The 57,671-nt window shown below is 72.5% G+C and carries 45 protein-coding genes and 2 pseudogenes (1 of these 47 running past the window's edge); 26 read left to right on the plus strand and 21 right to left on the minus strand.

Features of this window, described 5'->3' with window-relative positions; all coding sequences use genetic code 11:
• Positions 1 to 143: 143 nt before the first annotated feature.
• Positions 144 to 2,018 carry an AAA family ATPase gene (locus ACIBAF_RS40610; RefSeq protein WP_399470302.1) on the minus strand — a complete coding sequence of 625 codons (1,875 nt, stop codon included), beginning with the start codon at positions 2,016 to 2,018 and terminating at the stop codon, positions 144 to 146.
• 439 nt (positions 2,019 to 2,457) lie between these two features.
• The gene (locus tag ACIBAF_RS40615) at positions 2,458 to 3,108 is read right to left on the minus strand and encodes a uridine kinase (RefSeq protein ID WP_399470305.1); all 651 of its coding nucleotides are present in this window, start codon (positions 3,106 to 3,108) and stop codon (positions 2,458 to 2,460) included.
• Positions 3,109 to 3,273: 165 nt separating this feature from the next.
• Between ACIBAF_RS40615 and ACIBAF_RS40620 the strand changes: the two genes are divergently transcribed.
• The 6 genes from ACIBAF_RS40620 (at position 3,274) to ACIBAF_RS40645 (ending at position 9,535) form a co-directional block, all read left to right on the plus strand.
• Complete coding sequence (locus ACIBAF_RS40620) at positions 3,274 to 4,653, plus strand: peptidase C39 family protein (protein WP_399470307.1); 1,380 nt, start codon at positions 3,274 to 3,276, stop codon at positions 4,651 to 4,653.
• A 92-nt stretch (positions 4,654 to 4,745) separates the two neighbouring features.
• Positions 4,746 to 4,886, plus strand: a complete 141-nt coding sequence (locus ACIBAF_RS40625; RefSeq protein ID WP_399470309.1) for an SCO1431 family membrane protein — start codon at positions 4,746 to 4,748, stop codon at positions 4,884 to 4,886.
• A 74-nt stretch (positions 4,887 to 4,960) separates the two neighbouring features.
• Positions 4,961 to 5,620, plus strand: a complete 660-nt coding sequence (locus ACIBAF_RS40630; RefSeq protein WP_399470311.1) for a TetR/AcrR family transcriptional regulator — start codon at positions 4,961 to 4,963, stop codon at positions 5,618 to 5,620.
• 106 nt (positions 5,621 to 5,726) lie between these two features.
• Entirely contained in the window at positions 5,727 to 6,899 is a 1,173-nt protein-coding gene (locus ACIBAF_RS40635) for an acyl-CoA dehydrogenase family protein (RefSeq protein WP_399470313.1), read from the plus strand.
• A 384-nt stretch (positions 6,900 to 7,283) separates the two neighbouring features.
• Complete coding sequence (locus ACIBAF_RS40640) at positions 7,284 to 8,399, plus strand: hypothetical protein (RefSeq protein WP_399470315.1); 1,116 nt, start codon at positions 7,284 to 7,286, stop codon at positions 8,397 to 8,399.
• A 32-nt stretch (positions 8,400 to 8,431) separates the two neighbouring features.
• Positions 8,432 to 9,535 (plus strand): phosphotransferase family protein, encoded by a 1,104-nt coding sequence (locus ACIBAF_RS40645; RefSeq protein WP_399470317.1) that lies wholly within the window; start codon positions 8,432 to 8,434, stop codon positions 9,533 to 9,535.
• Between the two features lie 28 nt (positions 9,536 to 9,563).
• Here the strand turns inward: ACIBAF_RS40645 and ACIBAF_RS40650 are convergent, their stop codons facing one another.
• Positions 9,564 to 10,028: a hypothetical protein gene (locus ACIBAF_RS40650; RefSeq protein ID WP_399470318.1), complete on the minus strand. Its 465-nt coding sequence runs from the start codon at positions 10,026 to 10,028 to the stop codon at positions 9,564 to 9,566.
• Between the two features lie 230 nt (positions 10,029 to 10,258).
• Here ACIBAF_RS40650 and ACIBAF_RS40655 point away from each other — a divergent pair, with 230 nt between their 5' ends.
• The 4 genes and pseudogenes from ACIBAF_RS40655 to fxsA all read left to right on the plus strand — a co-directional run bounded on the left by ACIBAF_RS40655 (position 10,259) and on the right by fxsA (position 14,809).
• Entirely contained in the window at positions 10,259 to 10,699 is a 441-nt protein-coding gene (locus tag ACIBAF_RS40655) for an Lrp/AsnC family transcriptional regulator (RefSeq protein WP_189936412.1), read from the plus strand.
• Positions 10,700 to 10,747: 48 nt separating this feature from the next.
• On the plus strand, positions 10,748 to 12,349 hold the full coding sequence (locus ACIBAF_RS40660) for an amidohydrolase (RefSeq protein WP_399470320.1): 1,602 nt from the start codon (positions 10,748 to 10,750) through the stop codon (positions 12,347 to 12,349).
• Positions 12,350 to 12,915: 566 nt separating this feature from the next.
• Positions 12,916 to 13,696 (plus strand): annotated as a pseudogene (locus tag ACIBAF_RS40665) (polyprenol monophosphomannose synthase); the annotation flags it as partial.
• A 573-nt stretch (positions 13,697 to 14,269) separates the two neighbouring features.
• Positions 14,270 to 14,809, plus strand: a complete 540-nt coding sequence (gene fxsA / locus ACIBAF_RS40670; protein ID WP_399470322.1) for an FxsA family membrane protein — start codon at positions 14,270 to 14,272, stop codon at positions 14,807 to 14,809.
• 140 nt (positions 14,810 to 14,949) lie between these two features.
• Here the strand turns inward: fxsA and ACIBAF_RS40675 are convergent, their stop codons facing one another.
• The 4 genes from ACIBAF_RS40675 to ACIBAF_RS40690 form a co-directional block, all read right to left on the minus strand.
• Positions 14,950 to 15,324 (minus strand): RNA polymerase-binding protein RbpA, encoded by a 375-nt coding sequence (locus ACIBAF_RS40675; RefSeq protein WP_020128921.1) that lies wholly within the window; start codon positions 15,322 to 15,324, stop codon positions 14,950 to 14,952.
• 278 nt (positions 15,325 to 15,602) lie between these two features.
• On the minus strand, positions 15,603 to 16,952 hold the full coding sequence (locus ACIBAF_RS40680) for an MFS transporter (protein WP_399470324.1): 1,350 nt from the start codon (positions 16,950 to 16,952) through the stop codon (positions 15,603 to 15,605).
• A gap of 53 nt (positions 16,953 to 17,005) precedes the next feature.
• Complete coding sequence (locus ACIBAF_RS40685; RefSeq protein WP_399470326.1) at positions 17,006 to 17,773, minus strand: glycerophosphodiester phosphodiesterase; 768 nt, start codon at positions 17,771 to 17,773, stop codon at positions 17,006 to 17,008.
• The gene (locus tag ACIBAF_RS40690) at positions 17,770 to 18,423 is read right to left on the minus strand and encodes a YitT family protein (RefSeq protein WP_399470328.1); all 654 of its coding nucleotides are present in this window, start codon (positions 18,421 to 18,423) and stop codon (positions 17,770 to 17,772) included. The genes ACIBAF_RS40685 and ACIBAF_RS40690 overlap by 4 nt, the downstream gene beginning before the upstream one ends.
• 99 nt (positions 18,424 to 18,522) lie before the next feature.
• On the opposite strand from ACIBAF_RS40690, the gene ACIBAF_RS40695 reads away from it, so the two are divergent.
• Positions 18,523 to 20,022: a PLP-dependent aminotransferase family protein gene (locus tag ACIBAF_RS40695; RefSeq protein WP_399470330.1), complete on the plus strand. Its 1,500-nt coding sequence runs from the start codon at positions 18,523 to 18,525 to the stop codon at positions 20,020 to 20,022.
• A 610-nt stretch (positions 20,023 to 20,632) separates the two neighbouring features.
• On the opposite strand, the gene ACIBAF_RS40700 is transcribed toward ACIBAF_RS40695, so the two are convergent.
• Both ACIBAF_RS40700 and ACIBAF_RS40705 read right to left on the minus strand, forming a co-directional pair.
• The gene (locus tag ACIBAF_RS40700) at positions 20,633 to 22,195 is read right to left on the minus strand and encodes a hypothetical protein (protein WP_399470332.1); all 1,563 of its coding nucleotides are present in this window, start codon (positions 22,193 to 22,195) and stop codon (positions 20,633 to 20,635) included.
• Positions 22,196 to 22,235: 40 nt separating this feature from the next.
• A complete protein-coding gene (locus tag ACIBAF_RS40705; RefSeq protein ID WP_327313745.1) occupies positions 22,236 to 22,430 on the minus strand; it encodes a hypothetical protein in 195 nt (64 codons plus the stop codon).
• A 263-nt stretch (positions 22,431 to 22,693) separates the two neighbouring features.
• Between ACIBAF_RS40705 and ACIBAF_RS40710 the strand changes: the two genes are divergently transcribed.
• The 5 genes from ACIBAF_RS40710 to ACIBAF_RS40730 all read left to right on the plus strand — a co-directional run bounded on the left by ACIBAF_RS40710 (position 22,694) and on the right by ACIBAF_RS40730 (position 28,363).
• Positions 22,694 to 23,086, plus strand: a complete 393-nt coding sequence (locus ACIBAF_RS40710; protein ID WP_399470334.1) for an ankyrin repeat domain-containing protein — start codon at positions 22,694 to 22,696, stop codon at positions 23,084 to 23,086.
• Between the two features lie 324 nt (positions 23,087 to 23,410).
• Positions 23,411 to 24,832, plus strand: a complete 1,422-nt coding sequence (locus ACIBAF_RS40715; protein ID WP_399470336.1) for a HEAT repeat domain-containing protein — start codon at positions 23,411 to 23,413, stop codon at positions 24,830 to 24,832.
• Between the two features lie 218 nt (positions 24,833 to 25,050).
• The gene (locus tag ACIBAF_RS40720) at positions 25,051 to 26,178 is read left to right on the plus strand and encodes a glycosyltransferase family 4 protein (RefSeq protein WP_399470338.1); all 1,128 of its coding nucleotides are present in this window, start codon (positions 25,051 to 25,053) and stop codon (positions 26,176 to 26,178) included.
• Positions 26,175 to 27,446 carry a glycosyltransferase gene (locus ACIBAF_RS40725; protein WP_399470340.1) on the plus strand — a complete coding sequence of 424 codons (1,272 nt, stop codon included), beginning with the start codon at positions 26,175 to 26,177 and terminating at the stop codon, positions 27,444 to 27,446. Before ACIBAF_RS40720 ends, ACIBAF_RS40725 begins: the two co-directional genes overlap by 4 nt.
• Positions 27,443 to 28,363 (plus strand): SGNH/GDSL hydrolase family protein, encoded by a 921-nt coding sequence (locus ACIBAF_RS40730; protein WP_399470342.1) that lies wholly within the window; start codon positions 27,443 to 27,445, stop codon positions 28,361 to 28,363. Before ACIBAF_RS40725 ends, ACIBAF_RS40730 begins: the two co-directional genes overlap by 4 nt.
• A 30-nt stretch (positions 28,364 to 28,393) precedes the next feature.
• Here ACIBAF_RS40730 and ACIBAF_RS40735 read toward each other — a convergent pair whose 3' ends face one another.
• Genes ACIBAF_RS40735 through ACIBAF_RS40755 form a run of 5 tightly spaced genes read right to left on the minus strand, consistent with a single transcriptional unit; the run spans position 28,394 to position 32,900 of the window.
• The gene (locus ACIBAF_RS40735; RefSeq protein ID WP_399470344.1) at positions 28,394 to 29,263 is read right to left on the minus strand and encodes a biotin-dependent carboxyltransferase family protein; all 870 of its coding nucleotides are present in this window, start codon (positions 29,261 to 29,263) and stop codon (positions 28,394 to 28,396) included.
• The gene (locus tag ACIBAF_RS40740) at positions 29,260 to 29,958 is read right to left on the minus strand and encodes an allophanate hydrolase subunit 1 (protein ID WP_399470399.1); all 699 of its coding nucleotides are present in this window, start codon (positions 29,956 to 29,958) and stop codon (positions 29,260 to 29,262) included. Before ACIBAF_RS40740 ends, ACIBAF_RS40735 begins: the two co-directional genes overlap by 4 nt.
• A gap of 2 nt (positions 29,959 to 29,960) precedes the next feature.
• The gene (locus ACIBAF_RS40745) at positions 29,961 to 30,728 is read right to left on the minus strand and encodes a LamB/YcsF family protein (protein WP_399470346.1); all 768 of its coding nucleotides are present in this window, start codon (positions 30,726 to 30,728) and stop codon (positions 29,961 to 29,963) included.
• Positions 30,729 to 30,747: 19 nt separating this feature from the next.
• Complete coding sequence (locus tag ACIBAF_RS40750; protein ID WP_399470401.1) at positions 30,748 to 31,584, minus strand: putative hydro-lyase; 837 nt, start codon at positions 31,582 to 31,584, stop codon at positions 30,748 to 30,750.
• A gap of 14 nt (positions 31,585 to 31,598) precedes the next feature.
• Complete coding sequence (locus ACIBAF_RS40755; RefSeq protein WP_399470348.1) at positions 31,599 to 32,900, minus strand: MFS transporter; 1,302 nt, start codon at positions 32,898 to 32,900, stop codon at positions 31,599 to 31,601.
• 134 nt (positions 32,901 to 33,034) lie between these two features.
• On the opposite strand from ACIBAF_RS40755, the gene ACIBAF_RS40760 reads away from it, so the two are divergent.
• The 4 genes from ACIBAF_RS40760 (at position 33,035) to ACIBAF_RS40775 (ending at position 41,076) form a co-directional block, all read left to right on the plus strand.
• Positions 33,035 to 33,736 carry a GntR family transcriptional regulator gene (locus tag ACIBAF_RS40760; protein ID WP_399470350.1) on the plus strand — a complete coding sequence of 234 codons (702 nt, stop codon included), beginning with the start codon at positions 33,035 to 33,037 and terminating at the stop codon, positions 33,734 to 33,736.
• Positions 33,737 to 33,865: 129 nt separating this feature from the next.
• Positions 33,866 to 35,395 carry a hypothetical protein gene (locus ACIBAF_RS40765; protein ID WP_399470352.1) on the plus strand — a complete coding sequence of 510 codons (1,530 nt, stop codon included), beginning with the start codon at positions 33,866 to 33,868 and terminating at the stop codon, positions 35,393 to 35,395.
• Positions 35,396 to 35,495: 100 nt separating this feature from the next.
• Positions 35,496 to 36,374 (plus strand): hypothetical protein, encoded by an 879-nt coding sequence (locus ACIBAF_RS40770; protein WP_399470354.1) that lies wholly within the window; start codon positions 35,496 to 35,498, stop codon positions 36,372 to 36,374.
• 79 nt (positions 36,375 to 36,453) lie between these two features.
• Positions 36,454 to 41,076: a hypothetical protein gene (locus ACIBAF_RS40775; protein WP_399470356.1), complete on the plus strand. Its 4,623-nt coding sequence runs from the start codon at positions 36,454 to 36,456 to the stop codon at positions 41,074 to 41,076.
• 43 nt (positions 41,077 to 41,119) lie between these two features.
• Here the strand turns inward: ACIBAF_RS40775 and ACIBAF_RS40780 are convergent, their stop codons facing one another.
• Positions 41,120 to 41,296: a hypothetical protein gene (locus ACIBAF_RS40780; protein ID WP_399470358.1), complete on the minus strand. Its 177-nt coding sequence runs from the start codon at positions 41,294 to 41,296 to the stop codon at positions 41,120 to 41,122.
• 360 nt (positions 41,297 to 41,656) lie between these two features.
• Positions 41,657 to 42,316, minus strand: coding sequence for a hypothetical protein (locus ACIBAF_RS40785; protein WP_399470360.1), 660 nt, complete (start codon positions 42,314 to 42,316; stop codon positions 41,657 to 41,659).
• A gap of 419 nt (positions 42,317 to 42,735) precedes the next feature.
• On the opposite strand from ACIBAF_RS40785, the gene ACIBAF_RS40790 reads away from it, so the two are divergent.
• The 5 genes and pseudogenes from ACIBAF_RS40790 to ACIBAF_RS40810 all read left to right on the plus strand — a co-directional run bounded on the left by ACIBAF_RS40790 (position 42,736) and on the right by ACIBAF_RS40810 (position 50,756).
• Positions 42,736 to 45,657, plus strand: a complete 2,922-nt coding sequence (locus ACIBAF_RS40790) for a nitrate- and nitrite sensing domain-containing protein (protein ID WP_399470362.1) — start codon at positions 42,736 to 42,738, stop codon at positions 45,655 to 45,657.
• Entirely contained in the window at positions 45,654 to 46,085 is a 432-nt protein-coding gene (locus ACIBAF_RS40795; RefSeq protein ID WP_399470364.1) for a roadblock/LC7 domain-containing protein, read from the plus strand. Before ACIBAF_RS40790 ends, ACIBAF_RS40795 begins: the two co-directional genes overlap by 4 nt.
• A 9-nt stretch (positions 46,086 to 46,094) precedes the next feature.
• On the plus strand, positions 46,095 to 46,490 hold the full coding sequence (locus tag ACIBAF_RS40800) for a DUF742 domain-containing protein (protein WP_399470366.1): 396 nt from the start codon (positions 46,095 to 46,097) through the stop codon (positions 46,488 to 46,490).
• A gap of 24 nt (positions 46,491 to 46,514) precedes the next feature.
• Positions 46,515 to 50,170: pseudogene (locus tag ACIBAF_RS40805) on the plus strand (hydantoinase B/oxoprolinase family protein).
• A complete protein-coding gene (locus ACIBAF_RS40810; RefSeq protein ID WP_399470368.1) occupies positions 50,151 to 50,756 on the plus strand; it encodes a GTP-binding protein in 606 nt (201 codons plus the stop codon). The pseudogene ACIBAF_RS40805 and the gene ACIBAF_RS40810 overlap by 20 nt, the downstream one beginning before the upstream one ends.
• Positions 50,757 to 50,912: 156 nt before the next feature.
• Here the strand turns inward: ACIBAF_RS40810 and glpK are convergent, their stop codons facing one another.
• From glpK to ACIBAF_RS40835, 5 genes are all read right to left on the minus strand, one after another.
• Positions 50,913 to 52,433 (minus strand): glycerol kinase GlpK, encoded by a 1,521-nt coding sequence (gene glpK / locus ACIBAF_RS40815; RefSeq protein WP_399470370.1) that lies wholly within the window; start codon positions 52,431 to 52,433, stop codon positions 50,913 to 50,915.
• 44 nt (positions 52,434 to 52,477) lie between these two features.
• Entirely contained in the window at positions 52,478 to 53,227 is a 750-nt protein-coding gene (locus ACIBAF_RS40820; protein WP_399470372.1) for an MIP/aquaporin family protein, read from the minus strand.
• A 401-nt stretch (positions 53,228 to 53,628) separates the two neighbouring features.
• A complete protein-coding gene (locus ACIBAF_RS40825) occupies positions 53,629 to 55,302 on the minus strand; it encodes an EAL domain-containing protein (protein WP_399470374.1) in 1,674 nt (557 codons plus the stop codon).
• A gap of 134 nt (positions 55,303 to 55,436) precedes the next feature.
• The gene (locus ACIBAF_RS40830) at positions 55,437 to 56,627 is read right to left on the minus strand and encodes a lipid-transfer protein (protein WP_399470376.1); all 1,191 of its coding nucleotides are present in this window, start codon (positions 56,625 to 56,627) and stop codon (positions 55,437 to 55,439) included.
• Positions 56,624 to 57,049, minus strand: a complete 426-nt coding sequence (locus ACIBAF_RS40835) for a Zn-ribbon domain-containing OB-fold protein (RefSeq protein ID WP_399470403.1) — start codon at positions 57,047 to 57,049, stop codon at positions 56,624 to 56,626. The genes ACIBAF_RS40830 and ACIBAF_RS40835 overlap by 4 nt, the downstream gene beginning before the upstream one ends.
• A gap of 97 nt (positions 57,050 to 57,146) precedes the next feature.
• On the opposite strand from ACIBAF_RS40835, the gene ACIBAF_RS40840 reads away from it, so the two are divergent.
• Positions 57,147 to 57,671, plus strand: partial view of a M15 family metallopeptidase gene (locus ACIBAF_RS40840; protein ID WP_399470378.1) — the 5' portion only. 303 nt of this gene lie beyond the right edge of the window; the window shows 525 of its 828 coding nt (coding positions 1–525); the start codon lies at positions 57,147 to 57,149; the stop codon falls past the right edge of the window.

A 57,671-nucleotide genomic window follows, 5' to 3' on the forward strand; every position in this document is an offset into this window, starting at 1 on the left:
ACGGAGGAACTCCCACTCCTGATCAGACAGTTCATGGCGACGTATCACACGACCATGATCCACTACTCAAGATCAATTGAAGACACGGCCTAGGCGCTTCGCTGGAAGGCCGGTGCGTTTTCGGCGGTGAGCCGCAGGGTCCGTCACATCGCTGACGGGTCCTGCGGCCCCCGACCCGACAGGACCTCGCCGTACGCCTGCATCAGGTCCGGCAGTCGCAGGGTCGACAGGTCGTCCCGGGTCAGCATGCCCGGGTAGGTCGACAGCCGCAGATCGCGGTACGCGCAGCTCTTCTCGTACAGGGTCCGCAGGAAGCGCCCGTTGCCCAGCTCGTCGATCCACCCCTGGTCGACGACGTGCCCGGCGATCGAGCGCAGCTCGTCCAGGGCCTCCTCGTCCCACACGTCACCGTTCTCCGCGGCCAGCACCTCGCCGATGGAGGTCAGTTCGAGGGGTCGGTAGGAGGGGAAGTCGACGCGGGTGGTGAAACGGGAGGACAGCCCGGGGTTCGCGGCGAGCAGACGGTCCATGCCCTCCGGGTAGCCGGCCAGGATCACCACCAGGTGGTCCCGGTTGTCCTCGGCCCGCTTCAGCAGCACCTGCAACGCCTCGTCGCCGTAGGCGTCGCCCTTGCCGTAGCCGGAGTTGGAGAGCGAGTACGCCTCGTCGACGAAGAGGACGCCGCCGAGGGCGGAGTCGATCAGCTCGTTGGCCTTCACGGCCGTCTGGCCGAGGTACTCGCCGACCAGGTCGGCGCGCTGGGCCTCCACGAGATGGTCGCCGCCCAGCAGCCCCAGGGCGTAGAAGACGCGGCCGAGGATGCGGGCCACCGTGGTCTTGCCGGTGCCGGAGGGCCCGGAGAAGACGAAGTGCCGCTTCGGCGGCTGGACCGGCAGGCCCTGCCCGGTCCGCAGCCGGGCCATGTTGAGCTGTGCGGACAGCGCTTTGACCTGGCGTTTCACCGGCTCCAGGCCCACCATGCGCTCCAGCTCGGCGAGTGCCTCCTCGAGTAACACGGGGTCCGTGGGCCCGGCCGGCAGCGGCGAGGGGCCGCTGTTCTTCTCTCGCACCGGGGGCTCGGCCACCGGCGGCAGCGGGACGACCGGCGGCAGGTCGGAGGGCTCGCCGAGCCTCAGGTCCCGGCCCTCCGCGCCGAACAACGGGTCGAAGCCGTCCGGGCCGTCCACCATGTCCTGGCCGACGCCGATGAGAGTGATCGCCGCGAGGTCGGCCGTGTCGTCGTATCCGTCGCCCTCGGCGATCGCGGCGAGCCGGGCCGAGGTGTCCATGAAGGCGGCGTCGACGCGGTGCACCGCCCGGTACAGGGGGAGGGCCGCCGCCGAGCGGCCGGTGCCCTCGTGGGCCCGGGCCAGCCAGTACCGCAGCTCCTTGCGCTGCGGCTGCTCGCTCCGGCAGCGCATCAGCGCCGCCGAGAGCAGCGGCTCGGCCTGTCCGTACATCTCCAGGCGCACCCGGGCCATCCCGCCGAACAGGCCGGCCTCGATGCCCAGCAGCGGATCGTCGAGCAGCGGGTCGGTGTGCCGGACCAACTGCTCCCAGTCCTTGACGAGGTAGGCGCGGCAGGCGTGCAGGAAGCGGACCTGGTGATCGGTGTCGACGGGCGGGAGTCCGGCGAGCGCCCGGTCCAGCTCGGGCACATGGCGGCCGTCCAGCCAGTGCGAGGCGTGCGCGAGGAGCAGATCGCGCGCACTCTCCAGCACGGGCTGTACCCACCAGCCCAGCCAGTACCAGGAGTTGAGCGTGCGGCGGTGCCGGGTGCGCTGCTCGCCGAAGCGCTCGCGGTGCCGGAACATCCGCAGGAGTGCGGTCGTCGTGTCGACGCGCAGCGCGTGCAGCCCGAGCCAGCCGTCGGCCATCCCGGGATCGATCCGCACCGCGGTGCGGAACTCCTCCTCCGCCTGCGGATAGGCGCCCATCGTGTAGGCGTCCACGCCTCGCAGCCAGGCGAGGTCGGCCGCGTCGGCCGGGGCCTCGGGGCCCTGCGTGCCGAAGTCCATCACGTCCCCCACAAACCGTGCCCCCGTCGGTGTGCCGCCGAGTTCTCGCCCGTCGGCTGCCTTGGTCGAACCGCTGTGCCGCGGACCGGAGTTGCAAGGTGCGCGCAGCAACTGTCCAGGTCGCACCGAGGGCATCGTACCTGCGTGAGCGTCGCCCGCCGTAGGGTGTCGTACCAGCCGCTCGGCGCGCTGGGAGCAGACGGGGCGCATCCCGCGCGGTGACCCTGGGTGAGCGATCCGTGTCGCGTCGCGTCCGGAAAAGGGACGGGGGACGGGCTGCGGACAGAACGAAGCCCCCGATCACGGGGGAACAACCGGGGGCTTCGCGTCTGAGGGCGGCTTCGAATGCCGCACATTGAGAACGTAAGTCCTGTACGGGCCGTCGGTCAAGCGGAGTTGAAGCGGTTGGCGAAGTTCGAACGTACGGCTCTTCACAGGTTCACCACATCGCGGGTGGTCCCTCACGGTGGGTGACATCCTGGTGCGGACCAAGCTCTCCCATCGGCCCCGGCAGCACCTCGTACCCCTGCTTCAACTGCCGCACCAGCAGATCGGCGTACGGTCGCGACGGATCCTCGGCGAAATGGCGGACTTCGGCCGGAACCCACCCGTCCCAGAACTCCCGCTGCTCCTCTCCGTCCCGCGAGCGGCCACGTGCCCATGCCTCCTCGGGCGGCACGTCCATCCACAGCAGGCACGCCAGAAACGGCCGCAGGGCGCGGCGGCCCGCGCCGACTCCCTCGACCAGGACGACGGGGGCGGCGGGCAGCGGGCGGGGCGGGCCGAAGCGGCGGGCACGCCAGTCGTAGGCGGCGTAGTGCGCGCTCTCGCCGCGGCCGAAGGGCTCGATCACCTGGGGCAGCAGCCGCCCGGTCCACGCGAAGAGCTCGTCGTGGCTGGCGATGTCGTCGAGACGGAGCACCGGCGCGCCCCCCAGCGCCTCGGCGAGCTGCCCGGCGAAGGTCGACTTTCCCGAACCGGCGTGCCCGTCGACGCCGATCAGACGGACCGGCCCGCAGGACGGGGGCAGACGGCGGAGCCGGGAGGCGAGCTGGCGGATGGCGGGTCCTGGGGTGCGGAGAAGGGGCATCGGTTCGGCGCGAAAGTCTACGGCCGGGGTGTCGCTCGCCGCGCCCAAGCCGGTGACACGACCCCCTCTTGGCGGGCGTGGCACGGCGGAGGTGCTGGAAGGCGTGCCCGCCCCCGTCCATAGTGGGCGCACAGCCGTGCCGACACCTCGGGGGTCATCTCGCCCATGAGCAGAGCCGAACAGCCGTCCCGCAGAACGGTCCTCGCCGCCGCGGTCGCCGCTGCTGTGGCGGGGGGCTCGGCCCCGGCCGCCATGGCCGCCGACCCGGCAGCCGCCGCCGCGGACACGGGGGACGCCGAATCGGCCCCCGCCCGATCCGTCGACTACCGCGCCTGGACCACGTACGCCGACTGGCGCACCGGCGCCGCCAAGGGCACCCGCGCGGTGGCGGGCGCCCGCCCCGGCGTCGCCATCGCGACCCCGCACGGCGCCGTCGACTACACCGACCCGCACACCAAGGCGACCGCGGCCTGGGAGTACGCGACCTGGACGTCCCCGCTCCACCGGCTCGCCGTCCCCTCGACCGAGGTGATCGCCTCCTGGAACGCGAGCACCCCGGCCGGGACCTGGCTCCAGATCGAGCTGAAAGGCGCCTACTCCGACGGCACGGACACCCCCTGGTATGTGATGGGCCGCTGGGCCTCCGGCGACCGGGACGTCAAACGGACCTCGGTCGACGGCCAGAAGGACGGCAGAAGCACCGTCTGGACCGACACCCTCGCGATCGACGACGCCTCGACGGGCCTGCGCCTCGCCTCCTACCGCCTCCGTCTCACCCTGTACCGCCGCCCCGGCGCCGACCTCACCCCGACGGTGTGGCGGCTGGGCGCGATGGGCTCCGCCGTCCCGGACCGTTTCACCGTCCCCGCCTCCGTGCCCGGCCTCGCGCACGAGCTGACCGTCCCGCGCTACTCGCAGGAGATCCACCGGGGCCAGTACCCCGAGTACGACAGCGGCGGCGAGGCCTGGTGCAGCCCCACCTCCTCGCAGATGATCATCGAGTACTGGGGCGGCCGGCTCACCCCGGAGCAACTGGCATGGGTCGACCGGTCCTACGCCGACCCGCAGGTGTGCCACGCGGCGAGACACACGTACGACCACCAGTACGCCGGCTGCGGCAACTGGCCGTTCAACGCCGCCTACGCGGCCACCTTCAAGGACCTCCAGGGCGTGGTCACCCGGCTCGGCTCCCTCACCGACCTGGAGACGCTCATCGCTGCCGGGATCCCGGCCATGACCTCCCAGTCCTTCCTCAAGGAGGAGCTCACGGGAGCCGGGTACGGCACCGCCGGGCACCTGATGACCGTGATCGGCTTCACGGCCGGGGGCGATGTGATCGCCAACGATCCGTTCTCGGCGGACGACGCGGCGGTGCGGCGCGTGTACCGGCGGCGGGAGTTCGAGAACATCTGGCTCAGGACCAAGCGGTACAACGCGAGCGGCAAGGTCGTCTCCGGCTCCGGGGGCGTCTGCTACCTCTACTTCCCGGCGCGTCCGACCGCGCGCCAGTGCGCGGCCCTCACGGCGGTGGGGGTGCCCGTGTGAGCAAGGTCTCGGCCGCAAAAGCCCCGACGGGTGGCAAGGTGGACGGATCGGTGGGGGGAGTCCACCCTGACGTCCGACCTCAGCGAGACACCATGACCGCACAGACAGCCACCGCCGCCCGCGCCCGCACCGGCGGCCCCGACACCGACGGCCCGAAGATCCTCGAGCACGTCATGGGCTGGGTCCTCGTCGCGGTCGTCGCGATGCTGGTCACCCAACTGGGGCTGCTCTGACGGGTGTGATCTGACGCACGGTTGACCTGACATACTGCGGATGTCCCGCCGACCGCCCGAGACCAGGGTCGAAATTGAATATCAGCGAACAGCGCGAAGTTGCCCGTCCCCGGGCACGCGGCACCGAGCGCTCACTGGCGCGCCGCGCCGAACTCATCTCCATCGGACGGAAGTTGTTCGCCGACACGTCCTACGACGCGCTGTCGATGGACGACATCGCCCGCCAGGCGCACGTCGCCAAGGGGCTGATCTACTACTACTTCCACTCCAAGCGCGGCTACTACCTGGCGATCATCCAGGACGCCGTCGCCGACCTGGTCACCTTCGCGGCGAGCGGCCTCGAACTGCCGCAGGTGGACCGGGTGCACCGCACCATCGACGGCTATCTGCGCTACGCGGAGCACAACCAGGCCGCCTACCGGACGATCGTCAGCGGTGGCGTCGGCTTCGACACCGAGGTGCACGCGATCCGGGACGGGGTGCGCGCGGCGATCGTGTCGACCATCGCCGAGGGCGCGTACGGCCGCAGCGACATCCCGCCGCTGCCCCGCATGGGCCTGCTCTCCTGGGTGTGCGGCGTCGAGGGAGCCACTCTTGAATGGATCGACCGCCCCGGACTCTCCCGCGAGGTCATGGGCGATCTGCTGGTGAAGACCCTGGGCGGCTCCCTGCGCGCCATCGAGGAACTCGACCCCTCCTTCCCGGCCCCGAAACCGGCCCGCCGCGAGGACTGACGCACGTCCGTGCGTCTCCTCCTTCCTTCTGCCCGTGCGGCGACGGCGTTCCGCGCGCATACTCACAGCGCGAAGCCGTCGGTCAGACAGCAAGGAGGAGGCCGCCATGCCCGACCGCGCGCCGCCCCCGGTGGACCGGCCGCTGCCCACGGCCGAGGCCCGGGACCTCATGGCCCTCGTCCGTGACATCGCCCGCCGCGAGGTCGCGCCGCCGGCCGCCGAGGAAGAGGAGGCCGGCCGCTTCCCGCGCGAGCTGTTCACCCTTCTGTCCGCATCGGGGCTGCTCGGTCTGCCGTACGAATCCGCGTACGGCGGCGGCGACCAGCCCTACGAGGTCTACCTCCAGGTCCTCGAAGAGCTCGCCGCGGCCCGCCTCACCGTCGGGCTCGGCGTCAGCGTGCACACCCTGGCCTGCTACGCCCTCGCCGCCCACGGCACGCACGAGCAGCGGGCCGCGTACCTGCCCGCCATGCTCGGCGGCGGGCTGCTCGGCGCCTACTGCCTGTCCGAGCCGTCCTCCGGCTCGGACGCGGCCTCGCTGCGGACCAGGGCCGTGCGGGAGGGCGACACCTGGGTGATCACCGGAACCAAGGCCTGGACCACGCACGGCGGGATCGCCGACTTCTACACCGTCATGGCCCGCACGGGCGGCGAGGGCGCCCGGGGGATCACCGCGTTCCTGGTGCCCGGCGCCGCCGCGGGCCTGAGCGCCGCGGCCCCCGAGCGGAAGATGGGACTCAAGGGCTCGCCCACTGCCCAGGTCCACTTCGACGGCGTACGGATCCCCGACGCGCGCCGCATCGGCGACGAGGGCCAGGGCTTCGCGATCGCCCTGGCCGCGCTGGACTCCGGGCGGCTCGGCATCGCCGCCTGCGCGATCGGCGTCGCCCAGGCGGCCCTCGACGAGGCCGTCGCCTACGCCAGGCAGCGGCGGCAGTTCGGGCGGCCGATCGCCGACTTCCAGGGGCTGCGCTTCCTGCTCGCCGACATGGCGACCCGGATCGAGGCGGGCCGGGCGCTCTGTCTCGCGGCCGCGCGACTGCGGGACGCCGGCCGGCCGTTCGCCCGGCAGGCCGCCATGGCCAAACTCCACTGCACCGACGCCGCCATGCAGGTCACCACGGACGCCGTCCAGGTCCTTGGCGGATACGGCTACACCGCGGACTTCCCGGTCGAGCGCTACCTGCGCGAAGCCAAGGTCCTGCAGATCGTCGAGGGCACGAACCAGATCCAGCGGATGGTCATCGCCCGTCACCTCCTGGGTCCGGAAACCCGCTGAACTGCCCCGGTCGCACCTGTGGAGCCGCCAGCCGCACCCACTCCGGGTCGTGGCGCCCCGGCAGCGTGCGGCCCCGGTCGGCCCAGATGTGCAGCAGCTCACGGTAGATGGGCGGGTCCTGCGGGGGCGGCGCAGCCGGCGGAACCGATTCTGCGCGGAGGGACCGGGGGCGCACGGGGACGAAGAGCTGGCGGTGACGCCCGGGCGCAGCCGAAGAGATGGGGGTCATACCGGGGCAACGCGGAGGTATGACGACAGGTCACCGAAAGATGCGATCGAGCGCCAGTTCGGGACGTGCCCCACGGTTCCGGGCCGATACGCATCTGTTCACCCAAGCGATGTCTGACGTACCGTCAAATCCCTTGCCCCCAGGGAGGTGTGCTCATGGGCGACGACCGCCCCGTGCCGCTCGACGAGTACCCCGTGCACCAGGCGCCCCTGTCGATGAAGCACGTCGCGACCGGCGACCGCAACGCCTACGACCGCTGCATCTTCCACGTCCTCGACCACCAGGGCCGCGCCCTGCTGATCGCCGGCCTCGGGGTCTACCCCAACCTCGGAGTGATCGACGCCTACGCCACCCTGCGCCTCGGAGATCGCCTGCACGCCGTCCGCGCCTCCGACGCCCTCGGCGAGGACCGTATGCGGCTGGAGGTCGGCCCCCTGCGCATCCGGGTCGAGCGCCCGCTGCGCGACTTCGTGCTGAGCTGCGCGGCGGACCCGGACGACCCCGACGGACTGTCGTACGAGATCCACTGGTCGGCGGACTTCCCGGCCCTGTGGGAGCCGCACCACCAGCAGCGGCGCGGCGGGCGGCTCACGCTGGAGGGGAAGCGGTTCGTGCAGGCGGGCCGGTGCGTGGGGTGGCTGCGCGCCGGCGGCGAGCTGACGCGGCTGACGGCCGGCGCGTGGACCGGCACCCGCGACCGCAGCTGGGGCGTGCGGCCCGTGCCCGGCGAGGAGGGCGGGCGGCTCGCCCAGGACCATCCGACCGAGGGCTTCCACTGGATCTGGTGCCCGGTCCGCTTCGACGACCGCTTCCTGATGGTCATCATGCAGGAGGACGCGGACGGATACCGCTCCCTGAACGACGCCACCCTCGTCCGCCCCGGCCGCCGCGACCGCCAACTCGGCTGGCCCCAGGCGGAGATCGCCTACCGGCCGGGCACCCGCCACCCGGAGCGCGCCCTCATCCACCTCGGGGACGTCCGCAAGCCGCTGGAGCTTCAGGCGGAGATCCTCACCTCCTCCCCGCTCGCGATCGGCGCCGGCTACCCGCCGGCCGACGACTGGCAGCACGGCGCCTGGCGCGGTCCCGGCTGGACCGACCGCCGCAGCTACGACCTGTCGAGCCCGCACCCCTTGGCCGGATACGGGGTGACCGACCACGCCGCCCGCTTCCGCCTCGACGGCCGGACCGGCCACGGGATCTTCGAACACGGTTCGTTCGGCAGACACGGCCCGAGCGGCTTCACCGGCTTCGACTCGGTCGCGCCGTAAGGCAGTTGCAGCTCGGCCCCCTTGGAGGTCACATGGCCACGGCACCCCGTCCCCGCACCAGCACCCGCGACCCCGAGGAGGTCGCCGGCCGGCTCACGGCCTGGCTCGCCACCCGCCTGCCCGGCGCCCGGGCCGCCGCCGTCGCCGCCCCCGCCTCCAACGGGATGTCCAGCGAGACCCTGCTCTTCGACATCGAGCACCCGAGGCGGCTTCAACCTCCCTTCCGGGCCTGCGCGTTGAGGCTCGCGGCCGACCCGTCTGCTTACCCGGTGTTCCCGGGGTACGACATGGTCCGCCAGTACCGCACGATGCGCCTGGTGGCCCAGCACACGGACGTGCCCGTGCCGCGCGTGCTCTGGTTGGAGGAGGACCCCGAGCCGCTCGGCGCGCCGTTCTTCGTCATGCAGCGCGTCGAGGGGCGGGTACCGCCCGACGTCATGCCGTACACCTACGAGGGCAACTGGCTGCACGCGGCGAGCGACGCCCAGCGCGAACACCTGGAGGCGGCGACGATCGGCCTGTTGGCCCGGCTGCACGATCAAGTGCCGCTGGAGAAAGCCGAGTTCCTCACCCTCCCCGGTGATGGTGACGCGCTCCACCGCCATGTCGCGGCCCAACGCGCCTACTACCACTGGGTCGTCGACGGCCTGCCCCGCTCACCGCTCATCGAGGACGCGTTCGCCAGGCTCGCCGAGCTCTGGCCGCGAGAGCCCGGCACACCGGTGCTCACCTGGGGCGACGCCCGCATCGGGAACGTGATCTACGACGGCTTCGAGCCCGCGGCCGTCCTCGACTGGGAGATGGCCGCCCTCGCCCCGCGCGAGGTGGACCTCGGCTGGACGCTCTACCTGCACCGCTTCTTCCACGACCTCACGGTCGCCTCCGGCGGGCGCGGACTGCCCGACTTCCTGCGCCGCGAACGCGTCGAGGAACGCTATGCACGACTGACCGGACACACCCCGCGCGACATGGAGTTCTACATCCTGTACGCCGCTCTGCGGCAGGCGATCGTGATGCTGCGCATCGCCCACCGGCAGGCGTACTTCGGCGAGGCCGTCGTCCCGGCCGATCCGGACAGCCTGATCCTGCACCACGGCAGCCTGCGGGCCATGGTGCAGGGCAGCTACTGGAGTTGAGCCGGTGAAGCGAGCGCGGAAACGGCGCTCAGGCGGCGGCGCGGCGCAACGTCGCCACGCGCATCGGGCGTGAGGCCGGGCCACCGACGTGCGAGAAGGGCTGCGTCCGCCAGTCCAGCCCCTGAGGGAGCGTCAGCAGAAGTGCGGTGTCCTGCTCCTGAGGCTCCACGGACTCGTCCGCGGGCCGGGCCTCGGAGGCCGCGCGCCCTGTTCCGGCGCAGACCGTGAGCCCGAACGGGTTCCACGGCGAGGCGCACAGCGCGTGCTCCGGCAGGCTCTCCTCGTCCGCCAGCAGCGCGATGGGCTGCGCGCAGTCCGGGCAGATCACCCGGTACATCTCGAAGGTGTCGTACGCGTCGAAGCCGTCGGCCTCGTCGGCGTCGAAGCTGTCGGAGTAGTCCAGGTCGGCGGGTTCGACGCCCTCCGGCTGGGGCTCGACGACCGACTGGAGCCGCTTGGGCGCGGTGCGACCAGGGCGCTTAAGACTCTGCATGGGATTCTCCCCCTCGGGCTGGGCCGTGAAGGCACTGCGGCCACGACCACAGCAAGCACTTCCCACCCCGTCTCGGCGGTAATCGCGAGGCCATCACGAAGCCTTGACGAGTGCTGTGGCATTCGTCACATGCCGCATGCAGGTGCCGGGCGCCGCTCTCCTGTAAACCGGGTATGACCTGGGGCGCATAGGTATACGCGGAGATCAGGCGCACTGTAAGTTCTTGCGTCATGGAGGAGCTGGACCGACAAATCGTGCAGTTGCTCGTCAAGGACGGGCGGATGAGTTACACCGATCTGGGCAAGGCCACGGGCCTGTCCACGTCGGCCGTGCACCAACGGGTGCGCCGGCTGGAACAGCGCGGCGTCATCCGTGGGTATGCGGCCGTCGTCGACCCCGAGGCCGTCGGGCTTCCCCTGACCGCCTTCATCTCGGTGAAACCCTTCGACCCCAGCGCCCCCGACGACATCGCGGACCGGCTGGCCGGCGTACCCGAGATCGAGGCCTGCCACAGCGTGGCCGGTGACGAGAACTACATCCTCAAGGTGCGCGTGGCCACCCCGCACGAGCTGGAGGAGCTGCTCGGGCGGCTCCGGGCGCTCGCGGGGGTGTCGACGCGGACGACGGTCGTCCTGTCCACCCCGTACGAGGCCCGGCCGCCGCGGATCTGAGGGGTCCCCCGTGCCGGGCGGCCGGGGAGAGGCGCGAGACTGTTGCTCATGAGTGAGCGCGCCCCCCAGTCGAAGACCGTCCTGCTCCGCCGAGGAGAGGTCCACAGCCCCGCCGACCCGTTCGCGACCGCGATGGTCGTCGAGCGCGGCCAGGTCGCCTGGGTCGGCTCCGAGGGCGCCGCCGACGCCTTCGCGGACGGCGTCGACGAGGTGGTCGACCTGGACGGCGCGCTCGTCACCCCGGCCTTCACCGACGCCCATGTGCACACCACCTCCACCGGCCTCGCGCTGACCGGCCTCGACCTGTCCCGCGCCCCCTCCCTGGAGGCCGCCCTCGTCCGCGTACGCGACTTCGCGGCGGCCCGACCGCAGGACAAGGTGCTGCTCGGGCACGGCTGGGACGCCTCCCGCTGGCCCGGCGGCCGCCCCCCGACGCGCGCCGAACTCGACACGGCCACCGGCGGCCGTCCCCTCTACCTGTCCCGCATCGACGTCCACTCGGCGGTCGTCACCACGGCCCTGCTCGACCTCACCCCCGGCCTCGGCGCACCCGACGGCCCACTCACCGCGGGCGACCACCACGCCGTCCGCGCCGCCGCGTTCGCAGCCGTGACGCCCGCACAGCGCACCGAGGCCCAGCGGGCCGCCCTCGCGCACGCCGCCTCCCTCGGCATCGGCTCCGTCCACGAGTGCGCCGGCCCCGAGATCTCCTCCGAGGACGACTTCACGGACCTGTTGCGGCTCGCCGCCGAGGAGAGCGGCCCGCGGGTCGTCGGCTACTGGGCCGAGCAGGATGTCGACAAGGCACGGCAGCTGGGCGCGCTCGGCGCCGCCGGCGACCTGTTCGTCGACGGGGCCCTCGGCTCGCACACCGCCTGTCTGCACACCGCTTACACCGACGCCGGCCACACCGGCACCGCCTACCTGGGCGCCCCCGAGGTCGCCGCGCATGTGACGGCCTGCACCGAGGCCGGCCTCCAGGCGGGCTTCCACGCCATCGGAGACGCCGCCGTGACCGCCGTCGTGGAGGGTGTGCGCGCCGCCGCGGAGAAGGTCGGCCTCGCCCGGATCCGCGCCGCCCGCCACCGCGTGGAGCACGCCGAGATGCTCACGCCCGAGACGATCGCCGCCTTCGCCGAGCTCGGTCTCACCGCCTCCGTCCAGCCCGCCTTCGACGCCCTGTGGGGCGGCGAGGAGGGCATGTACGCCCAGCGCCTCGGGGCCGAGCGGGCCCGCACCCTGAACCCCTTCGCGGCCCTCCTGCGCGCCGGCGTCCCGCTCGCCTTCGGCTCCGACAGCCCGGTCACCCCCCTCGACCCGTGGGGCACGGTCCGCGCCGCCGCCTTCCATCGCACCCCCGAACACCGGGTCTCCGTACGCGCCGCGTTCACGGCCCACACACGCGGCGGCTGGCGGGCGGTCGGCCGCGACGACGCGGGCGTCCTGGTCCCGGGCGCACCCGCCGACTACGCGGTCTGGCGTACGGAGGAACTGGTCGTCCAGGCCCCCGACGACCGGGTCGCCCGCTGGTCCACCGACCCCCGCTCCGGCACCCCCGGACTGCCCGATCTGACCCCCGGCGCCGACCTCCCGGTATGCCTGCGGACGGTGGTGGGCGGCCGGACCGTGTTCCTGCGGCCGAGCGAGTGATCTCCCGGGGTGGCGCGGGGCGGATCACCCGTCCGCCCGTCGTCGCGCGACCTGCGTCTCCTCCCCGCTGACCAGGGCATTGGCGAAATACGCGCAGGTCGAACGGCTGTTGACAGCCGACGGCGGGAGGCCGGTAGGTTCGGCGGAGTCCACCACCGGACGCCCCGCCGGCGAACGTCCGTGCACTCGCCGCGGCGCCGCTGGGTCAGGGGCGGAGTGCCGCACCGGCGCACCGCCACTGGCAGCCAGGCTCAGCGCCCGCGCCGCAGCGAGGGAATGTCGGCCGGTCGGGGAGGTGTGACCCGGGTGGGGCCCGGGCGCTCAGTAGACAACGGCATTCGGTCGACCCGCAGCCAGCGGGTCCCGGGCCGGCCCGAAGGGCGCCGGGCCCCCATCCGCAGCGGGCTTGCACGCACCCGTGCGGGGCAGGTGCGTACATACGAGCTCAAAAGCACGTACATACCCGGCTCTCGCCTGTTCGACACCAGGAGTCGGTCGTCCTGTCATGTCAGCGCAGGCGAGGGCCACTATGGTGGTCCCCTGCGTACGGACACGAAGGGGCAGCAGTGAACGACGGCGACGGGACCCTCGCGGCACAGGACCGAGGGAGGCAGTTCGGCCCGCTCGGCACCGCCTTGGTGATCATTCCGACCTACAACGAGGCGGAGAACATCAAGAGCATCGTCGGCCGGGTCCGCGAGGCTGTCCCCGAGGCCCACGTCCTCGTGGCCGACGACAACAGCCCCGACGGCACCGGCAAGCTCGCCGACGAACTGGCCGTCGGGGACGACCACGTGCAGGTGTTGCACCGCAAGGGCAAGGAAGGCCTCGGCGCCGCCTACCTCGCGGGCTTCCGCTGGGGCCTGGAGCACGGCTACGGCGTGCTGATCGAGATGGACGCCGACGGCTCGCACCAGCCGGAGGAGCTGCCTCGTCTGCTCACCGCGCTCAAGGGCGCCGACCTGGTCCTGGGCTCCCGCTGGGTGCCGGGCGGCCGGGTGGTGAACTGGCCCAAGTCCCGCGAGGTCATCTCCCGCGGCGGCAGCCTCTACTCCCGCCTCGCCCTCGACCTCCCCCTGCGCGACATCACCGGCGGCTACCGCGCCTTCCGCCGCGAGACCCTGGAGGGCCTCGGCCTCGACGAGGTCGCCTCCCAGGGCTACTGCTTCCAGGTCGACCTGGCCCGCCGCGCGGTCAAGGCCGGCTTCCACGTCGTCGAAGTCCCCATCACCTTCGTCGAGCGCGAGCTCGGTGACTCCAAGATGAGCCGCGACATCCTCGTGGAGGCGCTCTGGCGGGTCACGGCGTGGGGCGTGGGGGAGCGGGTCGGCAAGATCACCGGCCGTTCCGCCGACCAGCCGTCCACCAAGCCCCTCAGCGCCACCGACCCCCACAAGGCCGCGGAGCCCGGCAAGGGTGCGGAGCCCGGCAAGGGTGTGGAGGCTGGCAAGGCCGCGGAGCCCGGCGAGGGTGCGGAGTCTGGTGAGGCTGCGGAGCCCGACAAGGGTGTGGAGGCCCCCAAGGGTGCGGAGCCCGGCGAGGCCGCGGAGGCTGGCAAGGCCGCGGAGCCCGGCGAGGGTGCGGAGTCTGGTGAGGCTGCGGAGCCCGACAAGGGTGTGGAGGCCCCCAAGGGTGCGGAGCCCGGCGAGGCCGCGGAGGCTGGCAAGGCCGCGGAGCCCGGCGAGGGTGCGGAGTCTGGTGAGGCTGCGGAGCCCGACAAGGGTGTGGAGGCCCCCAAGGGTGCGGAACCCGGCGAGGCCGCGGAGCCCGGCAAGGGTGTGGAGGCCGCCAAGGGTGCGGAGCCTGGCGAGGCTGCGGAGGTCGGCAAGCGTGCGGAGGCCGGCAAGCGTGCGGAGCCTCACAGCGGCGGCTGAACGTCCGCTTATGCCGCTCTGAGGCGCGTCCGGGCACACTGGGAGCATGACGACTGGCGCTCCGATCCCGACGTACCCCGCTTCCGCATCAGCATCCGCCCCCACCCGTCCCCGCCGCTCCCGTCTGCGGACGTTCCTGCCGCTGGGGCTCGCCGCATGGCTGGTGCTGGAGATCTGGCTGCTGACCGTGGTGGCGGGCGCGGCCGGCGGATTCACGGTCTTCCTGCTGCTGCTCGCCGGGTTCCTGCTCGGCTCGGTGGTCATCAAGCGGGCGGGCCGACGAGCCTTCCAGAACCTGAACGAGGCGCTCCAGCGCGGCACTGCACCCACCCGGGGCGGCGGCAACGGTCTGATGATGCTCGGCGGCCTCCTGCTGATGATCCCGGGCCTGGCCTCAGACGCGCTCGGCCTGCTCCTGCTGCTCCCGCCGGTCCAGAAGGCCGTGGGCGCCTACGCGGAGCGCACGGTTGACCGCAAACTCCGCGAGGCCGGCTCGGGCAGCCTGGGCGACGCCTTCCAGCAGGCTCGCATCCACCGCCCGGACGGCAAGGTGATCCAGGGCGAGGTCATCACGGACGAGCAGTAACGCCAGCCAGCCTGTCTCCGGCGTCCGAGGGCGCCGGAGACACCGCATGCCGGAGCGCAGCACAATGACCGCGGGCGCCGTACGCATATCTCGCGTACGGCGCCCGCGGTCATTGGCGCGCGTTTCTTGCCGGCCTCCCGCTATGCGGACTTGCGGCTGTCCCGGGGATGCACCGCAAGGTTCATCGCCCCGGACCGCAGAACGGCCAGCCGCTCCTCGAGGACCTCTTCCAGTTCCTCGCGGGTCCGCCGCTCCATCAGCATGTCCCAGTGCGTACGCGCGGGCTTGGCCTTCTTCTCCTCAGGGCCGTCGCCGTCCACGAGGAGTGCAGGGGCTCCACAGACCTTGCACTCCCACTCCGGCGGAATCTCCGCCTCGACCGAGAAGGGCATCTCAAAGCGGTGCCCCTTCTCGCATGCGTACTCCACGGCCTGGCGCGGGGCCAGGTCGATGCCGCGGTCCGTCTCGTAGCTGGTCACCACGAGGCGCGTGCCGCGAAGAGCTCGCTCACTCATGAATCGTGCCTCCCGGGCTTGTCGCCCACAGGACAGGTGTCGCTGTCGTCGTCATCCGGTCAACGTCCGGTCGGCGGTAAAGATTCCCGTTCCGTGTCCCGTTCCGGGTCGTGTGTCGCCGTCGTAGCCGCAGCCTTGTCAACCAGTGCAGTACCCACCGGCGCCCGGTTTGTCACATCTGAAAGGAGATGTCACCCAGCGTTTCGGCATCTTTGACGCGCAGTAACGGTACGCCTGGCAGGCCAAACGCGTACACTACCGCCCTTTCGCCTTGAGCGCTAAATCCGCTCGGGTGCCGGGTTCCCCGCGTTGTCGATCGCCTGCCGCACCGGCACCCGCGCGAGCAGGAGAAACCCGATGACGAAGAAGGCCACCAGCGAGACGATCGCGTCCCGGTAACTACCGGTCAGCTGGTACGTAAAGCCGAACAACAGTGGCCCCAGCCAGCTCATCCCCCGATCACTCATCTCGTAAGCGGAGAAGTACTCGGCTTCCTTGCCCGGCGGGACGAGATGGGAGAAGAGGGAGCGGGACAAGGCCTGACTGCCGCCGAGGACCAGTCCGATGGCGGACGCCAGCAGGAAGAAGCCCACCGGCGCCCCGGCCGGCAGGAAGTACCCGGCGCCCAGGGTGAGCGTCCACGCCACGAGCGAGCCGAGGATCGTGCGCTTGGCGCCGTACGTCCGGGCCAGGCGCCCCATCCCCAGCGCGCCCGCCACGGCCAGCACCTGCACCAGCAGGACGGCGCCGATCAGCGTGGACTGGCTGAGGCCGAGCTCCTCGGAGCCGTAGACCGACGCCTGGGAGATCACGGTCTGGATGCCGTCGTTGTAGACGAGGTACGCGAGGAGGAAGGCGAGGGTCAGCGGGTGACGGCGCATGTCGCGGACCGTCGCCGTCAGCTGCCGCAGCCCCGGAGCGCTCGCCTCCGCCCGTGCGGCGGTCGGCCGGTCGCGCAGCCGCAGCAGCGGAACGAGGGTGAAGCCGCCCCACCACAGGCCGGCGGAGGCCAGGCAGATGCGGACGGCCATCGACTCGGAGACGCCGAAGGAGTCGTGGGCGAGGTACAGCACCAGGTTGACGACCAGGACCAGTGAGCCCGCGGCGTACCCGAAGGCCCAGCCCCTGGAGGAGACCGCGTCGCGTTCCTCGGGCGGGGCGATCTGCGGGAGGTAGGAGTTGTACAGCATCATCGCCACGGACTGGGCGGCGTTCGCCACGATCAGCAGCACACCGCCCAGCAGGTAGCGGTCGCCGCCGAGGAAGAACATGCCGGTCGTGGCCGCGGCGCCGACGTAGGCGGCGGCGCCCAGCAGCGGCTTCTTGCGGCCGGAGCGGTCGGCGGCCGCGCCCACCAGGGGCATCACCAGGACGGCCACGATCACCGACAGGGACACCGAGTACGCGAAGAAGGAGCCCGCGCGGACCGGGACGCCCAGGGGGTGCACATATCCGCCGGAGTCCGCCGCCTCCTTGGCGACCGACGTCAGGTACGGGCCGAGGAACACGGTGAGCACGCTCGTCGAGTAGACCGAGCAGGCCCAGTCGTAGAAGTACCAGCCGCGCTGTTCGCGCCGTCGCTCGGCGGCCTCGTCGAAGGCCGCCGCCCGCACGGTGTCGGTGCCCACCCGTGCCCTCGCTTCCCGCTGCCGGAACCGCGCGCGGGCGGTGGCCCAAGGGGTCAGGCCCAGACGCCCCGGTCCTCCATGACCTTGCGCAACGTGTCGATGTGATCGGTCATGATGCCATCGACTCCCAGGTCCAGGAGCCGGTGCATCCGATCCGCGTCGTTGATCGTCCACACGTGCACCTGCAGCCCGCGCGCGTGGGCGGCGCGCAGGAAGCGGGGGTCCACGACCTGGATGCCCGACTGGGTCTCGGGCACCTGGGCGGCTATCGCCGAACGGCGCAGCGCCGCGGGCACGCCCCAGGACCGCAGCCGCAGGTTGAGCACGCCCCGGGTGCCGTACGACGTCGCCAGGCGCGGCCCCGCCAGCCGCTGGGCGCGCACCACGCGGGCCTCCGAGAACGAGCCGACGCAGACGCGGTCCCACGCGTCGGTGCGTGCGATCAGATTGAGCAGAGGGTGCAGCGCGGGCTCGTCCTTGAGGTCGACGTTCCAGCGCGCCTCGGGGAAGGTCTCCAACAGCTCCTCGAAGAGCGCCACCGGCTCCTTGCCTCCCACGCGCGCGCGGCGCACATCCGACCACGGGAGATCCGCGATGCGACCGGCGCCGTCGGTCACCCGGTCCAGCGTCGCGTCGTGGAAGGCGACGAGCTTGCCGTCCCGGGTGGCGTGCACATCGGTCTCGAGGTAGCGGTAGCCGGTCTCGATCGCGCGTCGGAACTGCGCCACGGTGTTCTCCAGACCGTCCGCGGCCCCGCCGCGATGCGCGAACGGGATGGGCCCCGGATGGTCGAGGTAGGGGTGGCTTATGAGCGTGGTCACGGACGCAGTATCGCTCCCCGGGGTGTCCCGGTGGCAACGACCGTGCTGCCGTCGGATGCCGTGGGAACGGCGAACACCCGCAGGAACAGCTGCGCGAGCGGGCCGATCGACACCGCGTAGAGCAGCGTGCCGACGCCGATGGTGCCGCCGAGGGCGAACCCGGTGACCACGACCGCGGCCTCCACCGCCGTCCGCATCAGCCGGATCGAGCGCCCGGTACGCCGGTGCAGCCCCGTCATCAGCCCGTCGCGCGGACCGGGGCCGAAGTCGGCGGCGATGTACAGGCCGGTGGCCGCGCCGTTGAGCACGATGCCCGCGACCAGCAGCGGAACGCGCACGGTCAGCGGGTGCGCCTCGGGGACCAGCGCCAGGGCGCCGTCCATCGCGAGGCCGACGACGAAGACGTTGGAGACCGTGCCGAGGCCCGGGCGCTGGCGCAGCGGGACCCACAGCAACAGCACCCCCGCGCCCACGAAGATCGACACGACGCCGATCGTCAGGCCGGTGAGCTCGGCCAGCCCCTGGTGGAGCACGTTCCAGGGCTCCAGGCCGAGGCCCGCCTCCACGAGCAGGGCCGAGCTGGCGCCGTACAGCGCGAGGCCGGCGTACAGCTGCACCAGCCGTCGTGTGAGATGTCCCCGCGTCGCCAAGAGGTGCCCCCTGTGGTCGTAGTGGCCTGACTCGTGACACTCTGTGGCTTGGAAGCGAACGTCATCCATGGCCAATTCGGGGAAGGTGGACTGATCACCATGGCGCAGTGGACCTCGGCGGTGGGGGCCGCACAGCTCGCGCGGCTGCTCAAGTCCCAGCAGGACCGCCCCGCGGGCCCGGGTGCGCGCCGCCCGCCCGCCTATCGCGCGCTCGCCGACGGCGTCCGGCTGCTGGTGCTGGAAGGCCGCGTCCCGGTCGCCGCCCGGCTGCCCGCCGAACGGGAACTGGCCCTGGCCCTGTCCGTGAGCCGTACGACCGTCGCCGCCGCCTACGAGGCGCTGCGCGCGGAGGGGTTCCTGGAGTCCCGGCGCGGCGCGGGCAGCTGGACGGCCGTCCCGGCGGGCAACCCTGTCCCTGCGCGCGGCCTGGAGCCCCTGCCGCCCGAGACCCTCGGTTCCATGATCGACCTGGGCTGCGCGGCCCTGCCCGCGCCCGAGCCCTGGCTCACCCGCGCCGTGCAGGGCGCGTTGGAGGAGCTGCCGCCGTACGCCCACACGCACGGCGACTATCCGGCGGGCCTGCCCGCGCTGCGCGCGATGATCGCCGAGCGGTACACCGCGCGCGGGATACCGACGATGCCCGAGCAGATCATGGTCACCACCGGGGCTATGGGGGCCATCGACGCCATCTGTCATCTGTTCGGCGGGCGCGGCGAGCGCATCGCCGTCGAGTCGCCCTCCTACGCCAACATCCTTCAGCTGATGCGGGAGGCGGGCGCGCGGCTGGTGCCCGTCGCGATGGCGGAGGGGCTCGCCGGGTGGGACATGGACCGCTGGCGCCAGGTCCTGCGCGAGGCCGCGCCGCGCATCGCGTACGTCGTCGCCGACTTCCACAACCCGACCGGCGCGCTCGCCGACGAGGACCAGCGGCGTCGGCTCGTGGAGGCGGCCCGTTCCGCCGGGACCGTCCTGGTCGCGGACGAGACGATGAGCGAACTGTGGCTCGACGACGATGTCGAGATGCCGCGGCCCGTGTGCGGGTTCGACCCCGCCGGGTCGACGGTGATCACGGTCGGGTCGGCGAGCAAGGCCTTCTGGGCCGGGATGCGCATCGGCTGGGTGCGCGCGGCTCCGGACGTCATCCGCAGCCTGGTCGCGGCGCGCGCCTACGCCGACCTGGGCACCCCCGTGCTGGAGCAGCTGGCGGTGAACTGGCTGTTCAGCACCGGCGGCTGGGCGCAGGCCGTCGAGCTGCGCCGCGCCCAGGCCCGGGTGAACCGGGACGACCTGGTCGCGGCGGTGCGGCGGGAGCTGCCGGAGTGGGAGTTCGCCGTGCCCAAGGGCGGGCTGACTCTGTGGGTGCGGGCCGGCGGGCTCTCCGGGTCGCGGCTCGCCGAGGCGGGGGAGCGGGTGGGCCTGCGGGTGCCGTCCGGACCCCGGTTCGGGGTCGACGGCGCCTTCGAGGGGTACGTGCGGCTGCCGTTCACCGTGGGCGGCGCGGTCGCGGAGGAAGCGGCCACACGGCTGGCCGCCGCCGCACGCATCGTGGAGAGCGGGGGGACAGCGGGCGGCGAGGGGCCACGCACGTTCGTCGCGTAGTCGGTGGGCGGGCGTCGGGGCGCTCGACCGCCCTCGGCGATCACGGCGTCCGCCGGCACGGGGAGTGTGGGTCGGCGGTCAGTGCGTTCGATAGCGGAGAGCAGCAGACGCGGCGGGCGGCGAGGGGCCACGCACGTTCGTCGCGTAGTCGGTGGGCGGGCGTCGGGGCGCTCGACCGCCCTCGGCGATCACGGCGTCCGCCGGCACGGGGAGTGTGGGTCGGCGGTCAGTGCGTTCGATAGCGGAGAGCAGCAGACGCGGCGGGCGGCGAGGGGCCACGCACGTTCGTCGTGCAGTCGGGGGCGAGGCTGCGGTCGCTGCGCTCGGTGTCCCTTCCGCAATGGCGGCGTCGGTGTCCGTCGGGGCGGGAAGTGTGGGTGCGTTCGATGTCGGAGGGCAGCGCGCGCAGCGGGGGGCGAGGATGCGGTCGCCTGCCTTTGGCGTCTCGTCCGCGACGGCGACTTCGGCGAGCACGGCTCGCGTCGGTGTCGGCCGCGCGGTCGGCGGTCGTCGTGTTCGATGGCGGAGAGCGGAGAGCGGAGAGCGGGGTGCGGGGTGCGGGGTGCGGCGGGCGGGTGTGGTGCCCGCCCGCGGGGTGCCGGCTGGTGCTCTACTCCGCGACCACGGCCTCGACCGGTACCGGCGGGGACTGCGTGTCGGCCGGCGTGGAGCGCGGCGGGAGCAGATCCAGCACCGCCCTGCGGTGGGCGTCGCTCGTCGCGTCGTCGTACGGATCCGGAGTGGCCGGCACCTGCAGCCGGTGCACCGGGCCCGACCCCAGCCGGGCGTATCCGCGCCCCGGCGGGACCTGGTCGACGGGTGTGGTGTGCGGAGGTGCGCCGAGCACCGTCTCCAGCTGCCCTCTCGACGCCGGCCCCAGCACGACACGCGCGCGTGTGTGCTGCCGTACGGCGTCGCTCAGGGAGTCCAGGGCGTCGAACTGCTCGGCCATGACCACCGTGACGGCGGCCGCGCGGCCGTGCCGGAGGGGGACCTGAAGGAGGGACTGCGGGTCCTTGCAGCCGTCCGCCTCGGCGAGGTGGGTGAAGGCGGTGGGGCGGTCCAGGACGATCCACAGGGGTCGCTTGGTGTCGTCCGGCGGGGCGTGGCCCGACTGCCGGGCGTGGTTGGCGGCGATGAGCCGGCGCTCCGTCTCGCCCGCCGCCCACTCCAGTGCGGCCAGCGCTCCGGTCAGTCCGACCTCGATGCCCAGCACCCCGTCCCGCCCGGCCAGGCAGGCGTACTCGCCGGTGCCGCCGCCCTCGACGATCAGGACGTCGCCGTACTGCAGGGCCTGCAGGGCGAGGGAGCGCAGGAGCGTCGACGTACCGCTGCCGGGTTGGCCGACCGCCAGCAGGTGCGGCTCGGTCGAGCGGATGCCGGTGCGCCAGACGACCGGCGGGACGTCGCGCCGATCCTCGCCGAAGGCGAGCGGGAGCGTGCGCTGCACCCGGGAGGGGTCGGTGAAGCCCAGGACCGTCTCGCCGGGCGCGGTGACGAAGCGCTGGGCGGAGATGTCGGTGGGGAGGGGGGTGAGGACGCTGACCGTGAGTTCGTTGCCTTCCTCGTCCCAGACGAAGAGGTACTCGCGGCCGCGGCCGGACTTCGCGGCCAGGAGCTGTTCGATCCGCGCGCGGGAGGCGGCCTCGCCGTCCGGGAAGTAGGCCGGATAGCGGATCACGAGGTGGGTGACGCGGTCCGCGTCGTCGAACTCCTGGGTGGGGAAGACCTTCTCCCAGTCGCCGCCGTGGGCGTACAGGGGAGAAGGGTCTTCGGCCGTCGAGAAGTACGGGACCAGGGCCTCGTACAGGACCTGGAGTCGCTGGATCTGCGATTCGTCAGGGCCTTCGGGAGCCGGTGGGGTGCGGTCCCTGCCCTGCCAGGCCGCTGCCGCCATCAGGGTGACTACGGCGAGCAGCGGGCCGTACGGCACGAGCGCCACGATCAGGATCACCGAGGCCGCCAGGAACAGCAGCGGCCCGCGCTTGTCCTTGGGGGTCTCGGCCCACCTGCGCCGCCCGGCCGAGGCCAGCCGGCGCAGTCCGCGGGTGATCGTGATCAGCGGATGGAGGACATCGGTGGCGCCGTCGGCCGCCGTCCGGGCCAGCTCCCGGCTCCGGGCGATCTGCGCGCTGCCTGTGCTCAGGATGCGGGGAAGGGGGCGCCGGGCCACTGCTGTCTCCTGTAGGTGCGTACGGACGGGACGTGCGGCGTCAGAACTTGATGCCGCCGAGGAGGCTGGCCAGGCTCTCGCCGCCGGCCTTGATGCTCGGGGCGATGGCCGTGCTGGCCATGTAGAACCCGAACAGGGCCGAGACACAGGCGTGCGACGCCTTGAGCCCGTCCTTGCGGAAGAAGAGGAAGACGATGATGCCGAGCAGGACCACGCCTGACATGGACAGGATCATTTGGTTCTCCTGGTTCGCGGGGGACAGTCACCATGAGTACTTCCAGGCTCACAGGATGTATCCATACGATAAAAGGTGCAACTGGGTGAAATCCGGCAGATTTCCCCCGCGTGGCGGTAGCTGTGGTGGGCTGCCTGAGCAGGGAGATTGCGTCGAACGGGGCTGCCCGTGATCTTTGCCGCCGACGGGACCGGCCATGTGTCCGACGAGCCAGTACGCTGGCGATTCACCTGAACGGTTGTAGCGAGAGGCGGTCCGGTTCGATGACTGAAGCCCCCGACCCCGAGGTCGTGGAGCTGGCGACCAAGATCTTCGATCTGGCCCGCCAGGGGCAGACCGAGGAGCTCGTGGCGTACGTCGACGCGGGCGTCCCGGCCAACCTGACCAACGACCGCGGCGACTCGCTCATGATGCTCGCCGCGTACCACGGCCACGCCGAGGCGGTCCGGGCCCTGCTGGCCCGCGGCGCCGAGGCCGACCGGATCAACGACCGGGGCCAGACCCCGCTCGCCGGGGCCGTCTTCAAGGGTGAGACGGACGTCATCCGGGCCCTGCTGGAAGCCGGCGCCGACCCCTCCCAGGGCACGCCCTCGGCCGTCGACACGGCCCGCATGTTCGGCAAGACCGACCTGCTGGAGCTGTTCGGCGCACACTGAGGCCGAACCTCCTGAGCGGGTCAACAGAAGTTCCTGACCAGGTAAATCAACGACCACGGGGGAGGCGGTACAAGGCCGCCGGAAATTTCGGTCGCGGCAGGTAGAACAGCCGGGTCATCATGACGTCGTGATTCACGGACGCGATGGCTGGGCAGGTGTTGCCGCACCGCGCGGGCCGTGACGCGGTCCGCATGGGCCACCTACGAGAGGCAGAGGAAAATGGTCTACAGCAAGCAGGAAACGGCGGGCGCCCCGACGTGTTGTCACGCGGCCAGGTAGTGCACGTCCCCGGTTGCGTCGACGCTTGATGTGAGGCTGTTTCCCATGTTCGATCCGGTCATAGCGCCCAGCGGTACGCTGCTCGGCCTGCTCCAGAGGGGCCGCGGCGACGGCACGCTGCACGCGCTCACCGCCCCGCGGGCCGAGGCGCTCGCGGCGCTGAACCACTGTGTGCTGCGGGATCCCCGCCACGACTGGCAGGTGGAGAACCGCTCCCTCTACTACGCCCGACTCTTCCTCGACCTCAACGGCGAGCTGGACGAGATCGAGGCCCACCTCTTCGACGTCGAGGACGTCTTCGACACCGAGGAGTCACGCACGGGCCTGGCCCTGGCCGTCCTCGGCCACCTGGCCTCCTACGGCCGGCGGGACGCCCTCGCACTGCTGCGCAGGTACGCCGCCACGGGCGCCAACTGGGCCTGGGCGCTGGACGAACTCGCCCTGCGGGACGACGACGCCGGACTGCGCTCCCTGGCCGCACCCGTGCTTGCGCGGTTCGCCACCGACGCCGAGGGCGAGGCCGAACTGGCCGCCGCCGTACGTGACGCCTTCGAGCCACGGCCCTGGCGGCTGTGGGCCGAGGATCCCCGCGACCACATCTCCACGCGCGTGCGTGCCGCTCATGAGGCCGGCTGTTTCGACCGCTGGCAACGTCAGATGAGCCCCGGCGGACCCCGCCCCGGCTGGAGCGTGGAGGCCGTGTTCGAGTGGGCCCAACAGGGCGTCGAACGCGGAGCCGCCCTCCATGTCCCCGCCGCCCGCTGCCTCTCCGCCGTGGCCGGGCCCGAGGACCGACCCGAGATCGTGCAGGCGGCCAAGGACGGCGCCGAGGGAGCCCGGTGCACCGCCCTGCGCTACCTGGCCGACTGCAATGATCCCGACGCCCCCGTCCTGATCGAACAGGCAGTCGCCACCGGCTCGACGGCCGTCGTGGAGGCCGCCGTCGACGCCTTCGAACGGATGCGCAGCGTCGCCGCCGTGGACCGGGCCCGCGGCTGGGTCCACCGGCCAGACGCCCTGGGCGCCGCCGCCGGCCGCATGCTCGCCTGCAGAGGCGGCGCCCAGGACAGCGACCTCGTCCTCGGCGCCCTGCGCGAGGCCGTACGCGGCGAGGGCTGCGACGCGCCGAGCCTGTGGACCCTCGTCGACGGCGCCGGACGGCTCGGCATCGTCTGCGCGGCACCGGTTTTGCGCCATATCTATCGCGAGACGGCCTCGTCCCATCTGCGCGGCCGCTGCGCCCGCGCACTCGCCGCCACTGACCCCTCCTACGCCGCCGGCTTCGCCGTCGAGTGCCTCTGGGACTGCGAGGAGGGCACCCGCGAGATCGCCGCCCGGCACGCCGAGACCGGTGACGCCCGGGTCGTGGAACGCCTGCGCCGGCTCGCCGCCGACCCGGCCGAGGAGGCGGAGGTCCAGACCGCCGTACGGAGCCGGATCGGACCCGACGCCGCCTCCGCCATGTGAACCCCGGGGACAGGCCGCCGCCCGAGGGGAGCCTGGCGGCGGCCCGCCCCACGGGTGAACACCCGGTGGCCAGTGGGGCGGACGAGCATGGACACCGTCCGACCTGCGTGGGACGCACCCGGCGAGTACCGGCTGCGCAGCGCAACGCTCATAGGACGTTTGTGTTTCGGAAAGATCCACTTTGACGCGGCCACGTCCAGGGCGGCGACAACACGGGTATGCGTGTCGTCATCGTGACCGAATCCTTTCCCCCCGACGTGAACGGCGTGGCCCATTGCGCCTTCCAGACCGCCCGACACCTCGTCGATCGCGGTCACGCCCCCGTCGTCGTCGCCCCGGCCACCGCCGCCGGGACCGGGCCGGACGCCGAAGCGCCCTGCCCCGTCGTCCGAATCCCCTCCCTTCCGCTCCCCGGCTACCCCCAGGTCCGCGTCGCCCTCCCCAGCCGACGCGTCGCCGCCGCCATCGCCGAACACCGTGCCGAGATGGTCCACCTGGCCAGCCCCTTCATCCTCGGCGTCCGCGGCATGGCCGCCGCCGCCCGGCTCGGCATCCCCGCCGTCGCCGTCTACCAGACCGACCTGGGCGGGTACGCCCGCACCTACATGGGCGCCGGCGAGGCCGCGGCCTGGCGCCGGATACGGTCCGTCCACGCCGCCGCCGACCTCACCCTCGCCCCCTCCAGCGCGGCCCTGCACGACCTGGACACGCACGGTGTGCCCCGGGTGAAGCTGTGGCCGCGCGGCGTGGACACCGCGCGCTTCCGCCCCGACCACCGCGACGAGGCACTACGGCGAACACTCGCCCCGAACGGCGAGCTGATCGTCGGCTACGTCGGACGGCTCGCCCCCGAGAAGCAGGTCGAGCTCCTGGCCGGCGCCTGCGGGCTGCCCGGCGTCCGCGTCGTCGTGGTGGGCGACGGGCCCAGCCGGCCCGGCCTGGAGGAAGCCCTGCCGGGCGCGGTCTTCCTGGGCAAGCGCACCGGCGACGAACTCGCCCGAATCTTCGCCTCACTGGACGTCTTCGTGCACACGGGCCCCTTCGAGACGTTCTGCCAGACCGTGCAGGAAGCCATGGCCAGCGGCGTCCCCGTGATCGCGCCCGCCGCCGGCGGCCCCCTGGACCTGGTCGCTCACGGGCGCACCGGCCTGCTCGTCCCGCCGCGCGACGCGGCCGCGGTGCGCGACGCGGTGGCCTCGCTGGCTGCCGACCGCGCACAGCGGTTCTCCTACGGCGCCGCCGGCCGGGCCACGGTCGAGGGGCGCACCTGGGCCGCCGTCGGGGACCGGCTCATCGGCCACTACCAGGACGTGCTCGCCGCACGCCGACTGGTGGTGGCGGCATGAGCCCCGAGGTGAACGACCTGGGCCGCGCCCCCGGCACCTGCCCCGGGCCGCTGCGGATCGTGCGCCTCGCCAACTTCGTGGCCCCCGCCTCGGGCGGGCTGCGCACGGCGCTGCGCGAGCTCGGCAAGGGCTATCGCGCGGCCGGCCACGAGTCGGTCCTGATCGTGCCCGGCGAGCGGGTGAGCGACCGGGAGACCGAGCAGGGCCGGGTGATCACCCTGCCCGGGCCGCTGCTGCCCGGCACCGGCGGCTACCGCGTCCTCACCGACAGACGGCGGGTCGCCCGCCTGCTGGAAGAACTCGCCCCCGACCGCCTGGAGGTCTCCGACCGCACAACCCTGCGCTGGACCGGCAAGTGGGCGCGCCGGGCCCGCGTGCCCGCGGTGATGGTCTCCCACGAGACCGCCGACGGCGTCCTGCGCACCTGGGGCGTGCCCGAACGGGCAGCCGGGCGCGTCGCCGACGCCCTCAACCTCCGTACGGCGCACACGTACGCGCGCGTGGTGTGCACCACGGAGTTCGCCGAGCGCGAGTTCGTACGGATCGGGGCGCGGAACGTGGTGCGGGCGCCGTTGGGCGTCGACCTCGTCGAACGGCGCCCCGCCCTGCGGGACACCGGGCTGCGGGCCGTCCACGCGCGCGCGGACGAGACCCTGCTGGTGATGTGCACCCGCCTCTCCGTGGAGAAGCGGCCCGGTACCGCGCTGGACGCCTTGGAGGCGTTGCTGCGGCGCGGTGTTCGGGCGGTGCTGGTCGTCGCGGGCGACGGACCGCTGCGGCCGCGGCTGGAGCAGCGGGCCCGGGAGCGCGGCCTGCCCGTGACCTTCCTGGGGCACGTCTCCGACCGCGGCGCCCTGGGCGCCCTCCAGGCCTCCGCCGACGTGTGCCTGGCGCCGGGGCCCGCGGAGACGTTCGGGCTCGCCGCCCTGGAGGCGATGGCGTGCGGGACGCCCGTCGTCGCGAGCGCCTCCTCGGCGCTCCCCGAGGTGATCGGGGCCGCCGGGGCCACCGCGGCCGACCGTGGGGAGGCCTTCGCGGAGGCTGTCGAGCGCCTGCTCGAGCGCCCTCTGACGGCCCGCAGGGAGGCGGCACGCGCGCGTGCGGAGTGCTTCGGCTGGGGGACTGCTGTCGAAGCGTTTCTCGCCGCGCACGACGCGACGCTGCCCGCCCGGGGCGCCGCCTACGACCCGCCGACGCCGGCTCCTGCTCCGCCAACGGCACCGGCTGCCGCACCTGTCCGTCCGTTCGTGCCCGGAGGCCTCGGATGAGACGCGTGCGCTTCGTCGCCCTCGGGGACTCGCTCACCGAGGGCGTCGGGGACCCCGTGGGCGACGGGTGGCGCGGCTGGGCCGCGCTGCTCGCCGACGGGCTCGCCGGGGAGGCCGAAGGGGTCGAGAGGTCGGCCGAAGGGGCCGAAGCGGCGGCAGAGGGGGCCGAGGGGCCTGCGGCGGCCGTGGAGTTCACCAACCTCGCGGTCAGCGGGGCGCAGACACGGGACGTGCTGGAACGGCAGCTCCCGGCCGGGCTGGAGCTGCGGCCCGACCTCGTCTCCGTCGTCGTCGGCGTCAACGACACCCTGCGCTGCACCTTCGACATCCATGCCGTGGCCGCCCGGCTCGACACGGTGTACGGCGCCTTCGCCGAGCAGGGCGCCGTCCTGCTCACCGCGTGCCTGCCCGACCCGGGCGGGGCCCTCGGACTGCCCGGGGCCCTGGCCCGGCCGCTGGCCCGCAGGCAGCGCGCCGTCAACACCGTGGTCCACGCCCTCTCCGAGCGGTACGGCGCGGTCCATCTGCACGCCTCGGAGGGCGCCTGGCTCACCGACCGGGCCATGTGGAGCGCGGACCGGCTCCACCCCGGCGAACGGGGGCACCGTCAACTGGCTGTGCGCTTCCACGCGTTGCTGGCGGAGGCGGGCCACGCCGACGGGCCCGCGCCCTCGCCCGAGCCCGAGTTCCCGGCGCCCACGACGTCGGCGAGCCTGTGGTGGCTGGCGACCGCGGGAACCGGCTGGGTGGCCCGGCGGTGCACCGACCTGCTCCCGCAACTGCTCACCCTGGCGGCCGACGAGATGCGTCACCGCGCGCGGGGCACGAGCGCCCGGCTCGACCTGCGGGCCTCCGCGGCCGTGTCCGCCGCGCTCGCCGCCCTGTCGGTGGCGGAACGGCAGCCGGACGCCGCCTGAGACGCCCCGGGCGTCACCGTCGGCGTACCGTCACCGTCGCCGTACGGCCACGAAGCGGACCGGTGTTCCCGGTGTCGCCTGGGCGGCGGCCGGGAGGTCGGCCGCGCGGACCACCCCGATCACCGGATAGCCCCCGGTGGTCGGGTGGTCGGCCAGGAAGACCACCGGCCGGCCCGCGGGCGGAACCTGTACGGCGCCCAGGACCATCCCCTCGCTCGCGAGTTCCCCGCTCTGGGCCCGCTCCAGGGCGGGTCCCTCGGTGCGCAGCCCGATGCGGTTGCTCGCCGAGGACACGCGGAACGTCCGCGAGGTGAAGGCGCGGACCGCGTCGGCGGTGAACCAGTCGTCTCGTGGGCCGAGCGTCACCCGCAGAACGAGCTCGGCCGGGGGCGCCGGCTGCGGGGCGACGTCCACGCGCGCGTGCGGGGCGAGTTCATGCCCCAGGGGGAGGACGGCGCCGTCCGTGAGCGGGTCGGGGCCCAGGCCCGAGAGCAGGTCCGTGGAGCGGCTGCCGAGGACCGGCTCGACGGCGATGCCGCCGGCCACGGCCACATAGCCGCGTACCCCAGAGGTCGCCGGTCCGACGTCCAGCACCGCACCGGCGGGCACGCCTACGGCCGCGCCCCAGGCGACCGGCCGGCCGTCCACAGTGACCCGGCACGGCGCGCCCCCGACCGCCACGGTCACGTCGGAACGCGGCCTGAGGGCACAGCCGTTGAGGGTGGTCTCCAGAACAGCCGCGTCGGGCGCGTTGCCCACCAGCCGGTTGACGAGGGCCGCCGCGGGCAGGTCCAGCGCCCCGGAACGGGGGACGCCCAGATGCGCGTGTCCGGGACGGCCCCGGTCCTGCACGGTGGTGAGCGCCCCGGCGCGGACGACACAGAGTGCGCGGTCGCTCATACCGCTCCCACCGGCCCCACCGCTCCCACCGGCCCCACCGCTCCCACCGGCCCCACCGCTCCCACCGGCCGCGCCTGGTCCCCCTGCTCCGCGGGGACGAAGCGTACGCGCGTGCCCGGCGCGAGCAGCGCGGCCGGTACGCGCGCGTGGTCCCACAACACCGCCTCCGTGGTGCCGATGAGCTGCCAGCCACCCGGCGACGAGCGCGGATACACGCCCGTGTACGGCCCCGCCAGCGCCACCGACCCCGCCGGCACGGCCGTGCGCGGGGTGGCCCGGCGCGGGACGTCGTAGCGCGCGGGCAGGCCGGTGAGATAGCCGAAGCCGGGCGCGAACCCGCAGAAGGCGACCCGGAACTCGGCCGCCGCGTGGATGCGGGCCGCCTCCCGCTCCGAGACACCCCAGTGGGCGGCGACCTCGGCCAGGTCCGGGCCGTCGTAACGCGTCGGGATCTCCACCACCGCCTGCTCCCGTGGCGGCGCGGGCGGTACGTCGGCGGCGGCCAGCTCGGCTGCCAGCCGACCGGGGTCGGTCAGGCCGTCCAGGAGGACGGTGCGGGCCGCCGGGACGATCTCGCGCGCACCGAGCAGGCCCGCCGCGCGTCGACGCAGCAGCTCCGCGTGCAGGGCCTCTGCCTGCGCACCCGAGGCCACCTCGACCAGGAGGGCGTCGTCGCCGACGGACAGGACGCGCAGACTCATGCGAAGGCCTCCACCCGCACGCCCGACTCCTCGAGCCGACGCCGTACCCGGCGGGCCAGCTCCACCGCGCCGGGCGTGTCGCCGTGCAGGCACAGGGAACGCGCGCGTACGTCGATGGCGGTCCCCGCGTGGGAGGTGACCCGGCCGAGGCGGGCGAGGCTCACCGACCGTTCCACGACAGCGTCCGGATCGACGACCACGGCGCCGGCCTGCCCTCGCGGGACGAGCGTGCCCGCCTCGGTGTACGCGCGGTCCGCGAAGGCCTCCGGGACGGTCGGCAGCCCTGCCTTGCGGGCCAGCTCCAGCAGACGCGAGCCGGGCAGGCCGAGCACGGGCAGCGCGGCGTCGGCGAGGAGCACCCCGTCGACCACCGCGCCGGCCTGCTCCTCGTCGTGCACGACCCGGTTGTAGAGCGCGCCGTGCGGCTTGACGTACGCCACGCGCGCGCCCGCCGCCCGGGCGAACACCTCCAGGGCGCCGATCTGGTACGCCACCTCGGCGGCCAGTTCGGCACTCGGCACATCCATGGCGCGCCGCCCGAATCCGGCCAGGTCCCGGTAGGAGACCTGTGCACCGATCGTCACGCCCCGCTCGGCCGCCAGCTCGCACACCCGCCGCATGGTGGCCGCGTCCCCGGCGTGGAAGCCGCAGGCCACGTTGGCGCTGCTGACGACGGACAGCAACTGCTCGTCGTCGGTCAGCTGCCAGCGGCCGAAGCCCTCGCCGAGGTCGGCGTTCAGATCGATCGCGGTCGTCGCGGTCATGGTTTTCCGTGTCTCCTTCTCAGGCCACGCGGTACTGCTCGTCGCGGGCGTCGGTGAGGAACATCTGTCCCGGGGCGTGGGTGAGGGCGAACGGCGGGCGCGAGGCCGTCACCGCGGCCTGCGGGGTCACTCCGCAGGCCCAGAACACCGGGATGTCGTCCGGCGCTGCCTCCACCGGGTCGCCGAAGTCGGGCCGGCCGAGGTCCTCGATGCCCAGTCCCGCCGGATCGCCGCAGTGTACGGGGCTGCCGTGGACCGCCGGGAGCAGACTGCTCTCCCGGATCGCCGCCGCGAGATGCTGCGGCGGCACCGGCCGCATGGACACCACCATCGGTCCGTGCAGCCGCCCCGCGGACCGACACTGACGGTTCGTCACGTACATCGGGACGTTGCGCCCCTGCTCGACGTGGCGGATCGGTACGCCCGCCCCGGACAGCGCCCACTCGAAGGTGAAGCTGCAGCCGATCAGGAACGACACCAGGTCGTCACGCCAGTAGGCGCGCACGTCCGTCGGCTCGTCCACCAGCTCCCCGTCCGCCCACACCCGGTAGCGCGGCAGATCGGTGCGCAGGTCCGCACCCTCGGCCAGCACCGTCGTCCAGGAACCGGCGTCCGTGACGTCCAGGACGGGACAGGGCTTCGGGTTGCGCTGGCAGAACAGCAGCATGTCGTACGCCCAGTCCGCGGGCACCGAGATCAGATTGACCTGGGTGTGGCCCGCCGCGACCCCTGCCGTGGGGCCGGTCAGGCCCGCCCGGAACCGGGCCCGGGCGGTTTCGGGGCGCCACGCGTGCGCGTGCTCGTCGACGCGGGTGACGGGACGGTCTTCGGTACGGGGCGGTCGGCGGTCCTGCATGAGGATCGGACGGTTCACTCCAGTTCCTTCCCGCGCGTCTCCGGCAGCCCCAGCAGCGCCAGGGCGGCGATGGCGTAACCGATCGCGCCGAAGACCAGCGCACCGCCCACACCCCAGCTGTCGGCCAGGAAGCCGACCGTGGTGGGGAAGACGGCGCCCACGGCGCGGCCGGTGTTGTACGTGAAGCCCTGTCCCGTGCCGCGCAGTGCGGTCGGATACAGCTCGCTCAGGAACGATCCGAAGCCGCTGAAGATCGCCGACATGCAGAACCCGAGCGGGAAGCCCAGCACGAGGAGCAGGGTGTCCGCGCCGCTCGGGATGTTGGCGTACGCCAGGATGCACACCGCCGACAGCAGGGCGAACAGCCAGATGTTGCGGCGCCGGCCGAGCCGGTCGGTGAGGTAGCCGCCGGTCAGATAGCCGAGGAAGGCGCCCGAGATCAGGAAGGTCAGATAGCCGCCGGTGCCGACCACCGACAGGCCGCGCTCCGACTTCAGGTACGTCGGCACCCAGGTCGCCAGGGTGTAGTAGCCGCCCTGCACACCGGTGGAGAGCAGGCCCGCGAAGAGCGTCGTCCGCAGCAGCAGGCCCTTGAAGATCGCCGGGAACGAGCCCTTTCGCGCGCTCTGCTCGCGGGCGGCCGCGGCCTGCGGCGCGTCCTGCACCCGGCGCCGCATCCACACGACGAGCAGCGCGGGCAGGGCGCCCGTCCAGAACATCACGCGCCAGGCCATGTCGTCGCCGAAGAAGGAGAAGACCAGCGTGTACGCGAGGACCGCGAGGCCCCAGCCGACGGCCCACGAGCTCTGGATCGCGCCGAGGGTGCGGCCCCGGTGCTTCGCGCTCGCGTACTCGGCGACCAGGACCGCGCCGACCGCCCACTCGCCGCCGAAGCCGAGACCCTGCAGGGAGCGGAAGAGCAGCAGCGTCTCGTAGGTGGGCGCGAAGCCGCAGGCGACGGTGAAGACCGCGTAGGTGATCACCGTGATCATCAGGGCCCGGACCCGGCCGATCCGGTCGGCCAGGACGCCCGCCACGGCCCCGCCGATCGCGGAGGCGACCAGGGTGACGGTGGTGAACAGGCCGGTCTGGCCGCTGTCCAGACCGAAGTACGCCGCCAACGCGACCATGCTCAGCGGCAGCGTGAAGTAGTCGTAGGAGTCGAGGGCGTAGCCGCCGAACGCGCCGGCGAAGGCGCGTCGGCCGCGCGGGCCGAGGGCGCGCAGCCAGGCCAGTGCGCCGTCGTCATGGGTGTGTTCGGTCGTCGTGGCGCGTGCGTCGGTGATCGGGGCGTGTGGTGGAGGGGTCGTGCTCATGGGCACCTCGCTGAGGGATGACGGAGGGTGCGGGGAGTGAGCCGTGCCGTGCCTGAAAGGAAGGTAGAGGATCGTTGAACGATCCTTCAATACCCGCGTTGTTTCGTTCTCGTGTATGCGGTTGAATTCCGGGCATGGCAGAGCAGCTGGCGGGACTGGCCGACGACCGCGCCCTCCTGGGCCGCACGAGCACGGCCGAACGGGTTTCGGACATCCTCAGGAGCCGTATCGCCGAGGGCTATTTCCCGCCCGGGACGCGATTGTCGGAGGACAGCATCGGCGGGGCGCTCGGGGTCTCCCGCAACACGCTGCGCGAGGCGTTCCGGCTGCTCACCCATGAGCGTCTGCTCGTCCACGAGTTGAACCGGGGCGTGTTCGTCCGGGTCGTGACCGTCGAGGACGTCGAGGACATCTACCGCACGCGCATGCTCGTCGAATGCGCCGTGGTGCGCGGGCTGGGGGAGCTGCCGTACGCGCTGGACGGCCTCCGGGCGAGCGTCACGGAGGGGCAGGCGGCAGCTCTCGAGAATGACTGGAAAGGACTGGGTACCGCCAACTTCCACTTCCACCGGGAGCTCGTGGCCCTGGCCGGAAGCGCCCGCACCGACGAGCTGATGCGCAGCGTCTTCGCCGAGCTGCGCCTCGCCTTCCACTTCGTCGGCGAGCCGCGCCGGCTGCACGAGCCGTACCTCCAGCGCAACCGCCAGATCCTGCAGGCCCTGGAGGCCGGCGACCGGGCAGAGGCCGAGCAACTGCTCGCGGTCTACCTCGATGATTCGTTGGCAAGGGTGGTCGAGGTATACCGACGAAGGGTGGGGGAGGACAGCGCTTCTTAGGGGCGTGCGGAGCTGCGCGACAGGCCCTCACCGGCCCGCAGACGACACACAACCCGTCGCCCGCCCGACCGCCGGAGGTGATCCGCGTCGTTTGGATCGATGTCAGACCGAGGACCTAGTCTGTGCACCGTGACTTCGCCTGCTTCGACGGACCGTGTTCCGCCCCAGCTCAGCGCGGGGCCGCGCCCCGCGCTGGGTCCGGCCGCCGACGAGGGGCTGGCGCGCCGCCTGCGCGCGCTCGCCTGCACCGCGCCGATCCACGACCTCGACGCGCGCAAGGCCAATCTCGCGGGTGAGTACTCGGTGTACGGCATGGCGGAGATCGCCCTCGCCGCCATCGACCTGGTCACACTCAACATGGACTTCGACACCGGCGCCGACCACGACCAGATTGTGGCCCGTCTCCTGCCGCGCATCGCCGCCCAGGCCCCGCGGAGGCCCGTCGCCGAGCACGAGCGGGTGGCCCGCTGGGTCCTGGAGAACCTGATCAACGTCGGCAGCGTCGACCGCGGCTTCCGGGCCGCCTACGGCACGTTCGCGCCGGACGGCACGTATGTGCGCCGCGACTACGACTTCAAGCTGATCGAGGAGGTCCCCGGCTACGGCGGCGCGGTCTACCTCCGCACCACCGACGAAGCGGTCAACGTCCTCGTCGGCGCCCTCGACACCGACGTCACCAGCGCGCAGATCGCCGCCGAGGTCAAGCTCGAGGTGCTGATCCGCCGCGGCCGCCTCGCCGACGCCCAGCTGGCCGCCGAGCAGGCCCGCTACCGCACCGTGCAGTACTCGGAGACGCTGCGCCGCGCCCTGGAGGCCACCCGGCGCAACGTGCGCGCGGTGGACTGGCTCAACTCCGTGCCCGACATGATCGCCGAGGCCCTCGACCACGTCGCCGACCGCTACCGCCACGAGAACGCGATCCTCACCAACATCCGCAAGGCCCGCGACGAGATCGAGGACGCGGAGAACAAGCGGCGGGCCGCCGAACTCGTCGACATCGTCAAGGACTGCATCCGTCGGCACACACAGCTGCAGGCCCGGCTGCTGGAGGCCGGCCCGCTGTTCCGCGCCGAGCAGGACCGGCAGGCCTTCGCCACCCCCATGACCTCGGCGGGGATAGACCTGTACGGACATCTCGTGGCGCCCGTGCTGCCGCTGCCGCTGGAGCAGGCGGTCCGCGTCACCGACGCGTTCTTCGCACGCGGGACCGGACTGCGTACGCCGGCGTCCGTGCGGGTGGGCGACCTCGTCGACCTGCTGCTGACCCCGCCGGTGGAACGGGAGCACCTGGGGGCGGAGATGCCGGAGCCGGACCTCATCGCGACGCCGGACGACAGCCGGTTCAGCGAGGAGCAGCTGGCGATCGCCAAGGAGTTGCTCGACCTGCCGGCGGACGCGCCGCGCCGGCTGTCCGGGCTGCTGGCGCAGGCACGGCGCACCGGTGACCTCGATCTGCCGTACCTGGTGGCACTGCTGGCGGTGCACGCCGCCAGCCCGGCCGTGGGCACGGCCTACCGCCAGGGCGAGGAGAAACTGCTGTTCGCCGTGGACGACGGGACGGAACTGGACGACCCGGAGTTCGGCGGGGCCGACCTCATCGTCGGCACCGCCCTGCTGGACGCCGCGGGGATGGCGGCGGACCGCACGGAGGCGGCATGAGCCGGCCTGGGAGCCGAGCCGGGAACAGAGCCGGGAGCCGAGCCGGGAACAGGGCCGGCAACCGTATGAACGAGCACGACGACACCGAGGAGCCGAAGCCGTGACCGAGCACGTCGAGTGGAGCGACACGGAGGCCCCCGCCCCCGCGGCGAACGCCTCCGTCACCCCCGCCGACGCCGCCGACGCGGCGCGGCTCGTCGCCTTCGGGCTGCAGCCCAAGCTGCAGCCCGCGCGGGACCAGGAGTACGCGGAGCTGCTGCGGCGCTACCGGGAGGACCCGGCGTTCGCCCGGCTCGCCGACGCCGTCGCCGCCGGGCTCGGCCTGATCGTGCTGGAGGTGTCCCCGCGCGCGGGGATGGCCGTGACCGCCGCCGAGGACTCGGTGTTCGCCGTGCGGATGGGGGACTACGCGCGTCGTACGTCCGCCGACGGCGGCGACCGCTTCCTGCACGGCCTCGCGCATCTCGCCGTCGCCGCGATGGCGTTCCCGCGGCCCGAGGACCTCGCCGACGACGGCTACATCGGACGGGTCAGCGTCAACGGAGTCGACGCCTTCGTCCGCCAGGCCTGTCGGCGCCTGGAGGAGCGGGCGGAGGAGCAGGGCGAGAACACCGACCCCGCGACCGACGCGCCCGGCCTGGAGTCGGCCTGGCGGATCTGGGCGCGACGCAGTTCCACCGGCGCCACCAAGGACGCGCGCAGACTCGCCGGCTCGACGACCGGCATCGTCGGCAAGGCCGTCGGGTTCCTCACCGACTCCGGGTTCCTCCAGCGGACCGGCGACGACAACGGCGGCACCTACCGGACCACCGCGCGCTACCAGCTCCAGGTACGCGACATGGCAGGCGGCGCCGCCATGGCCGAGCTGCTGGAGCTGGGCGTCGTCCCGGTCACCGACGGCACGCCGACGCTGCTGCCCCCCGAGGAGACCGACGACCTGGACCTGGTGGCCGACGCCGGACTCCCGTTCCATTCCTGAGGCTCCTGAGGCTTCTGAAGCCCGAACCGCCGCCCACCCCCTGATCTGCTGATCTGCCGAAGACTTACGAGAGTCCGCCATGTACGAGCTGTCCCGGGTCCGCCTCTACTCCATCGGGCCTGCCGGTGCGCGCTATGCCGACACCGTGCTTGACCTGCGGGGCGTGGGCGACGTCGTACCCGACCCCGCGCCCATGCAGGCGGAGTTCTTCGAGGAGGAGCCCGTCGGCCCGCCGCGCCGGCCCGCGCCCGCCGGCGTGCTCTTCCTGGAGAACGGCGGCGGCAAGTCCGTCCTGCTCAAGCTGATCTTCTCCGTGATGCTGCCGGGCCACCGCAACACCCTCGGCGGGGCCAGCTCCGGTGTGCTGCGCAAGTTCCTGCTCGCCGACGACTGCGGACACGTGGCGCTGGAGTGGCAGCACGTGCTCACCGGTGAGTGCGTCGTCGTCGGCAAGGTCAGCGAGTGGCGCGGGCGGCAGGTGTCGAACGATCCGCGGAAGTTCGCGGAAGCCTGGTACTCGTTCCGGCCGGGGCCCGGGCTGAGCCTGGACAACCTGCCCGTCGCCGAGTCCACCGCCGTCCGCCCGCCCGTGGAGGGCGCCTCCGGGGCGCAGGGGCGGCGGCGCACCATGAAGGGGTTCCGGGACGCCCTCACCGAGGCGGGGAAGGCGTATCCGCACCTGGAGGTGCACTGGGAGGAGATCCACGACCGGTGGATCGAGCACCTCGGCGAGCTCGGCCTGGACCCCGAGCTCTTCCGCTACCAGCGGGAGATGAACGCCGACGAGGGCGAGGCCGCCGGCCTCTTCGCGGTCAAGAAGGACTCCGACTTCACCGATCTGCTGCTGCGCGCGGTGACCGACACACGCGACACCGACGGACTCGCCGACCTCGTCAGCGGCTTCGGCAACAAGCTGGGCCGCCGCGCCGAACTGATCGCCGAACGGGACTTCACCGCCGGGTCGGTGGACCTGCTGGGACGGATCGTCGAGGCCGCCGAGGCGCGGGCACGCGCGCGTGACGTTCACGCCGGGGCCGAGCGGCGCACCCGCGCGCAGGCCCGCCGGCTGTCAGCCCGGGGGGTACGGGAGAAGGTGCGGGCCGGCGATCTCGCCCAGCGGGTCACGGCCGCCGCCTACGCCGTCACGCACTCCGAGGGGGCACGCGAGCGCAGCGCGCTGATCGCCGCCGAACTCGCCTTCCGGCACGCCTCGCTGGCGCTCGCCGCCGCCGAGAAGTCCGCCGCCGCGCAGAAGCGTGAACTCGCCGACGCCCGCACCCTGCACTCCGCCTGGCAGGCCGCCGAGGCCGTGCTGCGCCATCGCGCCGCCGCCGACCGCGTCGCCCGTGTCTCGGCAGCCATCCAGGAGGCCGAGCGCGACGCCGCGCCCGCCCTCGCCGCCCGCGCCAGGGCCGCAGTCGACCTCGTCCGGGCCCTGCACGCGGCCGCCGAGAGCGCCGAGACCCTCGCCAACGAAGAGGAGGAGCGCTCGGCCGCCCTCCAGGACGTCGGCGAGTCCGCGCACCGGGACGCGACGTCCGCCGCCACCGACGCCCAGCGCGCCCGCAGCGAGGTCGGGCACCTGCGCCAGCGCCTCGCCGAGGTCGAGCAGGAGACCGCCGAGGCGGTCCGCGCGGGCTGGCTCGACGACAGCGCGCCCGACGCCGATCCCGCGCGCGCGGCCCTCGCCGCCAGCGACGCCGAGAAGACGGCCGTCGCCGCCTGGGACACCGCCCGGGAGGCGTCACGCAAGGCTGCCGAGCACGCGCGCGAGGCCGCCTCCGCGGAGTCCCGCGCCGAGCTCACCGCGGCCCGCGCGGCGGACGCGGCGACGGCCGCGCGACGGTCGTACGAGGCCGAGCAGCGGCTCGCCGAGTCCCTGGCCGGCGAGGAACGGCTCGCCGAACTGCTCGGCCTGACCGGCGGCGGGGCGCCCCGGCAGATTCCCCGGCCGCGCCACGACGGCGAGCCGGACGACGGTTCCTCGCTCACGCCCGAGGACCTGGACCGCTGCGCCGACGAACTGCGCGAACTCCTCGACGGCGCCGTCTCCTCCGCCGAACGGCAGCTTTTCGAGCTGCGCACCGCCGCCGCCGACGACGCCCGCATCCTCGGCGCGCTCGGCGACGGCGGACTGCTGCCACCCGGCCCGGACGTGTTGGCCACCGTCGAGTTCCTCGGCGAGCACGGCATCCCCGCCCTGCCCGGCTGGCGCTACCTCGCCCAGGCAGTCGACCCCGTCGACCACACGCGCGTGCTCGCCGCCCGGCCCGAGCTGGTCGACGGCGTGATCATCACCGACCCCGACTCGCACGCACGCGCGCGGGAGGCGCTCGGTGACGCCGCGCTGCTGCCGCGTTCGGCCGTGGCCGTCGGCACGGCAGCCGCCCTGCTCGCACCGACCCCGGCCGCCGACACGCAGAGCGACGACGTCTTCCTCGTCCCGCCGAACCCGGCCATGCACGACGAGCACGCCGCCGACGAGGAACGACAGGCGCTGCGCGCGCGGGCGACCGAGCGGGACGAGGACATCCGTCGGCTCGCGGCGCGCCTCGGCAAGGACCGGGAGCTGGCCGCCCGGCTGGCCTCCTGGCGTACCGGCTGTCCGGCCGGGCGGCTCACCGAACTCGCACACGCCGCGGGCGAGGCGCGCGTGTTCGCCGAGGAGTCAGAGGCCGAGCTGGCCGAGGCGCGGACCGTGCGCGCGGAGGCCGACGAGACCGCCGCCGAGGCCGCCCAGGTACGCGACGAGCGTCAGGAGGCCGCGCAGAAGGCCCGGCGGGCCGCCGACGCCCTCGCCGGACTCGCCTTCCGGCTGCGCGAGCGGGCCGGCTGGCAGGTCAAGGTGCGCGAACTCGCCGACGAGGCCGCCGAGTCGGAGGCCCGCGCCCAGTCCTGCCTGGAGCGCGCCCGCGCCGCCGACGAGGACCGCCGCGGAGCCCAGCGTGCCGCAGACGACGCCCGCCGCACCGCCCGGGCGCTGCGCGCCGAACGCGCCGAGATCGCCGGCGCCCCCGACGACGTACCGGAAGCCGACGCGGACGCGTCCAGGGCGTCCCTGCCCGCCCTCCGCGAGGCCTACCGGGCCGCCTCCCAGCTGTACGAGAAGGTCGGCGTCGGCGCCGACCTGCGGGCCGAGCAGGCCCGCGCGGAGGGCGACGAGAGCGCCGCGCGCACCGAGCTGGACCGGCTCAGCAACAAGGTCCGTACGCGCGCCGAGCAACTGCTGCAGTCGCCCGACGGCTCCGACGGGCCGTCCCGGCAGGCCGCCGCCGCGCGCGCGGAGGAGCTGGTGCAGCTCCTGGAGACCCGTATGTCCACCGCGAGCGAGCAGCTCGGGCGGCTGCGCGGCGAGCACGAGCGGCTCGCGCCCGAGGACGGAGAGGCCCACACTGAGCTGGCCGAGGAGCTCCAGCCGCGCGACGCCGAACACGCGCAGGCCCTGCTGCGCACCGCGACGGCCGAACTCGCCTCCCGCGCCGAGGCGTTGAGCCAGGCCCGTGAGGCGCACGCCGAACTCCTGGCCGCCCACCGGGCCGCCGAGGACGCGGCCGGCGGCTTCGACGAGATCGCCGCGATGCTCCGCGACCTGCTGCGCGAACACCCGCAGGAGGAGGAACAGGAGGAGCCGGGCCCCTACCCCGGCACCCTGGAGGAGGCCCGCCATTCGGCCGCCGAGGCCCGCCGCTCGCTGCGCGGCTGCGCCGCCGACCTGTCCGCCGCCGAGTCCGCCGTACGCGAGGCCAGTGACATTCTCGTACGGCACGCCAACTCCACGCGCTACGAGCAGGTCCGCACCCCCGCGCGGCAGCAGATCCGTGAGTTGCCCGCCGCCTCGCTGCCCGAGCACGCACAGAAGTGGGCGGACGCCTTCGCGCCCCGACTGCGGGTGCTGACGGACGAGTTGGCGCAGCTGGAGCGCAACAGGGACTCCATCGTGGACCGGCTGCGGGGGCTCGTCGAGTCCGCGCTCGCCACGCTGCGCTCGGCCCAGCGGCTCTCCCGCCTGCCTGAGGGGCTCGGCGAGTGGTCCGGCCAGGAGTTCCTGCGCATCCGCTTCGAGGAACCGGATCAGGCCACTCTCACCGAGCGGCTCGGCGAGGTCATCGACGAGGCGACCCGGGCGGCCGTCAAGAAGAACTCCGACCTGCGGCGCGACGGCATGTCCCTGCTGCTGCGCGGGGTCGGCGCGGCCCTCCAGCCCAAGGGCGTCGCCGTCGAGATCCTCAAGCCGGACGCCGTCCTGCGCGCCGAACGCGTTCCCGTCGGTCAGATGGGCGACGTGTTCTCCGGCGGCCAGCTGCTCACCGCCGCCATCGCCCTGTACTGCACCATGGCGGCTCTGAGGAGCAACGACCGGGGCCGGGACAAGCACCGGCACGCCGGCACGCTGTTCCTCGACAACCCCATCGGCCGCGCCAACGCGACCTATCTGCTGGAGCTCCAGCGCGCCGTCTCGGACGCCCTGGGCGTGCAGCTCCTGTACACGACGGGCCTGTTCGACACGACGGCGCTGGCTGAGTTCCCGCTGGTCATCCGGCTGCGCAACGACGCCGACCTCCGGGCGGGCCTGAAGTACATCAGCGTCGAGGAACATCTCCGCCCGGGCCTTCCGCAGCAGCCCCAGGCGGGGGAGGCGGTGCACAGCGAGATCACGGCGACCCGCATGTTCAAACGCCCCGCACCCGACAGCGCCCCCTGAGGGGCGACAACCCCTCGTCGAGGCCGTGCCGCCGCCGACCGCCTCAGTCGGCCGTCGGCACGGCCAGAGGATCGGCCGCCGAGGAAACGCCCAGCCGGTGTTCCTCGACGAGCACATTGCCGGTGCCATCCCCCACGAGCTGGAACGTCGAGGAGATCTGCGGCAGCGTCAACTGGACCGGATAGCGGGCGGCCGGCTCCGCGAAGCACAGGGAGACCATGAACTGACTCCTCGTGGACACGGGGAGGGAGCCGGTCGAGCTGCGGGCACCGGGATCAAGGGCGGAGGAGGGTGCAGGACGTGGGAGGAGGAGCGGAGGACGGAGTCATGCGTGCGGCCGAACCAACCTTGGGGGGAGGGGCTGGTGTTGGGCCAGATGTGAAGCGTTGTCACCTGGTAGGAACGCGAGGGGCGCGCTGTCCCTCGACCGCCCGGACCCCTTCAGGCGGGCGCGACCCGAACCGGCCCGGCAGGAGGGGCGGGTGGCGTCCGCCGCAGTCCGGCCAGGGCCTGACTGCGGCGGGACCGTGGTCTCACCGGAAGCGTGCCACTGCTCGTTGCAGGGACGCGTCGACCGGCCTCAGGGGTGGGACAGCTGCCCGGTGCCGCTCTGCCTGCGTATCCGCTCCTGCGCGCGCTCGGCGACTCGTGCCTGCCGTCGCGCCCGGCGGCGCTCGCGGCGCAGTGAACGCGCCGTACTGCTCGGCGTCGACACCACACCGTTGCGCTGGTTCCACACCTGCCGCGTCACCCAGACGTCCAGCGCGCCCCAGGTGGCCAGCACCGTGCTGACCACACCGCTGATCACCATGGGGAAGGCCAGCCAGGATCCGGCCAGCGTGCACAGGAAGGCGACCATCGCCTGAATCAGCGTCACGGCGATGATGAGCACCGCGCGCACGGCCGCCGTACGCACCGGGTCGGGCATCCGACGCCGACGCGCGGGCTCCTCCACCCACAACGGCCGGTAGGCCGACCGTCGTTGTCGTGCGGCACTCGCACCGGCGGTGCCGGCCGCACCGGCCTGCCGGGCGCCCTCTCGCGCGGCGCCGACGGTCTTCCCGGCCGCTGGAACGCCGCGGTCGGTCGACCCGCGCCTGCCCGTCGAGTCGTCGCGCCTTTCCGCTGTCACCTGCGTGTTCGCCGGAATGTCGCGATCCCGCGCCTCGGGATCCCGCAGCGCGGTACCGCGCGCCGCCGCGCCGTCCTCGGGTGCCTCACGCCGCTCCGCCGTGCCCATCACCGTGTCACTCCCCACCGCCAGCAGACCGCTCGCCCCGGATCGAAGACCCGGCTCCCCAGTGGCTGCCCGGCTTGCGCTGATTTACGCCGCCCAGGTGCGGCATACGGCTCGTGTGGCCGATTCCGCCCCCAATTCCCAATGACTAGGACGAACGACCTGCCCGAACTGTTCCCGCGTTGCGAAAAATTCTGGCCAACTCGTTTGCAGAGCCGATCGGATCCGGCCTGGGGTCGTGCACTGGATTCGGGGAGGCAATCTCCCACAATGCCCGGACAACACACCATGTCTCGCCCTCGGTACGGAAGTTCAGCTTCCGGACTGCTCTTCGAGTTACCTGTGCGTCGGTAGTAGGCTCGCGCCGTTTGTTGACGCACATGCGTACCCCCTGTCGATGGGGGTTCGAGCTGGGGGAGGCCATGCGCTTTCGCGGGAAGTCGATCCGCCGGAAGATCGTGGCGCTGCTCCTCGTGCCGCTGGTTTCCCTGACCGCGATCTGGGGCTTCGCCACGGTGCTCACAGGACGCGAGGCGAGCCGCCTGTTCACCATGTCGTCCCTCGTCGAGAAGGTCGGCTACCCCATCGAGGACACCGTCCGCGTCGTCCAGCAGGAACGCCGCCAGACCCTCGTCTACCTCGCCGACCCCCGTGCCTCCGACGCGCTGTCCGCGCTGCGCCGCACCCGGGCCGCCACAGACGAGGCATTCGCCGAGATCCGAAAGAACGCTCAGGACCCCGACGTACGCGATGTCCTCGACCAGGACGACGGTGAGGGCTTGACCGCGGTGCTCGACGCCTTCGACGGCGTCGACTCCCTGCGCAGGAGCGTGGAGGAGGGCACCGTCACCCGAGCCCAGGCCCTCGACCTCTACACCCAGCTGATCGACCCCTGTTACGTCCTGTTGACGAAGATGGACGTCGTCGACAGCGTGGAGATGGACAAGCAGTACCGGGCCCTCGTCGGCGTCGCCCGCGCCCGTGAACTGCTCTCCCAGGAGGACGCCCTGCTCGGCTCCGCCCTGGTCGTGGGCAAGTTGAGCCGCGAGGAGATCCGCGACGTCTCCGACCTTGCGGCCCAGCGGGGAGTGGTCTACGACATCAGCCTCGCCCAACTGCCCACCGCGGAGCGCGAACGCTACGAGAGCTTCTGGAAGAACGCCACCACCGCCCCGCTGCGGACGGTCGAACAGGCTGTCGTCGCCACCACGCCCGGCGGCCTGCCCCGGGGCGCCAGCGCCCGGAACTGGGACACCGCGGCCGGAAACGTCCTCAAGGAACTCGGCGCCCTGGACGAACAGGCCAACGACCGCTACCAGGACCGTGTCGGTCCGGTCGCGATGGAGGTCATCGTCAAGGCGGTCGTCGCCGGTGTCTTCGGGCTGATCGCCCTGCTCGTCTCCCTCGTCCTGTCCGTGCGCATCGGCCGCGGTCTCATCCGCGACCTGCGTCAGCTTCGGCTGGAGGCACACGAGGCGTCCGGCGTGCGGCTGCCCAGCGTGATGCGCCGCCTGTCCGCGGGCGAACAGGTCGACGTGGAGACCGAGGTTCCGCGGCTGGAGTACGACAAGAACGAGATGGGCGAGGTCGGCCAGGCCCTCAACACCCTCCAGCGCGCCGCCGTCGAGGCCGCCGTCAAACAGGCCGAACTGCGCGCCGGCGTCTCCGAGGTCTTCGTCAACCTCGCCCGCCGCAGCCAGGTCCTGCTGCACAAGCAGCTCACCCTGCTCGACACCATGGAGCGCCGCACCGAGGACACCGAGGAACTCGCCGACCTCTTCCGCCTCGACCACCTCACTACCCGCATGCGCCGACACGCCGAGGGTCTGGTGATCCTCTCCGGCGCGGCCCCCTCCCGGCAGTGGCGCAAGCCCGTTCAGCTCATGGACATCGTGCGTGCCGCGGTCGCCGAGGTCGAGGACTACGAACGCATCGAGGTCCGCCGCCTGCCCCGACTTGCCGCCACCGGACCGGCCGTCGCCGACCTCACCCACCTGGTGGCCGAACTCCTGGAGAACGCCACGGTGTTCTCCCCGCCGCACACCGCCGTCCAGGTGTTCGGCGACCGGGTCGCCAACGGTTTCACCCTCGAGATCCACGACCGTGGCCTCGGCATGGCGCCCGAGGCTCTCCTGGAGGCCAACCTCCGGCTCGCCGAGACACCGGAATTCGAGCTGTCCGACACCGACCGCCTCGGGCTGTTCGTGGTCAGTCGGCTCGCGCAGCGGCAGAACGTCCGCGTCTCCCTGCAGCCCTCGCCGTACGGGGGGACGACCGCCATCGTCTTCATCCCCGACGCACTCCTGACCGACGACGTCCCCGACACCAACGGCATCGGCTTCCGGCTCGACCGCCCCCGGCCCCCGAAGGAGCCGGAGTCGGGGGAGACCCGCACGTCCGCGCTCTCCGCGGCGTCGGCGCAGCTTCCCGGAATGCCCGCCTCCATGCTCGACGGTCCCATCGAGCTGGAGGCCCCCGTCGGCCTGGACGCCCTCGGGGGTTTCCCGGCCGCGCTGGACGAGGAGGACGAGCACGGCGGCCTGTTCCGCCCCCGCCGCTCCCTCACCCGCGCTGAGGACGAGCCGGCCGCCGGCGCCGTCGACCAGCACCGCAGGCTGCCCGACGGCCTCGGCGACCCCGAGGGGTCGGTCACCGGCGACCCGGCCGCCCCGGTACCGCTGCTGCCCGGTCGCCGCACGCCCAAGCTGGTCAGCTCGCACGGCCGCCCGGTCACGGAACAGCGGCCCCGGCGGGCGGAGACGGACGCCGAGCCCCCGGCCAGGCCCGGCCCCCGCCGTACGGAGAACGAGGGCCCGGCGCCTCTGCCGTCCCGCCGCCGCGGCACGACGGCGCAGATCCCCCGCAACAGCGACCCGATCGAGCGGCCCGCACTGCCGGAACACCCCGGACGCGGTGCCGAGGAGCCGTCCCAGCCCCCAGTCCTCCCACGGCGCAGCCGGCAGACCCCTGCGCTGCCCAGCGGCCCCGACGACACGGCCGTGCGCGCCGAGACCGCGTCCCCCGGGACGCACAGGAGTGCACAGGGCGCTGACCGGGGGAGCGGTACCTGGAACCAGGGAACCGCGCCTCATGACAACGGCTCCGGCACGGGAGCGCTGCCGCGGCGCGTGCGCCAGGCGAACCTGGCCCCGCAACTGAGGCAAGGCCCGGATCCGCGCACCGAGAACCGTGCCGACCCCGCAGACCGGGACGCCGACGAGGTACGCAGCCGCATGGCCTCGCTCCAGCGGGGCTGGCAGCGCGGCCGCGTAGAGAACGCCGCGGGCGACGACGCCCACAGCGGCACAGCACCACAAGGAACGACAAAGGGGGACGGTCGATGACCGCACCGAAGGCGACCGGCCACAGCACCACCAACGGCGAGCTGAACTGGCTCCTCGACGAACTCGTCGACCGTGTCGCCAGCATCCGCAAGGCCGTCGTCCTCTCCGGCGACGGCCTGCCGACCGGCGTGTCCAAGGACCTGTCCCGGGAGGACGGCGAGCACCTGGCCGCCGTAGCGTCCGGCTTCCACAGCCTCGCCAAGGGCGTCGGTCGCCACTTCGAGGCCGGCAGCGTCCGCCAGACCATCGTCGAACTCGACGATGCTTTTCTGTTCGTCACGGCCGCCGGTGACGGCAGCTGCCTCGCCGTCCTCTCGGACGCAGACTCGGACGTGGGGCAGGTGGCGTACGAGATGACGCTCCTCGTCAAGCGGGTCGGCGTACATCTGGGCACCACCCCGCGCACCGATCTGCCCTCGGGCGGGTAGTGGGATGGCATGAGCACAGACGGTCAGGGAAGAAGCCGCTGGTTCGACGACGAGGCCGGACCGGTGGTGCGTCCGTACGCCATGACGCGCGGCCGTACCACCAGTGCGATGCAGCACCGCCTCGATCTGATCGCGGTGGTCGTGGCCGAGCCCCACGCCGACGAGGCGGAACAGGATCCCGCCCTGTCCCCCGAGCATGTGGGCATAGTGGAGCTGTGCCAGGACGCGCCGCAGTCGGTCGCCGAACTCGCCGCCGGACTCAACCTGCCCATCGGAGTGGTACGGGTCCTCGTCGGAGACCTCGTGGACGCGGAATTCGTCCATGTGAACCGGCCCGTACCCCCTGCCGAACTGCCGGACGAGAGTATTCTGCGCGACGTGATCAACGGCCTCCGAGCGCTGTGAGCAGCGTGGAAGCGAGGTGAGGACGTGACCGGCTGGCAGTTCTGGGTGGACCGGGGCGGCACCTTCACCGACATCGTCGCGCGCCGCCCCGACGGCCGGCTGCTGACGCACAAACTCCTGTCGGAGAACCCGGCGCGGTACGCCGACGCGGCGGTCGCCGGCGTCCGCGCCCTCCTGGCGGGCGCGCCGGACCCGGTCGAGGCCGTCCGCATGGGCACGACGGTCGCGACCAACGCCCTCCTGGAACGCAAGGGCGAGCGCACGCTGCTCGTCATCACCCGCGGATTCCGCGACGCACTGCGCATCGCCTACCAGAACCGCCCCCACATCTTCGCCCGCCGGATCGAACTCCCCCAGCTGCTGTACGAGCGGATCCTGGAGGTCGACGAGCGCATCTCCGCCGACGGCAGCGTCCTGCGCGCCCCCGACCTGGACGCCCTCGCCGGCCCCTTGCGGGAGGCGTACGACGACGGGATCAGGGCCGTCGCCGTCGTCTGCATGCACAGCCATCTCCATCCCGCCCACGAACAGGCCGTCGGGCAGCTCGCCGCCCGCACGGGCTTTGCCCAGATCTCGCTGTCCAGCGAGGTCAGCCCCCTCATGAAGCTCGTCCCGCGCGGGGACACCGCCGTCGTCGACGCCTACCTGTCGCCCGTGCTGCGCCGCTATGTCCGCCATGTCGCCGACGAGCTGCGCGGTGTGCGACTGATGTTCATGCAGTCCAATGGGGGGCTTGCCGAGGCGAGCCAGTTCCGCGGCAAGGACGCCATCCTGTCCGGGCCCGCGGGCGGCATCGTCGGCATGGCCCGGATGTCCCAACTCGCGGGTTTCGACCGGGTCATCGGCTTCGACATGGGCGGCACCTCCACGGACGTCTCCCACTTCGCGGGCGAGTACGAACGTGTCTTCACCACCCAGATCGCGGGCGTGCGGTTGCGGGCCCCGATGCTGGACATCCACACCGTCGCCGCGGGCGGCGGATCCGTCCTCCGTTTCGACGGCTCCCGCTACCGGGTGGGACCGGACTCGGCCGGCGCGGCTCCCGGGCCGGCCTGCTACCGCGGCGGCGGCCCGCTCGCCGTCACCGACGCCAACGTGATGCTCGGCCGCATCCAACCCGCCCACTTTCCAGAGGTGTTCGGGCCCGACGGCGATCAGCCGCTCGACGACGCCCTCGTACGCGACCGCTTCACGGCCCTCGCGCGCGAGATCCACGAGCAGACCGGCGACGACCGCACGCCGGAGCAGGTCGCGGAGGGTTTCCTGCAGATCGCCGTCGCCGACATCGCGGGCGCGGTGAAGCGGATCTCCGTCCAGAAGGGGCACGACGTCACCCGCTACGCCCTCACCACCTTCGGTGGTGCGGGCGGACAGCACGCGTGCATGGTCGCCGACTCGCTCGGCATCCGTACCGTGCTCGTGCCGCCCATGGCGGGCGTGCTGTCCGCGCTCGGCATCGGACTCGCCGACACGACGGCCATGCGCGAACAGTCCGTGGAGGCGGCCCTGGAGGCCGCCGCACTGCCCGGGATCCTCAAGACCGCCGACGATCTGGAGGCGGCGGCACGCGCGGAACTGCGCGCCGAGGACGTTGCCGACGACCTCGTCCGCATCACCCGTCGCGCGCAGCTCCGCTACGACGGCACCGACACCGCCCTCACCGTCGAGCTCACCGAACCCGCCGTGATGAGGCGGGCTTTCGAAGAACGTCATCGCGCCACGTACTCCTTCACGCTCGACCGCCCGATCGTCGTCGAAGCACTCTCTGTGGAAGCCACCGGCATCACCGAACCCCCCGATCTGTCCGCCCTCGCCCCGTACGAAGGGCATACCGCCGCACCCCGGACCGTCCGCCTCCACACCGGCGGCGTCTGGCGCGACGTCCCTCTTCACCGCCGCGAGGACCTCCCTCCCGGCCAGACGGTCACCGGCCCCGCGATCATCACCGAGGCCAGTGCCACCACCGTGGTCGACGACGGCTGGGAGGCCACGACGAGCCACGACGGGCATCTGGTCATGGAACGCGCGGCGATTACGCAGAGTTCCGATCTCGACACGAAAGTCGACCCGGTTCTCCTTGAAGTCTTCAACAACCTCTTCATGTCCATCGCCGAACAGATGGGCGCCCGCCTGGAGTCCACGGCCCAGTCCGTCAACATCAAGGAGCGCCTCGACTTCTCCTGCGCCCTCTTCGACCCCGACGGGAACCTGGTGGCCAACGCCCCGCACATCCCCGTCCACCTGGGATCGATGGGCACGAGCGTCAAGGAGGTCATCCGCCGCCGCGGCTCCTCGATGCGCCCCGGCGACACGTACGCGGTCAACGACCCGTACCACGGCGGCACGCACCTCCCGGACGTCACGGTGATCACCCCCGTCTTCGGCGCAGGCGCAGCCGAGCCAGCCGAAGTCACGGAGAGTGAGCCCGAGCTCCTCTTCTACGTCGCCTCACGCGGCCATCACGCCGAGATCGGCGGCATCGCCCCCGGGTCCATGCCGGCGGGCAGTCGCACCATCGAGGAGGAGGGCATCCTCTTCGACAACTGGCTGCTGGCGGAGAACGGTCGATTCCGCGAAGAGGAGACCCTCCGTCTCCTCACCGAAGCGCCGTACCCCTCCCGCAATCCTCGGACCAACCTCGCCGACCTCCGCGCCCAGATCGCCGCCAACCACAAAGGCGTCGACGAAGTGGGCCGCATGATCGAGGACTTCGGGCTCGATGTCGTACAGGCCTACATGCGGCACGTTCAGGACAACGCGGAGGAAGCCGTGCGCCGCGTCATCGACGCCCTGGACGACGGCGCGTACGCCTACGAGACCGACTCGGGAGCGGTCATCCGGGTACGTGTGCGCGTGGATCGCGAGAACCGCTCCGCGTCAGTCGACTTCACCGGCACCTCACCGCAGCTGACCACCAACTTCAACGCGCCGTATGCCGTCGTCAACGCGGCCGTCCTGTACGTCTTCCGGACCCTGGTCGCCGACGACATCCCGCTCAACGACGGCTGCCTGCGCCCCCTGAAAATCATCGTGCCGCCCGGTTCCCTGCTCGCGCCCGAATCGCCCGCCGCCGTCGTGGCCGGCAATGTGGAGACCTCTCAGGCGATCACCGGCGCCCTCTACGCTGCCCTCGGTGTCCAGGCCGAGGGCTCCGGCACCATGAACAACGTCACCTTCGGCAACGAACGCCACCAGTACTACGAAACGGTCGCCTCCGGATCCGGCGCAGGTGACGGCTTCCCCGGCGCGAGCGTCGTCCAGACCCACATGACCAACTCCCGGCTGACCGATCCCGAAGTCCTCGAGTGGCGGCTGCCCGTCCGGCTCGAGGAGTTCGCGGTCAGGCCCGGAAGCGGAGGCGCGGGGCGATGGCGTGGTGGGGACGGCGCGGTCCGCCGCATCCGGTTCCACGAGCCCATGACCGTCTCCACCCTGTCCCAGCACCGCCGGGTCCCCCCGTACGGTCTCGCGGGAGGCGCCCCCGGCGCACTGGGCGCCAACCGGGTGGAACGCGCGGACGGCACCGTGGTCCCGCTCGGCGGCAGCGACTCCGTGGACGTCGGCCCCGGCGACGTACTCGTCATCGAGACCCCTGGAGGCGGAGGCTACGGCCCGCCGCCCCACACCCCCAGTCAAGCCATCAAGCAGGAGAAGTGATCGATGATCTTCGGGCGTTCTGAGCGCGGCAAGCCCCCGGTCGAGCCCGTCACGCTCAAGATCCTGGTGGCCGGCGGCTTCGGCGTGGGCAAGACCACGCTGGTCGGCGCCGTCAGCGAGATCAAGCCGCTGCGCACCGAGGAGTACCTCACCGAGGCCGGCCGCCCGGTCGACGACACCACCGGCGTCGAGGGCAAGCACACCACCACCGTCGCCATGGACTTCGGACGCATCACCCTGCGCGAGGACCTGGTGCTGTACCTGTTCGGGACGCCCGGCCAGGAACGGTTCTGGTTCATGTGGGACGAGCTCTCGGAGGGCGCACTCGGCGCCGTCGTGCTCGCCGACACGCGCCGCCTGGAGGACTGCTTCGCCGCCGTCGACTACTTCGAACGGCGCTCCATCCCCTTCCTCATCGCCGTCAACTGCTTCGAGGGTTCCGCCCGTTACCCGGAGGCAGACGTGCGCCAGGCCCTCGACCTCGACGACGGCGTGCCGGTGGTGCTCTGCGACGCCCGCGACCGAAGGTCGGTCCGGGACGTTCTGGTCGGAGTGGTCCAGCACGCGATGGACTACGGCGCCGAGCGTCGCCAGACCGTCACCACCTGACGGAGAGCCGACGGCCGGCACGGCCCGTACCCCCGCCGACTGGGGTACGGGCCGTGGTTCAGGGGAAAGCGCGGCGCGAAGAGCCGCACGCGCGTGTGGCGCAAGCGAGACACCCGCGCGCGTGCAGCGGATCAGCGGCACGCGCAGGCGCACGCACTAGCCTTCACCGTCCTGCAGCCAACCGAAGCTCTTCTCCACGGCCTTGCGCCAGTTGTGGTACTCGCGATCGCGCACCGACGTCTCCATCGCCGGCGTCCACTCGGCGTCCTTCTGCCAGTGCGTCTTGAGCTCGTCGAGGTCGTTCCACACGCCGGTGGCCAGGCCCGCCGCGTACGCCGCGCCCAGGCAGGTCGTCTCGGAGACCCGCGGCCGGATCACGGGAACGCCGAGCACGTCCGCCTGATGCTGCATCAGCAGGTTGTTCTTGGTCATGCCCCCGTCCACCTTCAGGGTCGTGATCCGCACCCCGGAGTCCTGGAACATGGCGTCCACGACCTCGCGCGTCTGCCAGCTCGTCGCCTCGAGAACCGCCCGCGCGAGGTGTGCCTTCGTGACGTATCGGGTGAGTCCCGTGACGACACCGCGCGCGTCGGAGCGCCAGTACGGCGCGAACAGCCCGGAGAACGCGGGCACGATGTACGCGCCGCCGTTGTCGTCGACGCTCGCCGCCAGGCTCTCGATCTCGTCAGCCGTACGGATGATGCCGAGCTGGTCCCGGAACCACTGCACGAGCGCACCCGTTATGGCGATCGAACCCTCCAGGCAGTAGACAGGCGCCTCACCGCCGATCTTGTACCCCATCGTCGTCAACAGCCCGTTCTTCGACGGCACCGGCCTGTTACCGGTGTTGAGCAGCAGGAAACTCCCCGTCCCGTACGTGTTCTTCGCCGTGCCCACGTCGTAGCAGGCCTGGCCGAACACCGCGGCCTGCTGGTCGCCCAGCGCCGAAGCGACCGGCACGCCATCGAGTTGGCCGACCGCCGTGCCGTACACCTCGGCGGAGGACCTGATCTCCGGCAGGACGGCTTCGGGCACGTTCATCGCGGACAGGATGGAGGTGTCCCACTGGAGAGTCTCCAGGTTCATCAGCATGGTGCGCCCGGCGTTGGTGACATCGGTGACGTGCCGTCCGCCGTCGGAGCCGCCGGTGAGGTTCCAGATGAGCCACGAGTCGATGGTGCCGAAGGCGATCTCGCCGCGCTCGGCGCGCGCCCGCAGGCCCGGTACGTTGTCCAGCAGCCAGGCCGCCTTGGGCCCTGAGAAGTAGCTGGCCAACGGCAGCCCGGTCTGCTCACGGAATCGGTCCTGTCCGTCGGATCCGCCCAGTTGACTGCAGAGCGCCGCCGTACGCGTGTCCTGCCACACGATCGCGTTGTGCACCGGCTTGCCCGTGGCGCGGTCCCACAGCACGGTCGTCTCGCGCTGATTGGTGATGCCGAGGGCGCTGATCTGGTCGGCGCGCAGCCCGGCCTTGGCGATCGCCCCGGCGACCACCGCCTGCACCTTGGACCAGATCTCGGTGGCGTCATGCTCCACCCAGCCGGGTTTGGGGAAGATCTGGCGATGCTCACGCTGGTCGACGGCGACGATCGCGCCGTTGTGGTCGAAGACGATGCAGCGGCTGGAGGTGGTGCCCTGGTCGATTGCGGCGACGTACTTCTCGGCGTTGTCCGTCATGGCTACCCCTTGGGCTGGGTTGAGAAGGCTGCGCGGGCGACTGCTCAGAAGGCCGCGTTGTAGAGGAGCCCCGCGAGCGCTCCGCCGACCAGCGGACCCACGACCGGGATCCAGGCGTAACCCCAGTCCGAGGTGCCCTTGTTCGGGATGGGCAGGAAGGTGTGCACGATGCGCGGCCCGAGGTCGCGCGCCGGGTTGATGGCGTAGCCGGTGGGCCCGCCGAGGGAGAGACCGATGCCGACGACGAGCAGGGAGACGATCAGCACCGTGGTTCCGGATTCGCCGAGCCCCTTGGTCAGCCCGAAGGCGAGGATGGGCAGGACCAGGGCGATCGTCGCGATGACCTCCGTGATCAGGTTGGCGACCGGGTTCCGGATCTCGGGAATGGTGGAGAAGATGCCCAGCGTGGGAGTGGGCTCCTCGGCCGTGCCTTCGGTGGTGCCCTTCTGCTGGACGTTCGCCTGGAACTGGGCGAGGTACACCAGGTACGCGAGGACAGCCCCCAGCATCGCACCGACCATCTGGCCCAGCAGATACACCCACACCTTGCCCCACTCGCCCGTGTCTACGGCGATGCCGAGGGTGACGGCCGGATTGAGATGCCCGCCCGACAGCGGTGCGGCGGTGTACGCCCCCGCCAGCACGCCGAACCCCCAGCCGAAGGCGATCACGACCCATCCCGAGGCCCGGGCCTTGGAATACCTGAGAGTGACGGCTGCGCAGACTCCCGCACCGAACAGGATGAGGATCGCGGTACCGATGACTTCGCCGACGAATATGTCTCCGTTGCTCATGGCGGCTCCTTGGCCCGGTCCGAGGCGGATCGACCCCGGTGCTCCGTGCAGGGTGCGGTTCCCGTGGCTGCTTCGGCCAGGGCAGGGAGATCCCGCGCCCTGCCCGGCGTCCGTGACGAGCGTGCCGTTGCAGCCGAATCGCCCGTGGGGGTGTGGGACTTCCGTCGGGAAGCCACCCTGGCGCGCGCATGGATACGCCGAGAATGTACGGCGATGTCGGCTGACACCGGGAAGTGTTCACCGGCGTTCAGAGAGCGTCAAGGAGGCTGACAGCAACGGTTGGGGGTGCGCAGGACGGATCGTGCAAGCCGACGTCCTGGGGAGAGGGTGCCCACCCGAGCCCACCACCGGGAGGAGGCTTCCACGGCCCAGCCGCCTCCAGTGAGCTCCCGACCGTCGGGTCAGTTCATCCCCGGCTCAGCCCCGACCGATCCCGTACCCGCGGGAGCCATCGGCTGAGACCCACGCCGGATCTCGTATCCGGCCAGCCCGGCATGCCCCACCACCCAACTCGCCCCGCTCAACGACTTCGCAGCCTTCTTCAAGGGCGTCAGACACGCCGCCGTCTGCCGGTGATCGGTCACGCTGCCCGGCCGGCACAGGACCGTGGCCAGCGACAGCGTGACCGGGCGTCCGCCTGCCGACCAGGGCGCATCCAACACGGAGGCCGCCAGCGGATCCAGGCCTTCCGGATCGGCCAGCACCAGGAAGTCGTCCCCTCCGATGTGCCCCACGCGCGCGTGCTGCCCCCAGCGCGCGTGCCCTGTCGCCGCGATCTGCAGAGCCGCTCCCACCGATCGGATCAGCTCGTCACCGGCTGCGAACCCCGCCCCGTCGTTGACCTGCTTGAAGTGGTCGATGTCCAGCCAGCTCAGTGTGAACGTCCGCCCCTGCGCGATCCGCCGGTCCACCTCCTCGGTGATCGAGTCCGAACCCGGCAGCCGAGTCAGCGGATTGAGTCCCGCCGCCTCCTCCACCCGGGTCTCGGCCAGCGCCCGGACGAGGTCCGCGAGCCGGACCACGCCCATGCATCGCCCCCTGCGGTCGACGACGGCCACATCGTCGGAGATGCGGTCCCGGTCGCCGACCGCGACCACGTTCAGTACCTCCCACGCCGTCGCGTCCACGCCCACCGTCCGCGGTGGATCGCCCAGTTTGGCCGCAGGGCGGTCCGCGTACAGGGCGTGGCCGTAGCGCCCGGACATCGACAACAGGAAGCGCGACCGGTGCACCGAGCGGACCGGAACCCCCGTGCGGTCCACGAGCAGCACCCCGGACACGTCCGGAGACCCGGTCAGCAGCGCCCGTACCTGTCCGGCGGAGGCGGTCGCGGGCAGCAGCGCGGCCGGCCGCACGAACTCCCGCACCGACGGCCCCGATCGGGGCACCGGTTCAAGGCCGCGGCCGAGCGACGGAACGTACACGTCGGCGGCGGGCAGGCGGCTCGGCGGCGCGAACAGCGCCCCCTGGGCCAGCTGCGCCCCCGCCGACAGCGCGGCTGCGCACTGCAGTTCGGTCTCCACGCCCTCGACGACCAGGAACGCCTCCAGCTCATCGCAGAGGGTCCGCATCGCCCGTACCGCCACGGGCCGTGCCAGGAGCGAGGCGTCGAGCTTCACCAGGTCCGGCGCGATGTCGACGAGCAGCCGCAGAGGTGCGTCCCCGTCCCCGACCCCGTCCGCGCTGATCCGGAAGCCGTGGCCCCGGAGCGCGGCCACGGCCTCCAGGAGCGCGGGCTGCGGAACGTGCGTGTAGGGCGGAACGACGTCCAGCGTCACCTCCCAGGGCAGCCGTCCCGCCTCGAGCACGGCGTCGTGCAGCGCGGGGAGCCCGCCGAGGTCGGCCAGGGTGCCGGCGAACACGTTCACGTGCAGGGGCAGCAGCGTCTCCTTGCGAGCCGCCGCGCGAACCGCCAACACGGCCAGCCGACCGTCGACTTCGGGTTCCCGGCGAGCCCGCGCCAGGATGTCGCCGGCCTCCGGACGGGCAAGTATCTCCAGCCCCACGACCCCTCCGGTCGTCAGGTTGACCACCGGCTGGAAGGCGAAGCGGAGAGTGTCCGTCCAGGAGTGCACGGGAGCATGATGGCGCTGCGGGCGAGCGCCCAGGCGCAGTTCATGAGACGTTCACACAGGATTCGAGGGCGGTCACGGTGTGTGAGAGGGGTCGGCTGGAACGGCCCGGCCACGCCGAAGGCTCAGCTTCACGCTCACCGTACGGCGACCACCGCCGAACCGTGCCCGAACAGCCCCTGGTTCGCCGTGACGGCCACGCGCGCGTGCGGTATCTGGCGATCGCCCGCCAGCCCTCGTAGCTGCCAGGTGACCTCACAGACCTGGGCGATCGCCTGCGCCGGCACCGCCTCACCGAAGGAGGCCAGTCCTCCGCTCGTGTTCACCGGTATCCGGCCGCCAGGAGCCGTCGACCCTTCCCGCAGCAGTTTCGCGGCCTCACCGTCGCCGCACAGCCCCAGGTCCTCGTACCACTGCAACTCCAGGGCGGTGGACAGGTCGTAGACCTCGGCCAGGGACAGGTCCTCGGGACCGAGGCCCGCCTCTTCGTAGGCGGCTCGGGCGATCGAGGCCCGGAAGGTCTCACCGGTCGGCTCCGCCGCCGGCGCGGAATCGGTCGCGATGTCCGGCAGATCCAGCACCGTGCTGGGGTAACGGGGCGTGACGGTGGACACAGCCCTGATCCGCACCGGATCCGCCGCTCCGTGGCGACGGGCGAACTCCATGCTGGAGAGCACCAGGGCCGCCCCGCCGTCCGAGGTCGCGCAGATGTCCAGCAGCCGGAGCGGATCGGCGACCACAGCCGACGCGGCCACCTCCTGCGCGGTGACCCGCTTCCGGTAGCGCGCGTTCGGATTCAACGCTCCCATGGCCGCGTTCTTCACCTTGACCTGGGCGAAGTCCTCCGGTGTGTCCCCGTGCACCGCCATGCGCCGGCGCGCGTACAGCCCGAAGTACGTCGGATTCGTCGCGCCGAGCACCCGGAACCTCAGCCAGTCGGGGTCGTCCGGCCGGTCCCCGCCTGCCGGGCGGAAGAAGCCCTTGGGGGCCGCGTCGGCCCCCACCACGAGCACCACCTCCGCGAGACCCGCGAGGATCTGGGCCCGGGCCGTGTCGATCGCCTGGGCCCCCGACGCACACGCCGCGTACACGCTCGAGACCCGGGCTCCCTGCCACCCCAGGGCCTTCGCGAACGTCGCCCCGGCCACGTACCCCGGATAGCCGCCGCGCACCGTGTCCGCGCCGACGATCGAACCGACCTCCCGCCAGTCCACACCCGCGTCCGCGAGGGCCGCTCGCGCCGCGGTCACGCCGTACTCGACGAAGCTGCGCCCCCACTTGCCCCACGGATGCATCCCCGCGCCGAGCACCGCCACCTCTGCTGTCATCGCGCCACCCCCGTCGGCCGCCATCGCCAGGTCGTCCAGGTCGTCTCCGCGTCCTCGTCGAGCACGCCCGGGACGACCTCCACCTCCATGCCCACCGTCAGATCGGCGACAGTGACCCCGGGAACCGCCTGTCCCAGCACCACGATCCGCTCGGACTCCAGCTCCACAGCGATCAACGCGTACGGCTCCCACGGAAGTTCCGGATCGGTCACATACGGTGACGGAGGGCGGTACCGGCTGTCCGTATAGGACCAGACACGCCCGCGTCGTGAGAGCGGGACCTCCTCCAGGTCGCCGCCTGGGCAGTCCGGATTGCGGCAGTGCGTGTCCTCACGCGGGAAGAAGACCGACCCGCAGGCCGAACAGCGCGTCCCCAGCAACCTGAAGTCCTCCCCATCGCCGGTGAACCACCCGGCGACCACGGGTGTGCGTGTACGCGACAAGGTCCCCTCCTGGCTACGAATCTGACGAGACGTCAGGAGTGTGGCACGCCCCTCCGGAATTGGGCAGGGAGGAGACATGACACGACTCTCCAGCGCAGTACGCGGTGGCATCGCCGCACTCGCCGCACTCGCCGCACTCGCCGCCCTGCTGGCCGTGACCACCGCCTCCGCCACCGCGCAGGCGCACACCGACCCCGAGGCCCCCGCGGACTTCGTGGCCCTGAGAACCGTGGACCCGACGATCCTCCAGGAGATGCGCTACGTCACCCCGCACACCTTCGTCGGCGAGCCCATCGACGGCTACCGGCAGCCGATCTGCATCCTCACCCGGCCGGCCGCCGAGGCGCTCCACCGGGCTCAGACGAAGCTGCGGCGCCAGGGATACACACTGAAGGTGTACGACTGCTACCGGCCCCAGCGCGCCGTGAACCACTTCGTCCGCTGGGCGGAGGACTTGAACGACCAGAGCATGAAGACCGAGTTCTACCCGAACGTCGACAAGACCCGTCTGTTCGAGGACGGCTATATCGCCGAGAAGTCCGGTCACAGCCGCGGCTCGACCACGGACCTCACCATCGTGCGGCTCCCGACCGCTCCGACC

Source organism: Streptomyces sp. NPDC051677, assembly GCF_044453465.1.
Classification (GTDB): Bacteria; Actinomycetota; Actinomycetes; order Streptomycetales; family Streptomycetaceae; genus Streptomyces.

Coding starts and splice junctions, on each gene's coding strand:
- ACIBAF_RS40735 (WP_399470344.1), bottom strand. CDS start 29,263: ATGAGCGACCGCGCACTCTGTGTCGTCCGCGCCGGGGCGCTCACCACC.
- ACIBAF_RS40695 (WP_399470330.1), top strand. CDS start 18,523: ATGGCGCAGTGGACCTCGGCGGTGGGGGCCGCACAGCTCGCGCGGCTG.
- ACIBAF_RS40635 (WP_399470313.1), top strand. CDS start 5,727: ATGCCCGACCGCGCGCCGCCCCCGGTGGACCGGCCGCTGCCCACGGCC.
- ACIBAF_RS40660 (WP_399470320.1), top strand. CDS start 10,748: ATGAGTGAGCGCGCCCCCCAGTCGAAGACCGTCCTGCTCCGCCGAGGA.
- ACIBAF_RS40650 (WP_399470318.1), bottom strand. CDS start 10,028: ATGCAGAGTCTTAAGCGCCCTGGTCGCACCGCGCCCAAGCGGCTCCAG.
- fxsA (WP_399470322.1), top strand. CDS start 14,270: ATGACGACTGGCGCTCCGATCCCGACGTACCCCGCTTCCGCATCAGCA.
- ACIBAF_RS40780 (WP_399470358.1), bottom strand. CDS start 41,296: ATGGTCTCCCTGTGCTTCGCGGAGCCGGCCGCCCGCTATCCGGTCCAG.
- ACIBAF_RS40655 (WP_189936412.1), top strand. CDS start 10,259: ATGGAGGAGCTGGACCGACAAATCGTGCAGTTGCTCGTCAAGGACGGG.
- ACIBAF_RS40795 (WP_399470364.1), top strand. CDS start 45,654: ATGACCGCACCGAAGGCGACCGGCCACAGCACCACCAACGGCGAGCTG.
- ACIBAF_RS40610 (WP_399470302.1), bottom strand. CDS start 2,018: ATGGACTTCGGCACGCAGGGCCCCGAGGCCCCGGCCGACGCGGCCGAC.
- ACIBAF_RS40760 (WP_399470350.1), top strand. CDS start 33,035: ATGGCAGAGCAGCTGGCGGGACTGGCCGACGACCGCGCCCTCCTGGGC.
- ACIBAF_RS40705 (WP_327313745.1), bottom strand. CDS start 22,430: ATGATCCTGTCCATGTCAGGCGTGGTCCTGCTCGGCATCATCGTCTTC.
- ACIBAF_RS40640 (WP_399470315.1), top strand. CDS start 7,284: ATGGGCGACGACCGCCCCGTGCCGCTCGACGAGTACCCCGTGCACCAG.
- ACIBAF_RS40785 (WP_399470360.1), bottom strand. CDS start 42,316: ATGGGCACGGCGGAGCGGCGTGAGGCACCCGAGGACGGCGCGGCGGCG.
- ACIBAF_RS40790 (WP_399470362.1), top strand. CDS start 42,736: ATGCGCTTTCGCGGGAAGTCGATCCGCCGGAAGATCGTGGCGCTGCTC.
- ACIBAF_RS40645 (WP_399470317.1), top strand. CDS start 8,432: ATGGCCACGGCACCCCGTCCCCGCACCAGCACCCGCGACCCCGAGGAG.
- ACIBAF_RS40775 (WP_399470356.1), top strand. CDS start 36,454: ATGTACGAGCTGTCCCGGGTCCGCCTCTACTCCATCGGGCCTGCCGGT.
- ACIBAF_RS40675 (WP_020128921.1), bottom strand. CDS start 15,324: ATGAGTGAGCGAGCTCTTCGCGGCACGCGCCTCGTGGTGACCAGCTAC.
- ACIBAF_RS40725 (WP_399470340.1), top strand. CDS start 26,175: ATGAGCCCCGAGGTGAACGACCTGGGCCGCGCCCCCGGCACCTGCCCC.
- ACIBAF_RS40625 (WP_399470309.1), top strand. CDS start 4,746: ATGACCGCACAGACAGCCACCGCCGCCCGCGCCCGCACCGGCGGCCCC.
- ACIBAF_RS40755 (WP_399470348.1), bottom strand. CDS start 32,900: ATGAGCACGACCCCTCCACCACACGCCCCGATCACCGACGCACGCGCC.
- ACIBAF_RS40810 (WP_399470368.1), top strand. CDS start 50,151: ATGATCTTCGGGCGTTCTGAGCGCGGCAAGCCCCCGGTCGAGCCCGTC.
- ACIBAF_RS40830 (WP_399470376.1), bottom strand. CDS start 56,627: ATGACAGCAGAGGTGGCGGTGCTCGGCGCGGGGATGCATCCGTGGGGC.
- ACIBAF_RS40615 (WP_399470305.1), bottom strand. CDS start 3,108: ATGCCCCTTCTCCGCACCCCAGGACCCGCCATCCGCCAGCTCGCCTCC.
- ACIBAF_RS40820 (WP_399470372.1), bottom strand. CDS start 53,227: ATGAGCAACGGAGACATATTCGTCGGCGAAGTCATCGGTACCGCGATC.
- ACIBAF_RS40715 (WP_399470336.1), top strand. CDS start 23,411: ATGTTCGATCCGGTCATAGCGCCCAGCGGTACGCTGCTCGGCCTGCTC.
- ACIBAF_RS40745 (WP_399470346.1), bottom strand. CDS start 30,728: ATGACCGCGACGACCGCGATCGATCTGAACGCCGACCTCGGCGAGGGC.
- ACIBAF_RS40730 (WP_399470342.1), top strand. CDS start 27,443: ATGAGACGCGTGCGCTTCGTCGCCCTCGGGGACTCGCTCACCGAGGGC.
- ACIBAF_RS40620 (WP_399470307.1), top strand. CDS start 3,274: ATGAGCAGAGCCGAACAGCCGTCCCGCAGAACGGTCCTCGCCGCCGCG.
- ACIBAF_RS40800 (WP_399470366.1), top strand. CDS start 46,095: ATGAGCACAGACGGTCAGGGAAGAAGCCGCTGGTTCGACGACGAGGCC.
- glpK (WP_399470370.1), bottom strand. CDS start 52,433: ATGACGGACAACGCCGAGAAGTACGTCGCCGCAATCGACCAGGGCACC.
- ACIBAF_RS40710 (WP_399470334.1), top strand. CDS start 22,694: ATGACTGAAGCCCCCGACCCCGAGGTCGTGGAGCTGGCGACCAAGATC.
- ACIBAF_RS40720 (WP_399470338.1), top strand. CDS start 25,051: ATGCGTGTCGTCATCGTGACCGAATCCTTTCCCCCCGACGTGAACGGC.
- ACIBAF_RS40750 (WP_399470401.1), bottom strand. CDS start 31,584: ATGCAGGACCGCCGACCGCCCCGTACCGAAGACCGTCCCGTCACCCGC.